Source organism: Streptomyces sp. NPDC048419, from assembly GCF_043200415.1.
Lineage (GTDB): Bacteria > Actinomycetota > Actinomycetes > Streptomycetales > Streptomycetaceae > Streptomyces.
Genome location: NZ_JBICXT010000012.1, coordinates 204,542 through 260,112 on the forward strand (window position 1 = coordinate 204,542; position 55,571 = coordinate 260,112).

Below are 55,571 nucleotides of genomic sequence, written 5' to 3' on the forward strand. Positions count from 1 at the left end.
GCCCCCCGCCCCCCCCCGGGGGGGGGGGGGTGGGGGGGGGGGCCCCCCCGCGGCGGGGGCCGCGGGGGGGGGGGGGGGGCGCCCCCCCGCCCCCCCCCCCCGCCCCCCCCCGCCCTGTGCCGAGGTGGTCAGGCCTTGCGTGCCCGCGTCGTCTTCTTCGCGAGAGCCGCCTTCTTCGTGGTCCCGGCCGCCTTCTTGGTGGCTGCGCCGCCGGCGGTCCTGGCCGTCGCGGTCTTCTTCGCCGCCGACTTGGCCGCGACCGTCTTCTTGGCCGCCGCCCGGCGCGGAGCCTTCACCGAGGTCCCGTCGCTGATGCGGTCGGCGCTGAGGATCTCCCGCAGGAACTTGCCGGTGTGGCTCGTCGGGACCCCGGCGACCTCCTCGGGCGTGCCCTCGGCGACGACGAGTCCGCCGCCCGCGCCGCCCTCGGGACCCATGTCGACGACCCAGTCGGCGGTCTTGATCACGTCGAGGTTGTGCTCGATGACGATGACCGTGTTGCCCTTGTCGACCAGGCCGGACAGCACCTTCAGCAGCTTGCTGATGTCCTCGAAGTGCAGACCGGTGGTCGGCTCGTCCAGGACGTAGACCGTGCGTCCGGTGGAGCGCTTCTGCAGCTCGCTGGCGAGCTTCACGCGCTGGGCCTCACCGCCGGACAGGGTGGTCGCGGCCTGGCCGAGCCTGACGTAGCCGAGGCCGACGTCGTTGAGCGTCTTGAGGTGGCGGTTGATCGCCGGGACGGCCTCGAAGAAGTCCATGGCCTCCTCGATCGGCATGTTCAGGACCTCGGAGATGGACTTGCCCTTGTAGTGGACCTCCAGGGTCTCCCGGTTGTACCGGGCGCCGTGGCAGACCTCGCACGGGACGTAGACGTCCGGGAGGAAGTTCATCTCGATCTTGATCGTGCCGTCGCCCGCGCAGTTCTCGCAGCGGCCGCCCTTGACGTTGAAGGAGAAGCGGCCGGGCAGGTAACCGCGGACCTTCGCCTCCGTCGTCTCCGCGAACAGCTTGCGGATGTGGTCGAAGACGCCGGTGTACGTCGCCGGGTTGGAGCGCGGGGTGCGGCCGATCGGCGACTGGTCGACGTGCACGACCTTGTCGACGAGGTCGTCGCCGTCCACGCGCGTGTGCCGCCCGGGGACACTGCGGGCGCCGTTGAGCTCGCGCGCCAGGTGCGTGTAGAGGATGTCGTTGACCAGCGTCGACTTGCCCGAACCGGACACGCCCGTGACCGCCGTGAACACGCCCAGCGGGAACGAGACGTCGATGTCCTGGAGGTTGTTCTCGCGGGCGCCGTGCACCGTGAGCAGCCGGGACGGGTCGTGCGGGCGCCGGATGTCGGGCAGCGGGATGGCCTTCTTGCCGGCCAGGTACTGGCCCGTCTGCGACTCGGTGTTGGCCAGCAGCTCCTTCAAGGAGCCGCTGTGCACGACCTTGCCGCCGTGCTCACCGGCGCCGGGGCCGATGTCGACGACCCAGTCCGCGACCTTGATGGTGTCCTCGTCGTGCTCGACGACGATGAGCGTGTTGCCCATGTCGCGCAGCCGGACCAGGGTCTCGATCAGCCGGTGGTTGTCGCGCTGGTGCAGGCCGATCGACGGCTCGTCGAGGACGTAGAGAACGCCGACGAGGCCGGAGCCGATCTGGGTGGCCAGGCGGATGCGCTGCGCCTCGCCGCCGGAGAGGGTGCCCGCCGCGCGGTTCAGCGAGAGGTAGTCCAGGCCGACGTCGACCAGGAACCGCAGCCGCTCGTTGACCTCCTTCAGCACGCGCTCGGCGATCTTCTTGTCGCGGGCGCTCAGCTTCAGCTCGCCCAGGAAGTCCGCGCAGTCGCTGATGGACATCGCGGAGACCTCGGCGATCGACCTGCCCATGATCGTGACCGCGAGGACGATCGGCTTCAGGCGCGTGCCCTCACAGGTGGGACAGGGCACCTCGCGCATGTAGCCCTCGAAGCGCTCGCGGCTGGCGTCGCTCTCGGCCTCGCTGTGCCGGCGCTTCACGAACGGAACGGCACCCTCGAAGGGCGTCGTGTACACGCGCTCGCGCCCGTACCGGTTGCGGTAGCGGACCTCGATCTGCGTCTTGTGGCCGTGCAGGAGCGCCTTCTTCGCCCGCTGGGGCAGGCCCGCGAAGGGGATGTCCGTACGGAATCCCAGCGCGTCCGCGAGGGCGCCGATCAGACGGCCGAAGTAGTCCTTGGTGTGCCCGTGCGACCAGGGGTGGATGGCGCCCTCGTCGAGGGACTTGTCCTCGTCCGGGACGATCAGCTCCGGGTCGACCTCCATGCGCGTGCCGATGCCGGTGCAGTCGGGGCAGGCGCCAAAGGGCGAGTTGAAGGAGAAGGAGCGGGGCTCCAGCTCCTCGAAGGACAGGTCGTCGTACGGGCAGTACAGGTGCTCCGAGAACATGCGCTCACGCTCGGGGTCGTCCTCGGGGAGGTCGACGAAGTCGAGCACGACCATGCCGCCGGACAGGCCGAGCGCGGTCTCCACGGAGTCGGTGAGGCGGCGCTTGGCGGAGTCCTTCACCGTGAGGCGGTCGACGACCACCTCGATGGTGTGCTTCTCCTGCTTCTTCAGCGTGGGCGGGCTGGAGAGCTGGATCGTCTCGCCGTCCACCCGCGCGCGGGAGTAGCCCTTGGTCTGCAGATCGGAGAAGAGGTCGACGAACTCGCCCTTGCGCTCGCGCACCAGCGGCGACAGCACCAGGAAGCGGCTTCCCTCCGGGAGCTCCAGGACCCGGTCGACGATGGCCTGCGGCGACTGGCGCGAGATCGGGCGGCCGCACTGGGGACAGTGCGGCTTGCCGATGCGCGCGAAGAGCAGACGCAGGTAGTCGTAGACCTCGGTGATGGTGCCGACCGTCGAGCGCGGGTTGCGCGAGGTCGACTTCTGGTCGATGGAGACGGCCGGGGACAGACCTTCGATGAAGTCGACGTCCGGCTTGTCCATCTGGCCGAGGAACTGGCGGGCGTACGAGGAGAGCGACTCCACATAGCGCCGCTGGCCCTCGGCGAAGATCGTGTCGAAGGCCAGGGAGGACTTGCCCGACCCGGACAGGCCCGTGAAGACGATGAGCGAGTCACGAGGCAGGTCGAGCGACACGTTCTTCAGGTTGTGCTCACGCGCGCCACGGACGATGAGACGGTCGGCCACAGCCGGTCCGCACCTTTCTTGAGAGAAGTGACAGGGGCAGGGCCCCGTGCTTCTTCAGACTAGGGGGAGCCACTGACAACGCCGGTCGGATTCCAGGATGCATAACAATCCGCGGCTCTCCAGCATGCCCGACGCCACTTCCGACCATATAGCACGCGTATTCGATTTACGGCACTGCTTCACCACCTTCACCCAAAGGTGTGGCGGGACTAGGGTCATGACCATGATTGATCACGGTCATGACCTGGCCTCTGTACGTGAAGCGACCGACCGGCTGCTCACCGCAGCCGCCGAGCTGGACAACGCGGCGGTGGCCGAGCCGTCACGGCTCCCGGGGTGGACCCGCGGGCATGTCCTGGCCCACCTCGCGCGCAACGCGGACGCTCTGGTGAACGTCCTCGAGGGCCGTCCCATGTACGCCTCCGGTCAGGCGCGCGACGCCGAGATCGAGCGGGACGCCCGGCGCCCGCTCGACGTCCAGCTCACGGACGTGCGCGACAGCGGGGCGCGCTTCCAGGAGACCGGAGCCGCGCCCGCGGACTGGTCGCGCACGGTGGAGCTGCGCAACGGCGTCACCGACTCGGCGTCCAGCGTGCCGTTCCGGCGCTGGGTCGAGGTGGAGCTGCACCACGTGGACCTCGGGATCGGGTACGAGCTGGAGGACGTGCCGGCGGAGTTCGCCGAGCGGGAGATCGACTTCTTGGCGCGGCGCTTCTCGGGTCATCCCGATGTGCCTCCCACGCGCCTGACGGGCGGCACGCACGCGTGGCGGACGGGCCGCGAGGCGACGGAGCCGGAGGTCACCGTGACGGGTTCGGCGCCGGAGCTGCTCGGCTGGCTCGCCGGGCGCCGCGACGGCTCCGGACTCACCGTGCGGGACGGCTCGCTCCCGGCGCTTCCCCCGTTGTGACCGCGCGGCCCGCTGCCGGGGACGCGGGCGCGCTCCCCGGCGATAGGCTGGCCGCCATGACGTACAGCGGACAGGTGACGGTCGGCGGCCCGGCGGACGTGCACGAGCTCAAGGACCTGATGATCACCAAGATCGCGGTCGGCCCGATGGACAACAACGCCTATCTGCTGCGCTGCCGGGCCACCGACGAGCAGTTGCTGATCGACGCGGCGAACGACGCGGACACACTGCTCGGCATGATCGGCGACGACGGCATCGCCTCCGTCGTCACCACGCACCAGCACGGCGACCACTGGCAGGCGCTCGCCCAGGTCGTCTCGGCCACCGGCGCCCGCACCTTCGCCGGCCGTGAGGACGCCACCGGCATCCCGGTACCGACCGACGTCCTCGTCGACGACGGCGACACCGTCCGGGTGGGGCGCGTGGAGCTCACCGCGCGCCATCTGGTCGGGCACACGCCGGGCTCGATCGCCCTCGTCTACGACGACCCGCACGGCCATCCCCATGTGTTCACGGGAGACTGCCTCTTCCCGGGCGGCGTCGGCAACACCCGTAAGGATCCGAAGGCGTTCGCCAGTCTCATCCACGACGTGGAGACGAAGATCTTCGGCGCGCTGCCCGACGAGACCTGGGTCTACCCGGGCCACGGGAACGACACGAGCCTGGGCACGGAGCGGCCGCATCTGCCGGAGTGGCACGCGCGCGGGTGGTGATGGGCCGGGGGAGCTCCTCCTGTCGCGGACGGTGAACTCCGGTGGTGGGGGCGTGCGTACACAGCGCACGCGCCCCGTGTGAAGCGTTCGCACACGCCGGAGCCATGTGCACGCTCCCGGCGCGCCGTGTGGTGCAGTCCACTGGAAGCAGCCCCGCACAGGATGACGGCTCCTGCGCGGTATGGGCCGCCGGTCTTTCAATCCCCGCCCTCGACCGGCGGCCCCGGCGTTTCACCAGCAGGAGGGCCGTAAGGGGCACCCGCCAGGACGACAGGACTTACGCGTCCGCCTGTGCCGCCCCCACCACGGCGGCGACGCGCTCCACGCCGAACACGTACCCCTGCACCCCGCACCCGGCGATCACGCCGTCCGCGCGCAGCGAGACGTACGAATGGTGCCGGAAGGACTCGCGCTGGTGGATGTTGGAGATGTGCACCTCCAACACCGGCATCCCGTCACAGGTGTTGAGCGCGTCCAGGATCGCGACCGACGTGTGGGAGTAGGCACCGGGGTTGATCACGATCCCGCAGTGGCTCAGCCGCGCCTCATGGATCCAGTCGACCAGCTGCCCCTCGTGGTTGGACTGCCGGAAGTCCACCGTGCCGCCGTGCGTGGCCGCCGCCTTGGCGCACAGGGCCTCGACGTCGGCGAGGGTGTCCTTGCCGTAGATCTCCGGCTGGCGCTGGCCGAGCAGGTTCAGGTTGGGCCCGTTGAGAATCATGATCGGGGCGTTGGCCAGGGTGCGGGGCACGGTTCCTCCGGTCCGGTGGATTGCGGCGATCCGTCGGGGACCGCTGTTCGGACCCGGTTTATCACGGTGCATGCGCGGCGCCACGGCACGTACCCTCCCGGCATGACGACGATCTCGTACCCTCTCAAACCCTCGCCCGGAGACCGGGTGGCGGTGATCTCGCCCTCCGCGGGCCTGCCGGGGCTCTTCCCGCGCCCGTACGAACTCGGGCTGGAGCGGCTGCGCAAGGAGTACGGGCTCGAACCGGTGGAGTATCCGGCGACCCGCAGGATGGGCTCGACACCGCGGGAACGGGCCGACGACATCCACGCCGCGTTCGCCGACCCGGACGTCAAGGCCGTCTTCGCGTCGATCGGCGGCGAGGACCAGATCACCGTCCTGCCACTGCTGGATGGGGAGTTGATCCGGGCGAACCCGAAGCCGTTCTTCGGGATGAGCGACAACACCAACCTGCTGCTGTATCTGCGCAACGCCGGGATCGTCGGCTACCACGGTGCGACGGTGATGTGCGAGCTCGGCCGCCCCGGTGCCATGCACCCGCAGACCGCCGACTCCCTGCGGGCCGCGCTGTTCACCCCGGGTCCGTACGAACTGCGGCCCGCCGAGCGCTGGAACGACGTCAACGGCGACTGGGCGGACCCAGCGACCTTCGACGCGGAACCGGCCTCACGGCCGGGCGACGGCTGGACCTGGGTGAACCCCGACCGGGCGGTCGAGGGCCGCAGTTGGGGCGGCAACCAGGAGATCCTGGGCTGGCTGCTGATGGCCGACCGGGGGATCTCGCACGACCAGGCCGAGTACGACGGCGGCGTGCTGTTCCTCGAGACCTCGGAGGAGCTGCCGAGCGCCGACGAGGTCTTCCGCACGCTGCGCAACATGGGCGAGCGCGGCCTGCTCCAGCGCTTCTCCGCACTGCTGATGGGACGCGCCCGGACCTGGTCCCTCCTGCGCCCCAACAGCCCTGACGAAGCGGCCCGTTACGCGGCCGGCCAGCGCGAGGCCGTCCTGCGCGCCATGCGGGCGTACGCCCCCGAGACGCTGATCGTCTTCGACGTCGACCTCGGCCACACTGATCCGCAACTCGTCATCCCCTACGGCGGCTTCGTCCGCGTCGACGGCCCCGCCCGGCGCATCACCGTCACGTACTGACCCGCCGTGCTGTGGATGTTCCCGACGGTCGCCCTCCTCGCGACCGGTGAGCCGCTGCCGATGTTCACCGGCTTCCTGGGCGCGCTGCTCGCGTTCATCACGATGTTCGGGGTGATCGCCGCCTACCTGCCCGAGCTCTACGAACCGCGCGTGCGCTGCACGGGAGCCGCCGTCGGCTACAACCTCGGCGGAGTGCTCGGGGGCGCGCTCACGCCGATCGCGGCCACGGCGCTCGCCGGGCACGGCGGCCGGGTGCCGTGGGGCGTCGGCGCGTATCTGACGGGGATCGCGCTGCTGAGCCTCGGCTGCTTCGCCCTACTGCCCGAGACACGGCCGGTGCCGGCGGCCGTCCCCGAGCCGGTCATGGAGTGACCAGGGTGGTCACGGATTGATCGCCAGCTCCAGATAGGCCGCGAACAGCACCAGATGGACCCCGCCCTGGAGCGGCGTCGCCCGGCCCGGCACCACGGTCAGGGAGGCCACCACCACGGTCAGCGCGAGCAGCACCATGTGCACGGAGCCGAGGCCGAGGACGAGCGGGCCGGAGAGCCAGATCGAGGCCAGGGCGACCGCCGGGATGGTCAGGCCGATGCTCGCCATGGCCGAGCCGAGGGCGAGGTTCAGGCTGGTCTGCACCCGGTCGCGGCGGGCGGAGCGCAGGGCGGCGATGGTCTCCGGGAGCAGCACCAGGAGGGCGATGACCACGCCGACGACGGCGTGGTGCAGCCCGGCCGCCTCCACCCCGGACTCGATCGTGGGCGACACGCCCTTCGCCAGTCCGACCACGCCGATCAGCGCGATGAGGAGCAGGCCGAGGCTGATCAAGGCGGTACGGGCGGTCGGTACGTCGGCGTGGTCGTCCGCCGTGATCACCTCACCCTGCCGGGTGATCGGCAGGAAGTAGTCGCGGTGCCGCACGGTCTGGGTCGCGACGAACAGGCCGTAGAGGATCAGCGAGGAGAGTGCGGCGAAGGTGAGCTGCACTCCCGAGAACTCCGGGCCCGGCTTGCTGGTGGTGAACGTCGGCAGCACCAGGCTGAGCGTGGCCAGGGTGGCGACGGTCGCGAGGGCGGCGCCGGTGCCCTCGGGGTTGAAGACCGCCGTGCCGTGGCGCAGGGAAGCGACGAGCAGGCAGATGCCGACGATGCCGTTGCAGGTGATCATCACCGCCGCGAAGACCGTATCCCGGGCCAGCGTCGAGCTCTTGTCACCGCCGTCGGCCATGAGCGTGACGATCAGGGCGACCTCGATCACCGTGACGGCGACGGCCAGCACGAGGGAGCCGAAGGGCTCCCCGACCCGGTGGGCGACGACCTCGGCGTGGTGCACGGCGGCCAGCACGGCGCCCGCGAGGACGACCGTCACCACGGCGACGACGGCGCCGGGCAGATCGCGGCCCCAGGTGAAGGCGAGCAGGACGATCGCCAGCACCGGAACGCTGAACGTCCACTGTGTCGTGAGCGACCTCAGCCGAGCGATCATGAAGTGATCGTCGCAGGGGCGCCCGGGCCCCGCACTGCGGCCGTCCGGGCCTGGACCCCGACCGTGCACGGCTGGATGTTCGGCTGTTGTGCGGAGCCCATGAGCCTCACTTGATCTCGGTCATCTCGAGCACGTCGCAGTCCGTGAAGGACGGCGGCCGGGTGCACAGCGCGGCCATGCGCTCGGCCATCTTCGTCGTCTCGGGGTCGTTGCTGTTGCGCATGGCCTCCTCGTAGGAGTCGAACTCGATCACGACAAGAAAGCGGCCCGGCGTGTTGCGGTCCCGCAGGACCAGGCGGTGCGCCGGGCCGCCGCTGCGGCCGGCGAACTTCTTGTCCATCTCCTCGGACAGGGCGCGCATCTCGTCGATGCGGTCGGTCTCGAAGTCCACGATCTGCACGAACTTCATGGGTGCGTCCACGGTGCCTCCCCGGCCGGGGCACTCCCGGAGCGGAAGCGCCATCCACCCAACGAAGCACCGGGAGCGGTCTGCGGCAATTCGGAGCGCACCGCTCCCGGTGGTGGTTGTTTCTACGCCTGTCGCGGTCAGGCCTTCATGCTGTCCTTCGCAGCGCCTTCGCTCTCCGCCCGCGCCGCCTCGTCCGCCGCCTGCTTCCTGGACGCCCGCAGGCTGGTGATCGTGGTGACGATCAGGACGGAGCAGATGACGCCGAGGGAAACCGGTATGGAGATCTCCGGTACGTGCACCCCGGACTCGTGCAGCGCGTGCAGCACCAGCTTCACGCCGATGAAGCCCAGGATGACCGACAGGCCGTAGCTGAGGTGGACCAGCTTCTTCAGCAGGCCGCCGATGAGGAAGTACAACTGCCGCAGACCCATCAGCGCGAAGGCGTTGGCGGTGAACACGATGTACGGGTCCTGGGTCAGGCCGAAGATCGCCGGGATCGAGTCCAGCGCGAAGAGCACGTCGGTGGTGCCGATCGCGAGCATCACGACCAGCATCGGGGTCATGACCGGCTTGCCGTTCTCCTGGATCCACAGCTTGGTGCCGTGATACCGGTCGGCCACGCCGAACCTGCGCTCCGCGGCCTTGAGTAGCTTGTTCTCCTCGAACTCCTCGTCCTCCTCGTCGGTCCGGGCCTCCTGGATGAGCTTCCAGGCGGTCCAGATCAGGAAGGCGCCGAAGAGGTAGAACACCCACGAGAAGCTGGCGAGGATCGCGGCGCCCGCGGCGATGAAGATCGCCCGCAGGACCAGGGCTATGAGGACGCCCACGAGCAGGACCCGCTGCTGGTACTGCGAGGGAACCGCGAACTTCGCCATGATCAGGACGAAGACGAAGAGGTTGTCGACGCTCAGCGACTTCTCGGTGATGAAGCCGGCGAAGAACTCGCCGCCCGCCCCGCCGCCGCCGAAGACGAGCAGGCCGAGGCCGAAGAGCCCGGCGAGGGCGATCCAGACGACGGTCCAGATTCCGGCTTCCTTGATGGACACGTCGTGCGGTTTGCGGCCGATGAAGAAGTCGACCGCGATCAGGGCCGCCAGGCCCACGATGGTAAGGACCCACAGGGTCACGGAAACATCCACTGCGCCTCCGGCAGTACGTAACGGCAAATGTCAGCGTCGTCGCTACCGGAGGTCTCTTCCACCCAGGCACGGGCCCTGGGCCGACGCCCCGGGATCTGGTTGATCCGTACTGACGGGTGCGCCGCAGCAGACAGGGAGTACTCCCCTCCGTGAGGAAAACAGTACCCCAATCGCCAAGAAAAGGTAAAGCGATTGGCAAAAGAAAACCCAAATAGCCTGGTCAGAGCTCTTTACGTGTACTTGGTTCGGGCGGCCGCAACCTGGGTGAGCACCTGCTGGAGCACCTGGCTGCCGGGCGGCACGAGCGGCGGCTCGTACGTCCAGGCGTGGCCGACCCACGGGTCGGCCAGGTGATCGTCGGGCACCGGGGTGAGTCGCAGCAGCGAACGCCACAGCGGATCGAGCAAAGGCCCGTAACCGGCGGCCTCCTCGCGGTCCGCGACCATCATCAGATGGACGCCCACGGCCGGGCCCTCGTCCGCGAGGTAGCGCAGCTGGGTCACGGCACGGTCGTCGAAGCCGTGCGGGAAGTCGTTGACGATCAGGAGCTGCTCGGCGGTGTCGAGGCCGGGCGGCAGCGAGTCGGCCGCGCCGCCGCGCACCGCCATCTGCACCAGGTCGACCCGCTGGGTGAGCCGGGTCAGGACGTCCGTCACCCCTGCCGCGCCGAGGGCGGGCGGCGCCGCGAGCACGCCGGTCTGCACCAGCGGCACGAGCGCCTGGGCCCCGGAGCCGGCCGGGTCGACGACGTGCACGGCGAACTCGCCCGCCGGATAGACCGCGAGCAGCCGGGCCGCCAGCGCCACGGCGGTCTCCATCGCGAGGTGCCGCAGCGCGTGGGTGTCCGCGACGTCGTCGTCGAGATAGGCGGTGCGGCCGCTGTCGATCCACAGACCGCGCTCCAGCGGCAGGCGGACCAGCATCGGGATGCGCAGCAACTCGCTCTCGGGCAGCCGGAGATCGCCCAGTCGCAGGGCCATGGGGATCTCCATCGGCACCCGGTAGCCGTGCCAGACGGGGTTGTCCCAGCGTGCGTAGGCGGGCGGCAGTGCGGGCTCGACGACGTCCGACTCGGCGCCGAGCTGGGTGAGGTCCCGGTCGAGCGCCGCCCTGGCCTGGTCGACCAGCTGCGTGTGCTTGGCGCGGGCCGCCTCGCGCGCGGCGTCGCCCTGCCCGCCGATCCTGCTGCGCGGGTCGGAGAGGACCCGGTCCAGCTCCTTCTCCATGCGCGACTCGGCGAAGTCGACGGCGCTGCGGTACGCGGACGTGGCGCGGGCCAGGTCCTCGAACATGCCCCAGACCTGGTTGTAGAGCCGCTCGTCCATGGACCAGCCGGTCGCGTCGCCCGCGACGGGCTGCGCGGGCTGCCCCGGTTGGGCCGGGGGCGCGGTCGGCGGGGGCGGAGGCGGAGCGGAGGTCTGCCGGCCCGGGTGGCTGTAGTCGACCGGGCCGCCCGCGGTGGGCGTGGCCGGCTGGGTGACCGCGGAGGGGTCGACCGGTTCGGTGGGATGTCCCGGCTGGGTGCCCTGCGGCCCGTAAGGGGACGAGGACTGCGGGCCCGCCGGTCCGGGGGTGCCCTGGCGCGTGGGGCCGCCCTGGTCGGGGCCGAGCGCCGGTGCGGCGGTCTGGCGTGCGCGGTCGCCGTCCGCCGTCCGCTGCGGAGGCGCGTGCACCGACCGCGCCAGGCCCTGGGCCACGGCTTCGTTGATGGTGCCCGCGAGCTGGGGGGCCTCGGACAGGCCCTGGTCAGTGAGGAGTTCGGCAAGGCCGCCGGCGTATCCCTGGCCCACGGCGCGGACCTTCCAGGCGCCCTGGCGGCGGTAGAGCTCCAGGGCGACGACGGCCGACTCGGCGTCCAGACCGGTGATCGTGTAGCTGGCGACCTCGGCGCCGTCGAGGCCGGTGACCGCGATGAAGGGGGCGGCGACCGCGCCGAAGCGGACCGGGCCGCCGGCGCCTGTGGGCAGGGCGAGCAGCACGTTGACGCTGTGCACGGCCTCCGGCATGGCGTCCAGGTCCACCGCGAGCCGGTGGTCGGCGGCCGCCTGCTTGGAGACCTCGAGCCCCGGCAGGGTGGGCGCGCCCGGGTGGGCCACCCATTCGACGCCGCGGGCCCTGCCGTCCGCGTCGCTGAGCGTGGCCGAGGCCACGATCGGTGTGCCGGCCGAGACCCGGATCTCGAGACGGGCCTGGGAGAGCGGGTGATTCTGTCCTCGCACCAGCTCGGCCGTCATCGCCCTCGTCCCCCTGTGTCGCTGATGTGTGGTGTGGTGTGCGCCGGGGCCCGCCCCACGGAGGGGCCCCGGCCCGTTCGGACTACAGGTGCGGCAGGATCGACGGCATCAGGTCCTGGAAGGTGCGGCCGTTGGCCGGCGTACCGAGGGCCGTCATCGTCCAACCGGGGCCCGAGCGGTGCACCTTGGCCATGATCTGGGCGGTGTAGGCGCCGCCGCCCGCCAGCGTGTAGCGGGCCAGCTCCTGGCCGTTGGTCTCGTCCACCAGGCGGCAGAACGCGTTCTGCACCTCCTGGAACGTCTGGCCCGTGAAGGAGTTCACGGTGAAGACGATCTGGTCGATGTGGACCGGGATGCGCGCGAGATCGACGAGGATCGCCTCGTCGTCGCCGCCCTGGCCGGCACCGCCGACGAGGTTGTCACCGGTGTGGCGCACGGAGCCGTCGTCGCTCACCAGGTGGCGGAAGAAGACGACGTCGACCGGCTGCTTGTCCGCGAACAGCACGGCGGAGGCGTCCAGGTCGATCTCCCGGGTGCGCGAGCCGAACAGGCCGCGCCGGGGAGCCGCCTGCCAGCCGAGACCCATGCGCACCGCGGTCAGGCTGCCCCCGTCGTTCTTCTGCAGACTGATGGCCTGACCCTTTGTCATGTTGACGGTCACGCGCTGATTCCCCTCTCGAGCTGTCCCCTGTTGCCGCGATATCGCGGTTGTCGAGAACCCTACGCAGGGCCACCGACAGCGACGAACCCCGACCCGTGCTTTGTGTCGGTCTTGCAACACAGCGCGCACGGGCCGGGGTACGGCAGCTGGTGGCGCCCGGTCAGGCCAGGCCCGCCTCCCGCATCTGGCGCAGTTCCTTCTTCATCTCGGAGATCTCGTCACGCAGCCGGGCCGCGATCTCGAACTGGAGGTCGCCGGCGGCGGCACGCATCCGCGCCGTCATCTCCTCGATCTGACCGGCGAGTTCGGCCGCGGGCCGGTCGGTCGGCACCGTCTCCTTGGCCTTGCCCTTGGCGGTCCTGGCACCGCCGGCCGCCTTGTTGCCGAGGGCGGGCACGGGCGCCTTGGCGGCCTTGCCGTCCTTCGACTGGCGGTAGCCGGAGCCGAGCAGCTGCTCGGTGTCGACGTCCTCGCGGGCGATCTGCGCGACGATGTCGTTGATCTTCTTGCGGAGCGGCTGGGGATCGATGCCCCGCTCCGTGTTGTAGGCGACCTGCTTCTCCCGGCGGCGGTTGGTCTCGTCGATGGCCTTCTCCATCGCCGGGGTCATCTTGTCGGCGTACATGTGGACCTGGCCGGAGACGTTGCGCGCCGCGCGGCCGATGGTCTGGATCAGGGACGTGCCGGAGCGCAGGAAGCCCTCCTTGTCGGCGTCCAGGATCGCCACGAGCGACACCTCGGGCAGGTCGAGGCCCTCACGCAGCAGGTTGATGCCGACCAGTACGTCGAACTCGCCCGAGCGCAGCTCCCGCAGCAGCTCGACGCGGCGCAGGGTGTCGACGTCGCTGTGCAGATAGCGCACCTGGATGCCGAGCTCCAGGAAGTAGTCGGTGAGGTCCTCGGCCATCTTCTTGGTGAGGGTGGTGACCAGGACGCGCTCGTCCTTCTCGGTGCGCGTGCGGATCTCGTGCACCAGGTCGTCGATCTGGCCCTCGGTGGGCTTGACGACGACCTCCGGGTCGACGAGGCCGGTGGGGCGGATGATCTGCTCGACGACGCCGTCCCCGCGCGAGAGCTCGTACTTGCCCGGGGTCGCCGACAGATAGACCGTCTGCCCGATGCGCCCCTGGAACTCCTCCCACTTCAGCGGGCGGTTGTCGAGGGCGGAGGGCAGCCGGAAGCCGTGGTCGACGAGGGTGCGCTTGCGGGAGGCGTCGCCCTCGTACATGGCGCCGATCTGCGGCACGGTGACGTGCGACTCGTCGATGACGAGCAGGAAGTCGTCCGGGAAGTAGTCGAGCAGGGTGTTCGGCGGGGAGCCGGGCAGGCGGCCGTCGAAGTGCATCGAGTAGTTCTCCACGCCGGAGCAGGAGCCGATCTGGCGGAGCATCTCGAGGTCGTACGTGGTGCGCATGCGCAGCCGCTGGGCCTCCAGCAGCTTGCCCTGCTTCTCCAGCTCGGCCAGGCGCTCGCCGAGCTCCTTCTCGATGTCGTTGACGGCCCGCTCCATGCGCTCCGGGCCCGCGACGTAGTGGGAGGCCGGGAACACGTACAGGTGCTCGTCGTCGCTGATGATCTCGCCGGTGAGCGGGTGCAGCGTGGACAGGGCCTCGATCTCGTCGCCGAACATCTCGATGCGGACGGCCAGCTCCTCGTAGACCGGGAAGATCTCGATGGTGTCGCCGCGGACGCGGAAGGTGCCCCGGGTGAAAGCCAGGTCGTTGCGCGTGTACTGGATGTCGACGAAGCGGCGCAGCAGCTGGTCCCGGTCGACCTCGTCGCCGACCTTGAGGGGGACCATGCGGTCCACGTACTCCTGGGGTGTACCGAGGCCGTAGATGCAGGACACCGAGGCGACCACGACGACGTCACGGCGGGTGAGCAGCGAGTTGGTCGCGGAGTGGCGCAGCCGCTCGACCTCCTCGTTGATCGAGGAGTCCTTCTCGATGTAGGTGTCCGACTGCGGGACGTAGGCCTCGGGCTGGTAGTAGTCGTAGTACGAGACGAAGTACTCGACCGCGTTGTTGGGCAGGAGCTCGCGGAACTCGTTCGCCAGCTGGGCGGCCAGGGTCTTGTTCGGCGCCATCACGAGTGTGGGGCGCTGGAGCTTCTCGATCATCCACGCGGTGGTGGCGGACTTGCCGGTGCCGGTCGCGCCGAGCAGGACCACGTCCTTCTCGCCTGCCTGGATGCGCCGGGCGAGGTCGGCGATGGCCTGTGGCTGGTCGCCGCTGGGCTGGTAGGGGCTGACGACCTCGAAGGGCGCCACCGTGCGTTCGATGTTGGAAACGGGCCGCATGGAGTCAACCGTACGACCCGGCACTGACAACGCGGTCCGGTCAGCGGTTCTGCGGGGTGCGGGAGCCGCGCCGGCCCGAGAGCCGGACCGGGCGCAGCGGCGGGCGGTGGGCCTGGTGGTGGACCGCCGGATGGGCCGGGACGCCCGGCTTGTTCTCGACCGGGGTCACGGCCGGTTTGCCCATGACCATCATCGGGTCGAACATCACGACCACACCGGCGAGGACGAGGAAGGCGAGCGGGCCGACGAGCATGGGCCACAGCAGCTCGGCGGGCGATTCGCCCTGGGTGGGGACGCCCGTGTCGTGGAGATGGACGCTGAGGGCCGCCATGCCCGTGTAGTGCATGCCGCTGACGGCGAGTCCCATGACGAGGCTCGCGCCGACGCTCCACGCGAACCCTCTGACCTGCCCGGCCGCCCACAGGGCGGCCGTCGCGGCGACCATGGCGATGACGACGGAGGCGGCGACGGTCAGAGTGTTGTACTCCAGCTTTCCGTTCAGGCGCACTCCGGCCATGCCCAGATAGTGCATCGAGGCGACGCCCAGGCCGGTGATCGTGCCCCCGGTGAACAGGGCCGCTCCCCTGGCCCCCCGGTAGCCGACGATGAAGATCCCTACGCCCACCATCACGATGGCGACGCCGAGGCTGGCGAACGTCAGCGCCATGTCGTAGTGGATCGGCGCCTGTTTGACCGTGAAGCCCATCATGGCCACGAAGTGCATGGTCCATATGCCGGAACCTATGGCCGCCGAGCCGAGGGCGAGCCAGCCGGGGCGCCACGACTGCGCCACGAGCATCGATCTGGTGGTGCAGCGCAGGCCGAGGGCACCACCGAGGCAGGCCATGAGATAGGCCACCACCGGTGTGACGAGTCCGTACGTGAATCCGTCGACCGTGCCTCGCATGCGCGGCTGCCCTTCCGCCCTCTTCGACCTGTGATTCGCTGAAATGCGCCCCCTCCCAGGACCGCCCGAGCGGTCAGGGTTGAGGCAGAGAGTATGGCCCCCACCGGAATGGTCGAACGATATTCCGGCAAAGAAACACGTCGTTGCCCCAGTTGTGCGGCACCGGTGTGCGGACTTGGGCGACACCATTCGATGTGTGGCCATTCTGCACTCCGGCGTTGTTCACGCACTGCTGTCACAGTTGACCTGTCCGTGATAGACCGACGTGAGGGGTACGCATGTACGCGCGCGCTGTCGCCGCCATCACCGCCGCTCTCCTGGGGACGGCAGCCCTTCTGGTGCCCGGTTCCGATGCCAAGGCAGGTTCCCATGCCGCGGTCCCTCACGCCCGCGCGGGCGCCGTCGCCACCCGGCCGCTGGTCATCGGCCACCGGGGGGCCTCGGCCCAGGCACCCGAGAACACGCTGGCCGCCATCGACAGGGCGGCCGAACTGGGCATCTCCTGGGTCGAGAACGACGTCCAGCGGACCAAGGACGGCGAGCTCGTCGTCATCCACGACGACAGCCTTCAGCGGACGACGAATGTGAAGGACGTCTTCCCCCACCGGGCGCCGTGGAAGGTGAAGGACTTCACCGCCGCCGAGATCGCGCGCCTGGACGCGGGCAGCTGGTTCGGCTCCCGGTTCGCGGGCACGCGCGTGCCGACGCTGACGCAGTACCTGCGCCGTGTCGAGCACAACCACCAGAAGCTGCTGCTGGAGATCAAGAACCCCGAGCTGTACCCGGGCATGGAGCGGCAGATCCTGAAGGTCCTCGGCAACGAGGGCTGGCTCGACCGGCAGCACCTGGCGGGCCGGCTGATCGTGCAGAGCTTCGGCGCGGACAGCCTGCGGATCGTGCACGACCTCGCGCCCGCCGTCAGGACGGCCCTCCTCGGCACGCCGCGCGTCGCGGACCTGCCCGCGTACGCGGGCTTCACCGACGGGATCAACCCGTCCCACGGCACGATCTCCAGGGGTTACGTCGCCGCCGTGCACTCCGTCGCGGGAGCGCACGGCAGGCCGCTCGCCGTCTTCGCCTGGACCGTCGACGACGCGGACACCGCCCGCCAGGTCGCCCGTTACGGCGTCGACGGCGTCATCAGCGACAAGCCGGACGTGGTCCGGACCGCGCTGCAGGCCCCCTGAGTCCCGCTGCGCCGGGCGTTGTCAGTGGCGGGTCGTACCGTGGGCGCATGGACAGCGATGGGCAGTACGAGCAGCAGGTCGTGTGGGCCGTGGTCGGTACCGAGATCGGTCCGCTGCTGCTGGCCGCGACCCGGGAGGGCCTGGTCAACGTCGTCTTCCACGCCACCGACGCGGTGCGCGACAAGGCACTCGCCCGGCTCGCGTCCCGGCTGGGCGGCGAGCCCGTCGAGGCTCCCGACTCACCGCTGCTGGCCGAGGCGATACGGCAGGTCGGGGCCTACTTCACCGGTCGCCGGCGGGACTTCGAGCTGCCGCTGGACTGGTCGCTGACCTCCGGCTTCAATCGGCAGGTGCTGCGTGAACTGGCCGCCGGCGTCCCGTACGGCGCGGTCGTGGGCTACGGCGATCTGGCCGGGCGGGTGGGCCAGCCGGGCGCGGCCCAGGCGGTCGGGACGGCGATGGGGTCCAATCCGCTGCCGGTCGTCGTGCCCTGCCACCGGGTGGTGGAAAGCGACGGGGGCATCGGCGGGTTCGGGGGCGGACTGGAGACGAAGCGCAGGCTGCTCGCGCTGGAGGGCGTGCTGCCCGAGCCCCTTTTCTGAGGGGTGCGAGAAGGGTGGTCGGGTCGGGAAGGCAGTAGCAGACTCCGCCATGCGCACAGCCACTGGCATCCGAGGACTCGGAGCCGAAGGGACGGCGATCACGCATGACCGGAAACAGGGCAGTCGCTTATCTCAAGCCGGGCACGGTGGAAGTCAGGACCATCGATCACCCGACGCTTGAACTCCAGGACGGGCCTGGGGTGGCACCGGGCAATGTCGGCCGGAAGTGCCGGCACGGTGTGATCCTCAAGGTGCTCGCCAGCAACATCTGCGGAAGTGACCAGCACATGGTGCGCGGGCGGACGACCGCACCGGAGGGGCTGGTTCTCGGACACGAGATCACCGGAGAGGTGGTCGAAAGGGGACCGGACGTCGAGTTCGTCGAAGTCGGCGACATCGTCTCCGTACCGTTCAACATCGCCTGCGGGCGCTGTCGCAACTGCAAGGAACGCGCGACCGGCATCTGCCTGAACGTCAACCCGGCCCGCCCCGGCGCGGCCTACGGGTATGTCGACATGGGCGGCTGGGTCGGCGGCCAGGCCGAGTACGCCATGATCCCGTACGCGGACTTCAACGTGCTGAGGTTCCCGGACCGCGACGAGGCGCGCGAGAAGCTGCTCGACCTGACCATGCTGTCGGACATCTTCCCGACCGGCTTCCACGGCGTGGTGAGCTCGGGCGCCGGTGTCGGTTCCACGGTGTACGTCGCCGGGGCGGGCCCGGTCGGTCTCGCCGCCGCCGCTTCGGCACAGCTGCTGGGCGCCGCCGTTGTCGTCGTCGGCGATCTCAACCCCGAACGCCTCGCCCAGGCGCGGAGCTTCGGCTGCGAGACCGTCGACGTCTCGCAGGGCAGTGTCGAGGACCAGCTCGCGCAGATCCTCGGGGAGCCCGAGGTGGACGCGGCGGTCGACGCGGTCGGCTTCGAGGCGCGTGCCCATGGCAAGGACGCACAGGAGGCACCCGCGACGGTGCTCAACTCCCTGATGGGCGTCACGCGCGCGGGCGGCGCCCTGGGCATCCCGGGGCTGTACGTCACGGACGACCCCGGTGGGATCGACCAGGACGCCAAGTCCGGGACGCTGAAGGTCCGGCTCGGCCTGGGCTGGGCCAAGAGCCACCACTTCACGACGGGACAGTGCCCGGTGATGAAGTACCACCGCGGCCTGATGATGGCGATCCTGCACGAGCGCGTGCACATCGCGAAGGCGGTCAACGCGACCGTCATCGGCCTGGAGGACGCACCGCGCGGCTATGCCGATTTCGACCAGGGCGCCAGCCGCAAGTACGTGCTCGATCCGCACGGCACGCTGAGCGGCGTGAGCCCCGTCTGACCTGCTGAACAGGAGGAATGAGGCACAGAGGGAAGGGGGACAGTGGTGCCCGCGCGTACGCGCGCGTGGGCACCCCCTCCTCACGGCCGGACGGCTAGTCGTAGTGCCGGGCCTCGAAGACGTTCCCGTCCGGGTCGCGGAAGTAGAAGCTGCGCCGGGCCTTGCCGCGGGCGCCGTAGGAGTCGTAGGAGAACTCCGAGACGGGGACGGCGCGTTCCTCGAGGCGGCCGTGCAGGGCGTCGAACTCCTCGCCGGGCAGGGCCAGGCAGACGTGGTTGACCGGGTGGCCGGCGCTGTCGGCGGCTCCGGGGACCATCTTCATGCCCGGTGCCATGGAGTGCGGCATGAGATCGATGATCGTCTCGTCGTTGACCCGGACCGAGGGGAAGGAGACCTCCCCGGCGGAGAACTCGGTGAGCCTGAGGGGCCGCAGTCCGACCGCCTTCTCGTAGAAGTCGGCCGAGGCGACCGGGTCGCCCACCCACAGGACCACATGGTCGAGACGCGTCGTGTTGTCCGTCATGTTCTTCAGGCTGATGTGATCTCCCACGGGCCGCAAGGGTCCGGCCGGAAGCAAGGCCGCCGCTCCCCCGGTGCTACGGCTTGCGGCCCCACGCCGAGATCATCGGGGCCGTCGCCAGGTCCATCCCGCCGGCCGCGACGTTCGCCAGGTGGCGGTCGATGTCCTCGTCCGTGGCGATGTCCGCGGCGACGAGGCGGTCGCGGATCTGGCGGACGGTGGCCGACTCCAGGGCGGCGCAGGCCGGGGAGGTGAGCGGGAAGTACGCGTCGGCCCGCACGTCGTGCAGCCCCGCCTCGCGCAGCAGGCGCGGGAGGCGGCGGCCGTAGGAGAGGTCGGCGCCCCGTTCGGCGAGCAGCCGGCGGAAGCCGCGGCGCAGCCGGTTGGCGAGTTCCTGCGCGGGGCCGTGCTCGTCGGGGCAGGTCAGGGGCTGCAGGGCCGGATCGGCGTCCTCGATCAGGAGCACGCCGCCGGGGCGCAGGGCGTCGACCATCGACCGCAACGCGCGTTCGCGGTCCGGGACATGGACCAGGACGAGGCGGGCGTGCACCAGGTCGAAGCCCTCGCCCGGGGGCTCCTCGGCACCCACGTCGTGGACACGCACGCTCACCGGCGGGCGGGCGACGGAGGCGAGCAGCGAGGTGTCGATGTCGGTGGCGACGACCTCCCCGTCCGGGCCCACCTTCTCGGCCAGCCAGGACACCACGGAGGTGCCGCCCGCACCGACCTCCCAGCAGCGCTTGCCGGGGCCGATGCCGAGCCCGTCGAGATGCCGGAACGTCGTGGGGTCGAACAGGGCGGTGAAGGCGTCGAAGCGCTCCTCCGCCTCGGTCTGCCGGTTCTCGAGGAGGTATCCGTCGGATTCGCTCATGCCGCGATCATCCCAGTCGCGGGCGTGCCGAGAGCCGCCGGGAATCCTTCGTCCACAGGCGGGAACAAGCGGAATGCCCTGCTCCCACAGCCTCACCCGCCCCTTACGCAGACCTGGCACACTGGCCCGTCAAGGCACATAGAGGCGGGTCGTCCGGGCAGGGCGAACCGCCGACCGCGTTTCGAGCCCGGAGATCCACGCAAGGAGATCCATATGTCCATGGCAGGGAATCTGCGGAAGGTCACGCACCTGGGCAAGGTGGGCAACCTCCGCAAGGTGGCACGGTTGACCCGGCGGCGCCCCCGCGTCGACCTGAGCCACCCGGCCCGCTCCCCGCTGGGCTCCTCGGTGGTGAACTGCGTGACGTACCGCGACGGCGTGCGCGAGCCGGCCGGCAGCGACCTGGTCGACGCGGTGAAGCGCGTGCGGAAGAACGGCGACGGGTTCGTGTGGCTGGGCCTGCACGAACCGACGGACCAGGAGTTCGCGGGCATCGCCGAGCTCTTCGACCTGCATCCGCTGGCGGTGGAGGACGCGGTCGAGGCCCATCAGCGCCCCAAGCTCGAGCGGTACGGCGAGACGCTGTTCGCGGTGTTCAAGACCGTCTGCTACGTCGAGCACGAGAAGTTGACCGCGACGAGCGAGGTGGTGAACACCGGCGAGATCATGGTGTTCACCGGCGAGGACTTCGTGATCACGGTCCGGCACGGCATGCACGGCTCGCTGGGCCCGCTGCGCGAGGAGCTGGAGTCCGACCGGGAACAGCTCTCGAAGGGCCCGGCGGCGGTGCTGCACGCGATCGCCGACCATGTGGTGGACGACTATCTGCACGTCACCGACGCGGTCCAGGCGGACATCGACCAGGTCGAGATGGACGTGTTCGCGGAGAACGGCGCGCGGGCCGACCCGGGCCGGATCTACCAGCTGAAGCGTGAACTGCTGGAGCTGAAGCGGGCGGTCGTCCCCCTCGGCCGCCCGGTCGAGGAGCTCGCCACCCGGCCGATCCGGGTGGTGGGCCCGGAGATACAGACGTACTTCAGGGACGTCTTCGACCATCTGATGCGGGCCAAGGACCAGATCGCCGCCTTCGACGAACTGCTCAACTCGATCCTGCAGGCGCACCTCGCGCAGGTCACGGTCGCGCAGAACGAGGACATGCGGAAGATCACGGCCTGGGCCGCGGTGATCGCCGTGCCGACGATGGTGTGCGGTGTCTACGGCATGAACTTCACGTACATGCCCGAGCTGCACTGGACGTTCGGCTATCCCCTTGTCCTCGGCGTCATATCCATCGCGTGCCTGGCGCTCTACCGCGGCTTCCGGCGCAACGGCTGGTTGTGAAACGACCCTGCGGGCCGGTCAGTTCGTCGTCTTCCTGGCGTAGACGCTGTGGGCGAAGTCGGCGATCTGGTCCTCCGTCAGATGCTGGGCCAGGTCGGCCTCGCTGATCATGCCGACCAGCCGCTTGTTCTCGATGACGGGGAGCCGGCGGATCTGGTGGCCCTGCATCTCCCGGAGCACGTCGCCGACGTCGGCGCCCGAGTCGATCCACCGCGGCGTGCCGTGGGCCATCTCACCGGCGGTGATCCTGGCGGGGTCGTGGCCCATGGCCACGCAGCCGACGACGATGTCGCGGTCGGTGAGGATGCCGCACAGCCGCTCGTTCTCGTCGCTGATGGGCAGGGCTCCGACGTTCAGCTCGCGCATCAGCTGGGCCGCGCGGTCCAGCGTCTCGTGGGCGGGGATCCACTGGGCACCACGGTGCATGATGTCTCCGGCAGTGGTCATGGAGTACCTCCCGATGCCGGACGGCCGGCGCGGCGCAGGACGCACCGCTAGTCCCGGCGCCCTTCATTCTCCCGGCGCGGCCCGCCCGGTGCACCCGGAACTCCGCGGTAACAGGCGCCCTGCGGACCGCTTCAGGCCGAGAAGGCGACGACCTTCCGCGGTACGACGCGGATGATCACGCGGACCTCGTCGTCCTGCTCCGCGGGCGGGTCGATGCCGAGGTACTTGTGCGAGAGCTCGTGCGGGAGCCGCTTGCCCTCGTCCGGGAGGATCTCGGCGGTGCCGCGGATCTCGACCGAGGTGTAGGGGTCGGCGAGGTCGAAGACCGAGAGGCTGATGCGGGGGTCGCGGCGGAGGTTGCGCACCTTCTGGCGTCCGTCGGTGGAGGAGAACACGACGGTGTCGCCCTCGCGCTTGATCCAGACCACGGAGTTCTGCGGGGCGCCGTCCGGGCCGAGGGTGGCGACGCCGGCGAAGTTCTTGCCGTCGAGCAGCGCGCGGACGGGGGCGGAGAAGGTGACCGGATCGTTCGAGGAGGTCGTCATGGAGCCACAGTAACTACATGCACGCGCATACAGAAGCGGATTCGCCGATCAGCTTCTCCACGCCGGATGCCGTGGGTCGTCCGCGCGGACCAGGACGTCGGCCGTGCCCGCGGGGTCGGTCTCGTCGGCGTAGCGCTCGTAGGCCGGGAGCGTCCAGTGGTCGGCCTCGGGGGTGCGGCGGCGCAGGGCGCCGGGCGAGAGCAGGACGTGGATGGTCAGGTCGAAGGGGAACCAGTGGCGCAGCAGGAGGGGACCGTGCAGCAACAGCAGCCCGCCGGGCGGGAGTTGGACGTACGGGCTGCGGGTGGCGCGGTCGGTGACCGGGTCCCACAGGTCGGGCAGGACGCGTCCGTCGCCGCCGGGTTCGAGGGGGCCGAAGACCTCGCGCCACAGGGCGCCGGTGTCCAGCCGGCCGTCGTAATAGGCGTCGATGTCCTGGCGGCCGTACTGCAGACGGACGGAGGCGGGCCGCAGGAAGCCCTCCGCGCCGACGGTCAGCGAGGGTCGGCCGCGCACGCGCAGGGCCTCGGCGACCCGCTCGGCGAGGTCTCCGGGGCGGGCCGCCGGGGCGCCGTCGAAGGCGATGCGCGGCCAGGAGCCGCCGTCGGACGTCCCGAGGTCGAACAGGCGCTCCGCCAGCAGGTCGCCGAGCCGGTCCCAGGTGATCGCTTCGAGTCGCACACGGCCATCATGCGTCAGCCTCGGCGCGAGCCGCGCACAGGCCCGAATTCGCGGTGGTCCCGAGCACCGTCAGGGGGAATGAGACACGTATGGCACGTCTTGCAACTCCTTCGTCCCGCACCGGGCTTGTCGTCTTCCAGCCCCTGAAGAGACGGCACTGCAAGGAGTGTCACGGCGGGCCGCTGACGCTGCTCGTGCTGGAGGACGGGGCGCCCCGGTGTGTCGACTGCGCCGACCTGGGGCATCTGGTGTTCCTGCCGCGCGGCGACACCGCGCTGACGCGGCGGTCGCGGGAGGAGAGCACGCTGTCGGCGGTCGTGGTGCGGTTCAACCGGCGCAAGGCGAGGTACGAGCGGCAGGGTGCCCTGGTCGAGGAGGCGGGGCTCGCGCGGGCCGAGGAGCGCTGCCTCGCGGACGCGGAGGCACGGCGGCGGCGCAGGGCGCGGGACGCACGGCGGCGGGCCGCGCAGGACGTGCGGTTCGCGGAGGAGTTCGCGGCGGAGATCCGCCGGCTGTTTCCGGGGTGCCCGGCGGACCGGGCGGAGGCGATCGCGGCGCACGCGTCCGTGCGGGGCAGCGGGCGGGTGGGCCGGAGCGCGGCCGGGCGCGCCCTGTCCGAGGGCGCCGTGGTCTCGGCGATCGTGGCGTCCGTGCGGCATCTGGACACGCCTTACGACCAGTTGCTGATGAGCGGGGTGGCGCGGCACGAGGCCCGGCGGCGGATCGGACCGGGGGTGGAGACGGTGCTGAGGGGATGGCGTGCGGGAAGGGCGCAGGTCGGTTGAGGAGCGGGCGCCGGACGACGGGCACCGAGCGGATCCCGCACGGGTGGAGGCACCGGCGAGGGCACCCCTGGACGCTCGCGCATGGGTCCGCGGTCCTCGGCCATGGTCACTGTGCCCGTACGCGATTTCACTTGAGGTGACTGGAGCAGCCGGGCAGGATCTCGGCTCTACGGGGGAGTTGAGGACATGATCGATGGACCGTACCTCTGGCTGACGGTGCTGGGTGTGCTCGGAACAGGCCTGGTGGCGGGTGTGTTCTGCGGATTCTCGACGTTCGTGATGAGGGGTCTCGCCTCGCTCCCGCCGGCCCAGGGCGTCGCCGCGATGAACGCGATCAACGTGACCGCGGTGATGCCGGCGTTCATGCTCGTGTTCATGGGGTCGGCGGTGCTGTGCGCGGTGCTCGCCGTGGTGACCTTCGTGCTCTGGCCGGTCGACGGCAGGGTGGAGCTGCTGCTGGGCAGCGCCCTTTATCTGTTCGGCTCGTTCGGGGTGACCATGGTCGCGAACGTGCCGCGCAACGACACGCTGGCCAAGCTGGACCCGGGCACCCCGGAGGCGGCCGCGTACTGGCCGACGTACGTGCGCGAGTGGATGTTCTGGAACCACGTGCGCACGGTCGCCTCGGCCTGCTCGGCGGTGGCGTACGTCATGGCCCTCACCTGACGTCCGGAAAGCGCTGGTCGTCCCCCTCTGCGCTGGTGGCCGGGGAGTCGTATCGTGGCCGGAAGAGCGCCGCCGACGACGCCGGTTCGCAGTATGCGCGTGCAAGGAAGACGGCCATGGGCGATCCCAAGGGATTCATGTCCACGCCCCGCCGGGAATGGCCCCGCCGGGCGGTCGAGGAGCGGGTCCGGGACTGGAACGAGGTCTATGTCCCGGGGGCGCTGCTGCCCATCATCGGCAAGCAGGCCGACCGCTGCATGGACTGCGGCATCCCGTTCTGCCACGACGCCTGTCCGCTCGGCAATCTGATCCCCGAGTGGAACGACCTGGTCAGCCGGGACGACTGGCGGGCGGCGTCCGACCGACTGCACGCCACCAACAACTTCCCCGAGTTCACCGGGCGGTTGTGTCCCGCGCCGTGCGAGGCGGGGTGCGTGCTCGCGATCAACCAGCCCGCGGTCACCATCAAGAACGTCGAGGTCGCCGTCGCCGACCGGTCCTTCGAGCTGGGGTTCGTGCCGCCGCGGCCGCCGGACCGGCTGTCCGGGCGGACGGTGGCGGTGGTCGGCTCGGGCCCCACGGGACTCGCGGCGGCACAGCAGCTGACCCGGGCGGGGCACACGGTCGCCGTGTACGAGAGGGACGACCGGCTCGGCGGCCTGATGCGTTACGGCATCCCCGAGTTCAAGATGGAGAAGCACCACCTGGACCGGCGGCTGGAGCAGATGCGGGCCGAGGGGACGAAGTTCCGTACGTCGACGGCGGTCGGCCGGGACGTCGGGGCGGCGGAGCTGAGATCGCGGTACGACGCCGTGGTGATCGCCACGGGGGCGACCGCCTGGCGTGAACTGTCAGTGCCGGGGCGGGAGTTGGCCGGCGTCCAGCAGGCGATGGAGTATCTGCCGCTGGCCAACCGGGTACGTGAGGGGGACCTGGAGAGTTCCCCGATGTCCGCCGCCGGCAAGCACGTCGTCATCGTCGGCGGCGGCGACACCGGGGCGGACTGCCTGGGCACCGCGGTGCGCGAACAGGCCGTGTCCGTCACGCAGTTGGACATCTACGCCCAGCCCGGCGCCGACCGCGACGACGACGCCGAGCCCTGGCCGACGTACCCGAAGATCTACCGGCTCTCCGCCGCCCACGAGGAGGCCCGCGAACTGCGGACGGCTCCGGCGGCGGACGCGGACGCGCGGCTGTTCGCGGCGTCCACGCTCCGCTTCGAGGGCGACGCGGACGGGCACGTGCGGTCGCTGCACCTGGTCGAGGTGGACGCGGCGCGTAATCCCCGGCAGGGCACCGAACGGACGCTCCCCGCCGACCTCGTGCTGCTCGCGCTCGGCTTCTTCGGACCAGACCGCGCGGACGGGCTCGTCGACCAGCTGGGGCTGGCGATGGAGCCGCGCGGCACGATCAAGCGGGACGCCTCCTTCGCGACCAACGTGCCCGGCGTGTTCGCGGCCGGGGACGCGGCGCGCGGCCAGTCGCTGATCGTGTGGGCGATCGCGGAGGGCCGGGCGGTCGCGGCGGCCGTCGACCGCCGTCTGACGGGCAGTTCGCAACTGCCGTCACCGATCGGGCCGTACGACCGCCCGATGTCGGTGTGAGCACGGACTGTTCGACTATTGATCGAATACTGACTCTCTGCCACAAATAATGATCAACTTAGTGCCGGCACAAGGGGTTCGACGGGGCAGCAGCAACGGGCAACAAGGCTCAGGACAGCAGGAAGTCGGCCTCCCCCGCCTTGGCGCCCTCGATGAAGGCCGTCATCTCGTCGGTGGTGTAGATCAGCGCCGGCCCGTCCGGGTCGGTGGACTGGCGCACTGCGATCCGCCCGTCTGCGAGCTTCATCGCCTCCAGGCAGTTGCCGCCGTTGCCGCCGCTCCACGGCTTGTGCCACCCCTCGCTGCCCAGCTCCCGCGAGGGCATGCCGTTGTAGACGTGTTTGCGCGGCTTGTTGCGATCCATTCACAGCTCCTTGCGGAGATCCCGGAGGATCTCCTTCGTGCGATGTGCCGTAGCGGCCTGCGCCGCCATGCGGTCCATGACCTCGAGGTGGGTCGCCACCTCCGAGCGCGCGTCGAGATAGACGGCGCCGGTCAGGTACTCGCTGTAGACCATGTCCGGCAGTTCTGACATGGCAAATCGGAACAGCACGAAGGGCCCGTACGTGCCGGGGTGCGGCCCGTTGGTGAAGGGCGCGACCTGCAGGGTCACGTTGGGCAGCTCCGTGGCCTCGAGCAGTCTGTCGATCTGGGCACGCATCACCTCCGGGCCGCCGGCCGGGCGACGCATCGCGGTCTCGTCCATGACCGCCCAGAATCGGGGCGCGTCAGGACGGGTGAGCAGTTCCTGGCGTCGTATGCGCAGGTCGACGTGGCGCTCGATGTCTTCGGGTCTGGTCTGGCCGATCGCGCCCGACCTGAGCACTCCGCGCGCGTAGTCCTCGGTCTGGAGCAGCCCGGGGACGAAGTGCGGGTCGTAGGAGCGGATGAGGGCGGCCGCCCCCTCCAGGCTGACGTACATCGAGAACCAGCCCGGCAGGATGTCGTGGAACCGCTGCCACCAGCCGGGTTTGTTGGCCTCCTCGGCCAGCTGCACGAAGGCCTCGGCCTCCTCGTCCGAGACGCCGTACGACTTCAGGAGCAGTTGGAGGTACGGGATCTTGAGGCCGACCTCCGCCATCTCCATGCGGCGGACCGTGGCCGGGGCGACGCGCAGGACGCGGGCGGCCTCCTCACGCTTGAGGCCGGCGCGCTCACGCAGGTCCAGCAGGCGGCGGCCGAGGACGACCTGTCCGACGGTGGGCGCGGACCGCGGTTCGCTCACGCTCCACCTCCACCAAGTCGCGTTCGTCCTGTCGTCCCCGGCAGGCGGCCGCCAGGGTCCCGGCCTGCCTCACATGCATGCTTACAGCCATACGGCGCCATTCGAAGACCTATTCGAAGATCTGTACGGATCTCCGTCGATCCCAATTGGCGCCGCTCAAGGTGCTGTTGCGAGCAGTGTGCCACGGCATTTCATTCAGTCACACAGCACTCTGCATTTTTCAGAGTGACACTTGCCAAGTGTTCACGGCGGGGCGATAGTGGCAAGCGTGATTCCGTCCGCGCCCTTAGGAACAGACGCTGCCGCAGGCCTCCCCGGTCTCGGCGCCGCCGCGGCGGTGGCCCCCGAAAAGGCCCCTGCCGAGCGCCGGTTCCGGTTCGAGCTGGCCGCACACCCGGGCTCTCCCGCGCAGGCCAGACGCCTGGCAAGGGCCCGGCTCGACGTGTGGTCGGTGTGCGAGGACATCTGCGACACCGCCGCTCTGGTGCTCTCGGAGCTGGTCACCAACGCCCTCGTGCACACGGCGAGCAGCCGCATAGTCTGCGAGCTGCACGACGGCGACGACCTGGTGCGCATAGCCGTGCGTGACGAGGGCTGCGCACCTGGTGAACCCCATCCGTTGCGGGCACGGCCCGAGGAGGAGCACGGGAGGGGATTGCTCCTCATCGACGCGCTCTGTGAGGCGTGGGGTGCTCATGAGCACGGACCGGGGCTGCTGGTCTGGGCCGAACTGCCGCGCAAGGCCGTACCCCAGGACCCCGGGCACGACTGCGGACCCTGCAACGACCTGGGCTGGGGAGCCCGCCCCAAGCCGGGCCCGGCCGGTGGCGCGGGCGGCGACGACGAGACGGACGCACACGGACGGCACGGGACGGGAGGCGTATGGCGGTGAGGGCTGCGTCCGGCGTCCGGGCACTGAGCCTGGACACGCTGGTCCGCCTCGGGCGGGGACTGCACACACCGACCACACCCCGGCGACTGGCCGTGCCCGATGGCATGACGGCGCCGCTGGGCTGCGACGCGGTGGAGATACCCGCCCGCCTCGGCCCGCTGGTGCTGCCGCGACTGCCCCGCGTGGGGTGCGTGTACGCCGATGACACGCACTGGTGGTGGCTCGTCCCGTCCGACTCCGATTACGCACTCGAGTGGCCGGCGCCCACGCAGTACGCCGCCGGGGCGGTAGTTCCGGACGCCCCGGCGGTCCCCGACCTCATCCGCCGGCCCACGGGCACGGTGCCGTACACCCCGCCGATCCCGTTGTATCTGGCCCTGTGCCGGGTGACGGGGACGACTCCGACGTGGTCGCGGCCCGCAGTCGCGTAGCCCGTGATTGCGTAAACATCGCGTGACCGCAGGGCGTACGCCCGCGCGTCCGTCCGCGTTCGGCCTGCGCCCTGCCCCGAGGCGCGCGGCCCGGCGATAGTGGCCGTTCGTCGACGTGGACGGGGGGAGGCCGGCGGTGCGGTCATTGCGGGGCGGGTGGCTGAGGCGGGGCGGGCGGGAGAAGCGGGGCGCGAGGACCACGCCCGAGGTCTCCGATTCGGAGCAGCTGCTCTTCGGGGGCCCGCTGCGGTACGACATGGGCTGGAACCAGCACCGTGACGCGTTCCTCGAACTGAATTTCCGGGCCATGGTGAGGCGGCTGCCGTCCCTGCTCGGGTCGAGTTTCCGACTCGCCTGGCAGGCCGACCCGCGGGCGGCGCGCATCGTGCTGGCCGCCGAGGTCGGCCGGGGCGCGACCCAGGCGGTGAGCCTGCTCGCGGTCAACAGCGTGCTGGGCCGGCTGATGGGCGGCGGGGCGATCGAGGACCGGCTGCGCGGCGCCGCTCCCGCGCTGATCGCCATGGCCGTCGTCATGCTGGTCGGGGCGACGCTGCGGGCGGCGTCGACGTATGCCACCGGGCGGCTGGAGCCCAAGGTGGAGCGGGTGGCCACGGAGCTCTACCTGGAGCGGGCGGCTGCCGTGGAGCTGGCCGCCATCGAGGACCACACCTTCCACAAGCTGCTGGACACCGCGCAGTACGGTGCCTCCTCGGCCCGGCGGATGATCTCGAACGCCACACGCGTGGTGAACGCGATGATCTCGCTGATCGCGGCGGCGAGCGTGCTGACCGTGCTGCACCCGGCGCTGCTTCCGCTGCTCACGACCATGACGCTGCCCAGCGCGTGGAGCGCGCTGACGAACGCGCGGCGCCGCTACGAGTCCTTCCACATCTGGGTGCAGCACGCGCGTGCCGGGCATCTGATCAGCGGGCTGCTGACCGAGCCGGCCGCAGCGCCGGAGATCCGCGTGCACGGCGTGGGCCCCTTCCTGCTGCGGCACTTCCGCGCCATGTCGGAGGCCGCGGAGGCGGAGCAGGCCAGGCTCGCCCGGCTGGCCGCGCGGACCGGGCTGATCGCGGCGACCTGGACGGGCATCGCGACCGTGGCGACGTACGCGACCCTCGGCGGGCTGCTGCTCACCGGGGCGATGGCGCTGTCGGTGGCGGGAACGGCCGTGATCGCGATCCGGACGGGATCGTCGAGTCTGGACAGCCTGGTCCTGGAGATCAACGCGCTCCACGAGGAGGCCCTGTTCGTCGGCGATCTGCAGAAGCTCTACGTCGAGGCGGCCGAACGGGCGATCCCGGTCGGCGGCGCACCGCTGCCGGAGGACCCCCGGGAGATCAGGTTCGAGAACGTCACGTTCCGCTATCCGGGCGAGTCCTCCCGCCCCGCCCTCGACGACGTCACGCTCACGCTTCCGCTCGGCGGCATCGTGGCGCTGGTCGGCGAGAACGGCTCCGGCAAGACGACCCTGATCAAACTGCTCGCGGGCCTGTACACGCCGGACGCGGGCCGGGTCCTGTGGGACGGCGTCGACGCGGCGACGGCGGACCGCCACGCGCTGGCCGAACGGGTCGCGATGCTGGCCCAGGACTTCAAGCGCTGGCCGTTCACGGCCCGGGTCAACGTGGCCGTCGGCCGCTCCTCGGCGCCGCTGACCGAGGAGCGCCTGGCCACCTCGGTCGCCGAGGCCGGGGCCGAGGACGTGGTGGAGAACCTGCCGCGCGGCATGGACACCCTGCTCGCCCGCAACTTCAGCGGCGGTCATGAGCTGTCCGGCGGTCAGTGGCAGCGGCTCGGCATCGCGCGGGCGGCCTACCGGCGCGGCCGCATCCTGGTCGTGGACGAGCCGACCGCGGCCCTGGACGCCCGGGCCGAGCTGGAGGTCTTCGAGAAGATCCGGGCTCTGGCCTCGGCGGGCCAGACCGTCATCCTGATCACCCACCGGCTGGCATCCGTGCGGCACGCGGATCTGGTGCATGTGCTCGACGGGGGCCGTCTCGCGGAGTCCGGCACCCCGGACGAGCTGCTCGCCAGCGGCGGGATCTACGCGGAGCTGTACACGCTCCAGGCCGAGCAGTTCGGGGCGCCCGTGCCCGCCCCGAAGGCGGGCTGAGCTCCCCTCAGGCGATCGCGTCCGCGGTCGTGTCTCCGCGCACGATCACCAGGAAGGTGTCCGTCGCGAGGTCCATGACGACCTCGGCGGCCAGTCCTTCCTGCCGTCGCGCGTGCGCGAACTCCTCCGCCGGCCACGACCCGCGCGGCCCACCTGCGGGAAAGCGTTCGAGCACCGTTCGCCCGTTCACCATCTCGCACCTCCAGAAGCGTTGTCCTGTAGGAGTTAACGCCTTCCAGGGGCCGAACGCCTCGCTCAGTTGCCGTACTGAGACGTAGTTGACACTCGTTCAGCGCGGAGTGTAAGGATTCGGTCACACAGTGAAGATCCCCGACACATCCTGACTACTTTCCGCTTCATTCCTCGTACTCGTCGTGATAGCGGATGCGATCGCTTCCCGCAGGCGCCCCAAGAGACGACGCACGCCCCTTGGGTTCCTCCCATTCCTCCTGCCGGCCCAGGGCGGTCAGGTCCAGGAAGCCGGTGGTGGAGCCGAGTCCGTCGAGGCCGCGCTCGTAGGTCGAGTAGGTGTGGAAGACCCGCTCGCCGTCCCGCAGGAAGCAGCTGAGGCCGGGCCGCTCCACGGGCTCCCCCTCGTGCTCCCGGGTCACGTCGAAGTCGTGGTTGAAGTCGCTGCCGTACGACGAGTACCAGGGCAGCGTCCATCCCATCCGCGCCTTGAACGGCAGGATCTTCGTGTACGGCGCCCGGGAGACCGCCGCGAACGTGGTGCCCCGTGCCCTGAGATGCGCCAGATGCCCGATCTGGTCCAGGAAGGCCGAGCAGCTGCGGCAGCCGGCGTCCCAGTCGGGCGCGAACATGAAGTGGTAGATGACGAGCTGGAGCCGGCCCTCGAACAGGTCCGGCAGGGTGGCCTTCCCGTCGCCGCTCTCGAAGACGTACTCCCCCTCCACCTCGACCATGGGCAGCCGGCGCCGCTCGGCGTTCAGCGCGTCACGCGCGCGCGTGATCGCCTTCTCCTTGGCGAGCAACTCCACGCGTGCCGCGCGCCACTGCTCGCGCGAGACGATCTCCGGAAGCGACATGGCCCCTCCTGTGCAACGGTCCGTCGCGGGTGGTGACCGACGGGAGGGACGGAACTCATCGCCGCCTCAGAAACTTTTTTGGGCGTACGTCACCGGGAGCGCGACCAGGCCGCGGGCGCGCAGGGAGCGGCGCCACCGGATGCCGTCGTCCGCGAGGGCGAGTTCGGGAAACCGCTCCAGCAGGGTGGCCAGCGCGATCTCCGTCTCGGCGCGGGCGAGCGGGGCGCCGAGGCAGTAGTGGATGCCGTGACCGAGGGCGAGATGGCCGGAGGCGTCGCGGGTGAGGTCGAGACGGTCGGGGTCGGGGAAGCGGTCCGGGTCGCGGTTGGCGGCGGACGGGGAGACCCAGACCGTCTCGCCGGCCGGGATGGTGACGCCGGCGATCGTCACGTCCTCGACCGGGAAGCGGCGGATGGCGAACAGGGCGGGAGCCTCGTAGCGGATGAACTCCTCGACCGTGCCCGCGAGTCGGGCGGGGTCCTCGCGGACGGCGGCGAGCTGTTCGGGGTGCTGGAGCAGGGCGAGCACCGAGTTGCCGATGAGCTGGACCGTGTTCTCGTAGCCGGCGAAGAGGATGAGGAAGGCGAGGGACATCAGCTCGTCCTCGCTGAGCCGGTCGCCCTCGTCGCGCACGGCGATCAGGTCGGAGAGCAGGTCGTCGGCGGGTTCGGCGCGCTTGTCCGCGAGCAGCCTGGTGAAGAAGCCGAGCATGGCGACCACCGCCTCCTTGCCGGCCTCGGGCCGTGCCGGGTCCGGCGCGACGAGCGTGTCGGTCCACTCCCGGAAGTCCCTGCGGTGGTGGCCGGGGATGCCGAGCAGGTCGCAGATGACGGTGATGGGCAGGGGCGCGGCGTAGGTCGCGACCAGGTCGGTGGTGCCGCGCGTCCCGAGGGCGTCGAGCAGACGGTCGGCCGTCTCCCTGATGGGCGTGCGCAGTTGCTGCACCCGTCGCGGGGTGAAGGCACGGCCGACCAGGCGGCGGACGCGGGTGTGGTCCGGCGGATCCATGTTCAGGAGGTTGGCGTCCAGCGCGGGCGGCAGCGAGAAGCCCTTGTACGTGCCCGCCGTCGCGTGCCGCTTGTCCAGCGAGAGCCGTGGGTCGGCGAGGGCGGCCCGGACGTCGTCGTACCGGGTGACGACCCAGGCGGGCGTGCCGTCCGGTCCGGTGATGCGGTGCACGGGCGCGGTCTCACGCAGGCGCCGGTACACGTCGTACGGATGGTCGAGGAGGCCGTCGGCGGGATCCATGGCGCCAGCCTAGGCTCGGCGTCAGGGGTTCGCCGACTGCGCTATCCCCTGGGCGAGTTGGCCCACGAAGTTGAATACTCCCTGGCCGAAGGTGGTCGGTGCGATCAGCACGCCGAAGGCCAGGGCGAGGAAGACGGTCAGCCACGCGTCGGAGCGGCTGCGGGCCAGCGGCTTGCGGCGCGCTCGCACGAAGATGACGACAGCGAGCAGCACCGCTGCATCGATCGTGAGTTCCACCGGCCGGCCTCCCGTCGGACGAGTACGTCCCGGCCTTCCTGTGTAGCGTGAAACCACTTGGTGCGACGGCCCGGTCACCGATGGTTGGCGGCAAAGCGCTTCTGCGGGGCCGGTTTCTAGGTCTTGTAATCCTGGATACGACGGCCATGGCCACGGTCGATCAGTGCGGGCAGCCGCTCCCCCAACTCCCGTACGACCGCCGGGACATCAAGGGTGAGCAGCTCCCGGTCGCGCATGAGTACCCGGCCGTCGACGATCGTCGTGCGGATGTCGGAGGAGCGGGCGCTGTGGACGAGGGTGGCGGCGAGGTCGTGGACGGGCTGGGTGTGCGGGCCGGTGAGGTCCACGAGGACGATGTCCGCGCGCCGGCCGGGGGCGAGGCGGCCGAGGGTGTCGCCGAGGCCCACCGCCCGGGCGCTCTGCAGCGTTGCGTGGTGCAGGGCCTGACGTGCTGTCAGCCAGCGCGGGTCGCCCGTCGCCGACTTCTGGATGAGTGCGGTCAGCGCCATCGACTCCCATACGTCGAGGGAGTTGTTGGAGGCCGCGCCGTCCGTGGCCAGGCCGACGGGGATGCCGATGTCGCGCAGCGCGCGGACGGGTGTGGTGGTGGGCCAGGCGAACTTGAGGTAGCCGCGGGGCGCGGAGGCGACGGACACGCGGCCCGTGGCGCCTTCGAGGACGGGCAGGTCGCGCTCGGCGATGCCGGTGCCGTGCGCGATGAGCACGTCGGTGTCGAGGATGCCGGTGCGCCGCAGGACCTCGATCGGGGTGACGCCGTGGCGGTCGAGGCTGGCCTCGGTCTGGTCGCGGTTCTCGGCCGCGTGGAGGTGGACGGACAGACCGTGTGCGCGGGCGAGTTCGGCGGTCGCGGTGAGGTCGGCGTCGTCGACGGTGTAGGGCGCGTGCGGGGCGAGGGCGGTGGTGATGCGGCCGCGGGCGCCGCCCCGGTGCCGTAGCGCGAACTCCAGTGACTTCTCCCGGCCTTGGGGCCCCTGGGAGGAGAAGTAGGCCTCCCCGAGGTGGGCCCGGATGCCGCATTCCTCGACGACGGCGGCGACCGTGTCCATGGCGAAGTAGTGGTCCGCGAAGCAGGTGACACCGGCGCGGATCATCTCGGCGCAGGCCAGCCGCGCCCCCAACTCCACGTCCCTCTCGCCGAGGTTGGACTCGACGGGCCAGACGACGTCGTTGAACCACTCCTCGATGGGCAGGTCCTCTGCGATGCCGCGCAGCGCGACCATCGGCGCGTGCGTATGGCAGTTGATCAGTCCGGGCATCGCGACCTGGCCGCGCCCGTCGATGCGCTCGGCCGCGGCGAGGTGCTCCACCGCGGACGCGGTCGTCACCGCCTCGACGAGACCGCCGCGCACGACGACGGCGGCGTTCTCCTCGAACCCGAGCCGCTCGGCGTCGTCGTGCACGAGGACGGTGCAGCCGGTGATGACGAGATCGGCGGGAGAGTCGGTCATCCCGTCAACGTACGACGTGCTCCTCGGGTCGTGTGAGCCGAACCGCGCATCCTGCCGCCGCTCTGTCGGGGAATCGGCCGGGCAGGCACTCTGGCCTCACCGCAGCGCTCCCGTCGGCTTCCGGAAAGGGGCCCGGCATGCTCCTCGGCACCTGGAACCTGGAGAACCTGTACCGGCCGGGCGGCCCCTTCGGTCCCAAGGACAAGGCCACCTACGAGTCGAAGCTCGCCGCCCTCGCGGCCGTGATCACGGAACTCGACCCGGCGCTGCTCGGCGTGCAGGAGGTCGGCGAGCCCGAGGCGCTCCGGGACCTGGTCGGGATGCTGGAAGGCGACTGGCACACGGTGCTCAGCGCGCACCCGGACGGCCGCGGCATCAGGGTCGGCTTCCTCGGCCGCCCGGAGCTGCGGGTCCTGGCCGACACCAACGCCTTCCCGGCCGGGCTGCGGCCCGTGCAGGAGGACGACTCCGGCGCGCAGGTCCCGTCCGCCGGACGCGGCTTCCTGGCGGTGGAGGCCGCGACGGACTCCGGCCCGCTGCGGCTGGCCGTGGCCCACCTGAAGTCGAAACTGCTGTCCTATCCGGACAACCGTTTCTTCCCCCACGACGAGGGCGAACGCGCCCGCTACGGCGCCTACGCCCTCTACCGCAGGGCCGCCGAGGCGGCGACGCTGCGCGCGCTCGCCGACGATCTGCTGGACGGGGACGGCCGTGAGCGGGACGTCGCCGTGCTCGGCGACATGAACGACGAGGTGCAGGCCGCCACCACCCAGATCCTGCTGGGCCCGCCGGGCTCCGAGATCGGCACCCCGGGCTACGACCGCCCGGACCAGGGCGACGCGGCCCGGCTGTGGGACGTGGCGCCGCTGATCCCGCCCGAGGAGCGCTACTCCCGCATCAACTCCGGTCGGCGCGAGCTGATCGACCACATCCTGCTGAGCCACCGCCTGGTCCACCGGGTGACCGCGGCCGGCACGGGCCTGCCCGGCGACGGCACGCTGAGGCTGCCGTCGGTCGGCCCGGACCCGGCGGACCGCCACGGGGAGGCGGCGTCGGACCACGCGCCGGTGTGGGTGCGGGTCGGGCAGTAGGCCCGGCGCACCGGCTACGCCGTCACCCGGATCTTGGACTGCCCGTGCGGCAGCTCCTCCCAGTCGTCCATGAACCGGGCCTTCAGCCCGTGCTTCGCGGCGAGCGCGACCAGCGTGCCGGTGCGGTAGTAGAAGTCCTCCCGCAGCACCTGGTGCTCCTCCCCCTCCGTACGGTCGAAGGTGAAGTCGAACCAGCCGCCCGGCGCCAGCACCCGGCCGACGTTGGCCAGGCACTCCTCGATGACCGGGAGCGGGGAGTGCGAGAAGACGCTGTGCGCGTGGACGACGTCGAAGTGGGCGTCGGGCAGGAACCGCAGCGTCAGGTCGCGCACGGGGGTGAGCGTGGGCAGCCGCTGCGCCAGCCCCATCTCCAGGATCGTGTCCTGCGCGGCGAGCAGGATGTCCGGGGAGATGTCGACGCCGTAGTAGTGCCCGGGCTCCAGGTGACGGATGAACCGCCAGCCGCCGCGCAGATTGCCGCAGCCGATCTCCAGCATGCGGTGTCCGGGCCGCAGCCCGTGGCCAACGAGGTAGTCGAACTGCATCGCCCCGAGCGCCAGCCAGCGCTCCCGGTTGCGACTGCCGACCGCCGCGTCCGGATCGGCCCGGGTGTCGGAGCGCATCACGGCGCGGTAGTAGGAGACGTGGTCCGGGTGACGGCGGCTCAGCCACGCGTCCCGTGCGGCGCGCGCCACATGGCGGGGGACGCGGTCGGGGTGGCGCAGGGCGTAGGCGATGCGGTGGCCGAGTGCGGCACGGTTGGCGGTGAGGTTCCTGGCGGGCATGCGGGGCCTTTCCGAGGCGGTGTCTTCTGAGCTGGTTCAGGGGCACTGCTCAAAGCCTCGGTGCGGGAACGCGACGTCCGGCTCGGCCGACCGGCGCAGGTCCGCGCACGGTTCGGGCGATCACGATGTCAGCCGATCGGTTGATGCGATCCGGTGCCGGCCGCGTTAGACACGGAGCATGGAGAACACCACCGATGCGGACGAGCGGCGGCTGGCCGCGGTCGTGCACGCCGCCTTCTTCGTGCTGCTGTGCTCGTCCTTCGCGCGCTTCCTCACCCGCGACCAGGGCGGACCGCACGCCGGCTGGGCCGTGGCGCTGTTCGTGGCGTTCCTCCTGCTCCACGTCCTCGGGCACGTCCTGGCGCCGCCACCGCGCGCCGGCACCCCGCCCAGCACCCGTCACCTGGCCTGGCTCGGTGCGATGTCCGCGGTGTGGGTCGCCCTGCTGGCCCTCGCCCCGAGCGCCACCTGGTGCGCGATGCCGCTGCTCTTCGCCGGCCTCTACGCCCTGCCGCCGCGGATCGCGGTGCCGCTGACCGCCGTACTCACCGTGCTGGTCGTGGTCTCCGAGATACGGGTCGCGGACGGCCCGCTGAACCCCAACATGGTCGTGGCCCCGCCGGCCGTGGCCGCGGTCGCCACCGCCGTCTTCGTCCATCTCCAGCGCCAGGCGGCCCGGCAGCGCGCCGTCGTCGACGACCTGGTCCGCACCCGGCGCGACCTCGCGGCCACCGAACGGCGGGCCGGCGTCCTGGCCGAACGGCAGCGTCTGTCCGCCGAGATCCACGACACCCTCGCGCAGAGCCTGTCCAGCCAGCAGATGCTGCTCCAGGCGGCCGAGCGCGTGGGCGACACGGACCCCGAAACGGCCCGCGCACACACCCGCGAGGCGGCCGCCATCACCGCCCGCAGCCTCGCCGAAGCCCGCCGTTTCGTCCACGACCTGGCACCGGCCGACCTCGCCGGGCACTCCCTGACGGCGGCGCTCGCCGCCCTCGCCGAGCGGGAGACCGGCCCCGGCCTGACGGTCGGCTTCCGCCTCGACGGCGAGCCCGGCCCACTCCCCGACCGCATCCAGGCCGCCCTGCTGCGCATCGCCCAGGGCGCCCTGGCCAACGTACGCGAACACGCCGCCGCGACCCGGGCCGCACTGACCCTGACCTGCCTGGACGACCAGATCTCGCTGGACGTGGCGGACAACGGCCGGGGCTTCGACGCGGACGCCGCGCCCGCTCTCGATCGGGACCGTGGCCACGGGCTCCCGGCCATGCGCATCCGGGCCCGCCAGTCGGGCGGGACGCTGACGGTGGAGTCCACGCCGGGCGAGGGGACGGTCGTCTCGGCCGCCATACCCCTGGCCCTGAAGGAGGTGGTCGCGTGAGTGCGCCCGTACGTCTGCTGCTGTGCGACGACCACGCGGTGGTGCGGGCCGGTCTGCGCGCCCTGCTGTCGAGCGCCGACGGCATCGAGGTGGTCGGTGAGGCGGGCAGCGGCGAGGAGGTGCTGGCGATGGCCGCGCGGCTGCGCCCGGACGTCGTCCTGATGGATCTCCAGCTCGGGGAGGGCATGGACGGGGTGACGGCGACCAGGCGGCTGACCGCCGAGGGGGCCGCGCACGTCCTGGTGCTGACCATGTTCGACACCGACGCCGACATCACCCGGGCCATCGAGGCGGGCGCCACCGGATATCTGCTGAAGGCGGAACGCCCCGACGAGCTCTTCGCCGCGATCCGCAGCGCCGCGTCCGGCCGTACGGCCCTGTCGACGCCGGTCGCCGACCGCCTGCTGGCCCGCATGCGCAGCCCGCGCCCCACCCTCTCCGGTCGCGAACACGAGATCCTCGCCCAGCTAGCCCGCGGCCTCGGCAACCGCGAGATCGCCCGGGAGCTGTTCATCAGCGAGGCGACCGTGAAGACCCATCTCGGGCGGATCTACGGCAAGTTGGGGGTCGAGACGCGATCGGGCGCGGTGGCGGTGGCGAAGGAACGGCGACTGCTGCCGTGACGCTGCGCCAGCCGTCCTGGGGCAACCGGGGCAGCTCGGCCGGCCGCAGTCCCGTACTGCCGCGTCGCGTCGCCAACTCGGTGATGAGCGCGGCGAGTTGCTCCCGGTCTGCGGGTGGGAGGCGCCCCGAGTCGTCGAGATGGACGGCGCATGCGGTGGTGGCGTCCACGAGCCGTTCGAGTGTGGCGACGACCTCGCCCGCACCCTCCGATTGCCGGGCGAGCGGGGGGAGTTCGGCGGCGGCTAGGGCGATGGCGGCGCGGGCCTCGGAGAGCGTGCGGTACGCCTCGCGGCGGAGGGTCCAGCGGGTGGGGCGATCACCGGGGTCGGGGAGGGCGTGAGCGTCGGCACGCTCGGCGAGGGTGTGCGACTCGACGGAAGGGTGCGGTTCGACAAGGGCGTGGACCTCGGCGGAGCCAAGCGGCTCAGCGCAGCCACACGGCGCAGCGCAGCCACACGGCGCAGCGCAGGCACGCGGCTCGGCGCAGGCACGCGGCTCGGCGCAGCCACGCGGCTCGGCGCAGCCACACGGCTCAGCGCAGCCACACGGCTCAGCAGAGCCACGCGGCACGGCGGAGCCAAGCGGCTCAGCGCAGGCACGCGGCTCAGCAGAGCCACACGGCTCAGCGCAGGCACGCGGCTCAGCAGAGCCACACGGCTCAGCGCAGCCACACGGCTCAGCGCAGCCACACGGCTCAGCGCAGGCACGCGGCTCAGCGCAGGCACGCGGCTCGGCGGAGCCAAGCGGATCGGCGCAGGCACGCGGCTCGGCGAGGACGTGGGTGAGGTAGGCGCAGGCGGCCGCGGCCGCCGCCGAGACCCGTGCCCGTACTCCCCCGCCCCGCTGCCCCGGCATCGGCAGATGTCCGGCGACCAGCACGATCGCGCAGGCCAGCAGGGTCTCGCCGATCCGTCCGGCGGAGGCCTGCTGCTCACCCCCGACCATCACCAGAGCCAGCACGAGCACCGTCGCGACGGCGGTCTGGGCGGCGAAGTGCCGTGTGGCGACGGGGATCAGGGCCCCGCTGACGGCCACGAGCGCGACGAGTCCCTCCGGCCGGGGCAGCACGGCGGCGAACCCGGCGAAGAGCAGCGCACCGAGCACGGTGCCTGCCGCACGGCACAGCACCCGCGACACGAGCGGCCCCAGGTCGGGCTTGACGAGGAAGACGACGGTGGCGGGCAGCCAGTACCAGTGCTCGTGCTGCCCGTACCAGCGGGCGTGGTGCAGGGCCTGCGCCACGGCGACGCCGGCGCCGAAGCAGAGGGCGACCCGCAGCCCGTACTCCCGTCCGCCGGCGCCGAAGACGATGCGCAGGAGCGTCCTCGCCGTACGACGCCGGGTGTGCAGGTCGCCGCCGTCGCCCTGGTCGAAGGCGTGGGCGGCGCGCAGGAGCGCGTCGTCGAGGGCGCGCAGGGCGGGAGCCGATCGGTCGGGCGCGGGCAGCGGCCCGGTGTGGCTGCTGTCGCGCACGGCGGCCGCCAGCCGCCGGGGCCCATCGGAGGTCCGCCGGCCGACGGCTTCCCCGCCCCAGGCGAGCGCGGTCGCGGCCTCGGCGAGAGGGAGGGCGGCGGCGTACTGCGCGTGCAGCCGCCGCTCGGCGGCGGACGAGGCACACCGCCGCAACCGGGGCCCGGCGAGGGCGTCCTGCGCATGATCGAGCGCGGCGGTGAGCGCGATGCGACGCGCGACGGCGTACTCGGTCCCGACGGCGTCGAGCAGAGCGGCGACGGCGTCGTACACGGCGGCAACGGCATCCCGCTCCCCGTCGAACCGGAAGTCACCGGCGAGGGCACCGGGCGTAGGCAGAACCACTCGCAGCCCGATCAGCCACCCGGCCCCGACGAGGAAGGCGACCGCCCGCTGCCACCCCTCCTCGGGCAACGGCATCCCGGCCCCGACCGCGGACATGACGAGCAGCTGCGTACCGCCGCTGGAAGCGACGGGCCCGATCGCACTCACCCCACCGGCGGCCAGCCCGACACCCGTGAGCAGCAGGGTGAGCCCCACGGCCCCGATGTGCTCCCCGGCATACGACCCGACGAGCAGCCCCCCGGCCCCCGCGACCGCAGGCACCCCGAGCCGCCTGACCGACGCCCGCCGGCTCCCGGGCCGGTCGTTGATCCCTGCGAGCATGGCGGCGATGGCGGCCACGACTCCGAGGGAGGTGCGGCCGAGGAGTACGGAGACGAGAAGAAGGGGCCCGGCGGACAGCACGCCGCGCAGGACCGCGTTCCAGGGGATGGGTCCGCGCTGGGCGCGGAGGGGGTGGGCGAGCCAGGGGGGCAGCGCGATCTTCCGGGTGCCGGAACGTGACACGGCGAGTGGCTCCTGTCGTCAGGACGAGGGCGGGATGAGCCTTCGGGCGACGGCGGCCGGGCTTCGGGGTGTGGGGCCCACGGTAGATCGGGATCCTGGAGGGAATGGGACGGTTGTATTTCGAGGATGTGACGGATGGGCGGTGGGGCGCGTTCTTTATGAACGCAATCAAGGTGGAACGTAAGCGGACCCGGGGGCGTAGCCTGCCCCCGGGCCCTGTGATGCCGTCCACACTCGCACGCCGGCACGCTTGAGGATTCAGGTCAGTCGTGATGTCGTCGCGTCCTGCCTTTGGACCACCGCACATCGAGCTGTGCGGACTGGACTTGAACCAGCATTTCGACGCCCTGGGGCCTGAACCCGGTCGATCCGGCGATCGACGGCGAATACTGAGTCTGGAGCGAGAGTCTGAGATTGATCGCGGTCTGCCTCTGCCAATTGGGCTACCGCGGCAAGGGAGTTGCTCTTGATGCCGCGGGGAGGGCTCGAACCTCCACTGGAACCGCTCAGTCACGACAAGCTTCAGCTTCAGCTTGCGCTCTTCGCGCACCCCGGCCGAAGGACCGGGGAGTCTCAAAGGCTACCCGAACAGGTAGCCGAACACGGGGTCACCGACCCGCTGGTCGACCACCTCCGTACCGTTCGCCTCCTCGCGTGCGAACTTCACGGCCTGCTGCAACTTCTCGACGCGGTCGAGGAGTTCGTTGATGCGACGGGCAGGAAGAGCACCGGAGAACTTCACGGTGGTCCAGTACCCGACAGGGATGTCCTCGTAGTAGACCTCGACCTGCGCGGGATGCTTCTCGGTCGCCTCGGCCTTCACATGGTTGCGAGGCACCTTCTTGGTCCTGAGGGTCCGCACCGGCTCGGTCTTCCATGCGTCGGTGGACGGGTCCTGCACCCACGACTCGGAGGCGTCGAGGACGGGCAGCTTCCGCACGAAGGTGTTGAGATCGACAAGCTGCTTCTCCAGAAACAGCAGATAGGACACGGGTACGTCAGAAACCAGCACCCGCCCGTCCACCTTCACATCCGCACGGGCGGCGCAGTTGGCCCAGTCCTTGGTGGCGGTCACGTCGAACAGCCGGGTCAGGGTCGCCGCGGTCTCCCGCAGCACGTCCTCGGCCTTCACCTGCACCCGCGTCGACTCGGGCGGCAGTTGCTCGCCCTCCTCGTCCTTCGGCTGGTACGTACGCGAGATGCCGGCCAGCAAAGCGGGCTTCTGCAGCCCGTGGTGAGCGGCCGTCAGGTCCTGGTGAGCCTTGGACTTGATGCCCTTCTCCACTGCGATGATCTGATTGAGTTTCGCCACGACAGGGACGTTAGCAGCGACAACTGCCGCTGATCGAAGGGTTATTCGCTGGGGAAGGGCCACGGCCAGGGAAGGGCCGGATCGTCGGGGCGGCCTGCGAACAGCTTCTCCGCGTCGGCGACGGCCCGCAGCAGGGCCTCGGGGTCCGGGCGGAGCCTTGCCAGGATGGTGTCGACCTCTCGGAGGGCGGCCCGCTCCAGCAGCCTCTTCTCGTTCGTCACCCATTCCCCGCGTCCCGCCAGCACGGCATGTCCCGTCTGCACGGCAGCCGTGGCAAGGGCTCCGGCGACTTCCGTGAGACGCCCGGCGGGAGCGTGGTTGGCCTTCGCGTAGGCGAGCGTGGCGTGGGCGGTGCCGCGCCAGCGATCGGCGGCGGAGACACGCAGCTTCTCCGGATACGCGTCCGGACGGGGCGCCTCCCCGCGAAGCACCCGATTGATCGCCAGCTCGGCGACCACCAGGTAGCTCGGGATCCCGGCTAGATGGAACAGCAACGGCTCGACCCGGAACCGCCCCTCCTCCGCCTCCGCCGACTCCCGCTCCACCACGTCGAGATCGCGGTAGTGCACGTCGACCCGCCGCCCGTCGACAGTCAGCCAAGCACCCCCGTTGAAGACACCGCCGCCCCAGCCGCCGACGTCCGAGACCTCGCCCTCCCAGCCGACGGCCCGCAGGTCGGCGGGGTCGAAGGGCCCGCGGTAGTACACGGCCATGTCCCAGTCGCTGTCCGGCCTGTGCGTGCCCTGGGCGCGGGAACCACCGAGGGCGACGGCTTCCACCGTGGGCAGTGCGGCGAGGCGGTCGGCGACTGCCTCGAGGAACTCCTGGTCGTCCCGGTACATCACAGCCATGACGGCCAGCCTGCCGCTCGCGCGATGGTCGGTGCCACGCATTTTCGAACGAGAAAATCGGATGCGCCCCCGGTGACCGCCGCCGACCATCGTTGAGTCGTCCGCCGCCCGTCCAAGGAGCCGACTCATGATCCGGCGCGTCACCGTCCCCTCCCTCTTCCCGCCGCCCCGCTACTCGCACGCCTCCGTGGTCGAGGCCGGCGCCAGGCTCGCCTTCCTCGCCGGCTCCGTTCCGCTCGACGCCGAGGGGAAGCTGGTCGGTGACGGGGACGCCGTGCGGCAGGCCGAGCAGGTGCTGGTGAATCTCGGGGAGCAGCTGCGGGCCGTCGGCAGCGACCTGGCGCATGTCGTGGCGACGGACGTGTACGTCGTCGGCAGTGACACCGCGGTGCTGTCCGCCGTCTGGGACGTCGTGGAGGCGTCCGGGCTCGGCGTCGGACCGCACTCCTCGACGCTGATCGGGGTCGCGTGTCTCGGGTACACGGGTCAGTTGGTGGAGATTACCGCCACCGCCGTGATTCCCGAGATCTCCCACGACCCCCAAGGAGCCCCATGCTGATGGAGCACAGAGGCCGGCGTCCCGTCGTCCCCGAGTCCGCGTACGTCGCTCCCACGGCGGTGCTCTGCGGTGCCGTCACCCTCGGCGAGCGGGCCCGGGTGCTGCACGGGGCCGTGCTCAGTGCCGAGGACGGGCAGGTGCACGTCGGCTCGGACGTCGTCGTCATGGAGAACGCCGTGATCCGCGGGCGGGCCGGGCACCCCGCCGTCATCGGTGACGCCGTGCTGGTCGGACCGCACGCCCACATCAACGGGGCGACCCTCGAGGACGAGGTCTTCGCCGCGACCGGGGCCTCGGTCTTCCCCGGGGCCGTCGCCGGCGCCGGCTGCGAGCTGCGGATCAACAGCGTGCTGCACGCCAACTCCGTACTGCCGCCCGGCACCGTCCTGCCCATCGGATGGATCGCGGCCGGGGCGCCGACGGCCCGCCTGTTCGCGCCCGGCGACCACGACCGGCTATGGGCTGTGCAGAAGGAGTTGGACTTCCCCGGCACGGTCTACGGCGTCGCCCGCGACACCTCCATGCGGGACATCATGGCGCGCCAGGCCGACTACTACGGCGCCCACCTGAACGACCGTACGCTCGACGACTGACCCCTCGACGACCGGCCTTTCGACGACCCATCCCTCGACGACCGACGGGAACCGCCCTTGTCCACCGAAGTCCCTGCGCAGCCCTCCGTCCCCTCCCCCGTGAACCTCCGCCGGGCCACCGCCCCGGACGCCCCCGCCGCGGCCGACGTCTGGCTGCGTTCCTTCGCCGCCGCGCTGCCCACGATCGTGCGGCCGCGGACCGACGACGACGTACGGCACCACTTCCGGGAGGTCGTGGTGCCACTGCGGGAGACGTGGGTCGCGGACGCCGGGGCCGGGGGCGGCATCGTCGGGGTGATGGTCCTCAACGCCGGCGAGCTCTCCCAGCTCTATCTTCGTCCCGACTGGCGCGGACGCGGCCTCGGCGACCGGTTCGTCGCGCTCGCCAAGGATCGCAACCCAGGCGGGCTCGGTCTCTGGACCTTCCAGATCAACAAGCCCGCCCACCGGTTCTACGAGCGGCACGGCTTCGTCGCCGTCAGGTACACGGACGGCAGCGGGAACGAGGAGCACGAACCGGACGTGCGCTACGAGTGGCGCCCCTGAGCCGAGCCGTACCCGGTATGCGTACCTCCGCTACTCCTCCTCCCCGCCACCCCCGGCCGTGGGCAGCCGGTCCCGGATCTCGTCCATCACGGACGAGTCGGTCAGCGTCGTCACGTCGCCCAGGGCCCGGTTCTCGGCCACGTCGCGCAGCAGGCGGCGCATGATCTTGCCGGAGCGGGTCTTGGGGAGTTCGGCGACGACCAGGATCTGCCGGGGCCTGGCGATCGGGCCGATCTCCTTGGCGACATGGGCGCGCAGCTGCGCCGCCCTCTCCTCCGGGCCGGCGGCCGTCTCCCCCGCGTCACCGCGCAGGATGACGAAGGCCACGACGCCCTGCCCGGTCGTGGCGTCGGTCGCGCCGACCACGGCGGCCTCCGCGACCGACGGGTGGGAGACCAGGGCCGATTCGACCTCCGTGGTGGAGATGCGGTGGCCGGCGACGTTCATGACGTCGTCGACCCGGCCGAGCAGCCAGATGTCTCCGTCCTCGTCCTTCTTCGCGCCGTCCCCGGCGAAGTACGTCCCCGGGAAGCGCGACCAGTAGGTGTCGACGTACCGCTGCTCGTCGCCCCAGATGGTGCGCAGCATCCCGGGCCACGGTTCGGTCAGGACCAGATAGCCGCCGGCGCCGTCGGGGACCGGCTTGCCCGTGTCGTCGACGACGTCCGCCGCGATGCCGGGCAGCGGGCGCAGGGCCGAGCCGGGCTTGCAGATGCTCACCCCGGGCAGCGGGCTGATCATCTGGGCCCCGGTCTCCGTCTGCCACCAGGTGTCCACCACCGGGCAGCGGTCGGAGCCGATGTGCTTGCGGTACCAGACCCACGCCTCCGGGTTGATCGGCTCACCGACCGAGCCGAGGACGCGCAGCGAGGACAGGTCGAAGTCGGCCGGGAAGCCGCCGCCCCACTTCATGAAGGTGCGGATCGCGGTCGGGGCGCAGTAGAGGATCGTCACCCGGTACTTCTCGACGATCTCCCACCAGCGGCCCTTGTGCGGGGTGTCCGGCGTCCCCTCGTAGAGGACGGAGGTGACGCCGTTGGCCAGTGGCCCGTAGACGATGTACGAGTGGCCGGTGACCCAGCCGATGTCCGCCGCCGTCCAGAACACGTCCCGCTCGGGCTTGACGTCGAACACCGCCCAGTGCGACCAGGCGACCTGGGTGAGATAGCCGCCGGTGGTGTGCAGGATGCCCTTCGGGCGGGCGGTCGTGCCGGAGGTGTACATGATGTACAGCGGGTGTTCGCTGTCGAACGCCTGCGCCTCGTGCTCGGCCGACTGCCCGTCCACGGCGTCGTGCCACCACACGTCGCGGCCGTCGGTCCACTCGACCTCCTGCCCTGTGCGGCGGACCACCAGCACGCTGCGCACGTCGGGGCACTCCCGCACTGCCTCGTCGACGGCCGGTTTCAGCGCCGAGGGGTTGCCCCTGCGGTAGCCGCCGTCCGCGGTGATCACGACATGCGCGTCGCAGTCGAGGATCCGGCCGCGCAGCGCCTCGGCGGAGAAGCCGCCGAAGACCACGGTGTGCGGGGCGCCGATGCGGGCGCAGGCCAGCATCGCCACCACCGTCTCCGGGATCATCGGCATGTAGATCGCCACCCGGTCGCCGGTGCCGACGCCGAGCGACTCAAGGGCGTTCGCGGCCCGGCAGACGTCCGCCGTCAGCTCGGCGTAGGTGAGGGTGCGGGTGTCACCCGGCTCGCCCTCCCAGTGGAAGGCGACCCGGTCGCCGTGACCGGCGGCGACATGCCGGTCCAGGCAGTTGTACGCCGCGTTGAGGCGGCCGCCCGTGAACCACCGGGCGAACGGGGCGCGGCTCCAGTCCAGGACCTCGTCCCAGGGCCGCGCCCAGTCCAGCCGGCCGGCCGCCTCGGCCCAGAAGGCGAGGCGGTCGGTGCCGGCCCGTTCGTAGTCCGCCGCGGTGGCGTTGGCCGTCTCGGCCAGTTCGGGGGGCGGCGGGAACCGCCGCTCCTCGTGCAGCAGATTGGAGAGTGTTCCGCCACCGGTGTCGGTCATGCGTGGACTCCGGCGACAGGGCCGCCGTGGTGGCCGCGGTGCGACCGGAGGTGCTCACCGATGTTCGGGAAGACCGGCACCACGGGGCGCTGGTAGGTGGAGTTCGTGACACCGGCGAAGGACGCGTACCAGGCGCACGCGGCGGTGACCAGGCCGATCCAGCCGCCGGCCTTGGTGGTGCCGGGCGACTGCGCGAACTCGGCGATGCACAGGACGATGAACGTGGCCGACAGGGTGGCGAACACGGCCAGGATGGCGCCCGTGGTCCGGGTCGCGGCGACGGTCATGTAGACCGTGAAGACCGCCCACGCCAGCAGGAACAGGCCGGTCGCCTGGTGCGCCGTGGAGACGGGCAGGCCGGGCACGACGAACTTCGCGTAGGCGGCGTACGCCAGCCAGAAGGCGCCGAAGGAACAGAAGGCGGTGGCTCCGAACGTGTTGCCCTTGCGGAACTCCCACATTCCCGCGAGGAGTTGGGCGAGCCCGCCGTAGAAGAGGGCGAGCGGCAGGACGACGGCGGCCAGCTTCTGGTCGGTGATGAGGTTGGCGTTGAAGACGCTGAGGACGAAGGTCGTCATGGCGAAGCCGGCGAGGCCGAGCGGGCCAGGGTCGGCGATGGTTCCGGTTTCGGTGGTTGGGGTGCTCATTTACGCCTCCTCCTGTGACTCAGATCACAAGGATGTAGACCCATTGTAGGCACCACCCACTCCACGGGCGCCGCGGTCACTGCCGGCATCGGCGAACGGTGCCGACAGTGCGACGAACGGTCCGTGACCCGCGCTGCGGGCCGGCGGGCCCACTGGATCCGCGCCACCGGGTTCCCCGTCCGGAAGTCTCTATTCCACCGCGGCGCACCGGCCTCAGGGCGAGCCGGTGCCCCCGCGCCCCCACACCCGCCGCTTGGGCACCGGCTTGGCGTAGCCGCCCGCCCGGCTGGTCGTCAGACCCAGCGTGACCAGCGACTCCGTCAGCTTCACGGCCGCTCCGACCCCGTCGACCACCGGCAGCCCGAGCTTCTGGCCCACCACCTGCTGGAGCCCCGTCATCCCGGCGCACCCCAGCACCAGGACCTCGGCCCCGGCCTCCCGCGCCCGCTCGGCGGCGGTCAGGAACGCGGCCTCCGTGCGGTCGGTGTCGCCGAGGTCGAGCACACCGAGGCCGGTCCCGACGACGGCGGCGCAGTTGCGTGCCACCCCCGCCAGCTCCAGGCTGTCCTCGATCTGGCCGCACGAGCGCTCCAGCGTCGTCACGACCCCGTAGCGGCGCCCGAGCAGACAGGCCAGATGCGCGGCGGCCTCGGTGATGTCGACCACCGGCACGTCCGTCAACTCCCTCACGCCCTCGCGCCCGTGCTCCCCGAACCCCGCCATCACGACGGCGTCGTACGAGGGCCCCTCGTAGGTCCGCAGCAGGTCGATGACCGCGGCTGCCGAGAGATAGCTGTCGAGCCAGCCCTCCGCCGACTCCGGACCCCACGCGGGGGTCAGTCCGAGGACGGTGGTGCCCGGGCCTGCGGCGGCCCGGGCACCCTGCACGATCTCCTCGGTCATCTCCTGCGTGGTGTTGCAGTTGGTGACGACGATCCGCACGTCCGTCAGACCTCCTGTGCGGTGCGTTCGCCGCGGCGGCCCAGGAACAGGTACAGGCCCGCCCCCAGTGCCGTACCGACGAACCATGAGTACGGCGCCACGTCGCTGAACGTCTTCACCAGGGCGAGCACCGCGGCGACCGCGGCGGCCGGCAGGAAGGCGCACAGGGCAAGCGGGTTGACGCCCTTGCGGTAGTGGTAGCGGCCGCCGGGAGCGCCGGAGAACAGCTGCTCCACGTCGACCTTGCCGCGCTTGATCAGGTAGTAGTCGACCATGATCACGCCGAACAGCGGGCCCAGGAAGGCGCCGAGGCCGCCGAGGAAGTAGTTGACGACCGTGGGGTTGGAGAACAGGTTCCACGGGGTCACGACCAGGGCCGCCACCGTGCTGATCATGCCGCCGACCTTGAAGCTGATCTTCTGCGGCCACACGTTGGCCAGGTCGTACGCCGGCGAGACGAAGTTGGCGACGATGTTGACGCCCATGGTGGCGACGGCGAACGTGAACGCGGACACGACGAGCACCCAGGTGTTGCCGATCTTCGCCACCAACTCCGCGGGATCCGTGATCGCTTCGCCGAACACCTCCAGCGAGCCGGCCGTGACGATCACCGAAACGACCACGAACGCCGTGGAGTTGACGGGCAGGCCCCAGAAGTTGCCGCGGCGCACGGTGCGGTAGTCCGGGGCGAAGCGGGAGAAGTCGCAGAAGTTCAGCATCAGCGTGCCGTACGTGGCGAGGATCAGCCCGATCGCGCCGAACCACTGCCGCCACTGCTCGCCGGTCGAGACCGGGTGCGGGGTGGAGGTGAGCGAGATGCTCCAGTCGGCCTTGGACAGCACCCACAGGGCCAGCGCGATCATCACCAGCCAGATCGCGGGGCCGCAGAAGTCCTGGAACTTGCGCACGGACTCCATGCCGCGGCTGATGATCGCCGCCTGGATCAGCCACAGCGACAGGAACGACACCCAGCCGAGGGCGTCGAGCCCCAGGAAGGAGTGCTCGGTCCAGGTCTTCAGGCCGGGCCAGGCCGCCAGCAGCATCACGTTGACGGCGACGGAGGCCAGATAGGTCTGGATGCCGTACCACATGATGGCGATCACGGCCCGGATCAGGGCCGGGATGTTGGCGCCCCAGATGCCGAAGCTGATCCGGCTGACGACCGGGAAGGGCACGCCGTGGCGCTGGCCGATCCGGCCCATCCAGTTCATGCCGACGTAGATCAGCACGAAGCCGGCGAGCAGCGAGGTGAAGACCTGCCAGACGTTCATGCCGAGGACGAGCAGGCCGGCGGCGAACGTGTAGTTGCCGAGGTTGTGGACGTCGGACATCCACATGGCGAAGAGGTCGAAGACCTTCCAGTTCCGCTGTTTCGCGGGTGCCAGGTCTTCGTTGATGAGGCGTGGGTGGGGTGTGAAGGCTGGGGCGCCGGTGGCTGCGGCGCGATCGGCGAGGGACACGGGGCCTCCAGGGGCGGGCGGACGGAGGACGGCAGCCGTTTGGTATACCAAACAGCGGCATGGTCCCCTCGTCAAGCACTCGGACCGAAGTCGTTCTCGTTACCGCCCCGTAAAACCTGCACCGCGTCGGGGAAAATGGGTTCATGAGCTCCATGACGAAGATCGAACCCCTGGGCGCGATCCGCGAGCGTGTGCTGGCCGGCCTGCGGCAGGAGATCATCTCCGGCACCCTCCGCCCCGGCGACAGACTGGTCGAGCGGGAACTGGCCGACCGCTTCGGCGTCTCCCGGGTGCCGGTCCGCGAGGCGGTCCGCGCCCTGGTCGCGGAGGGCTTCGTCCACTTCGAGACACCACGCCGCGCGGTCGTGCGCCGTCTCACCCGGCAGGACGTCCAGGAGCTCTTCGAACTGCGCGAGGCCCTGGAGGTCTACGCCGCCGGGCTCGCCGCCTCGCGTGCGAGGCCGGAGGATCTGGCCGAGGCCGAGAAGCTGCTCGGCCTCGCGGCCGCCGCGACCGAGGCGGGGGACGCCGAGGCGATCACGGACGTCAACAGCCGGCTGCACGACCGCATCATGGCGATGGCGGGCAACGGCCTGCTGACGGAGGCCCTGGAGCCGGTGGCCGGCCGGCTGCGATGGATGACCCGGCGCAACGAGGAGTGGCCCCACCTCCTCGTGGAGCACCGCGAGTTGTACGAGGCGATCGCGTCCGGCGACCCGGAACGCGCCCGTGCGCAGGCGCTGGCCCATGTGCGGACCAACTACCGGTCCACCGTGCGCCACCTGTTCGGCGAGCCCGGGGAGCCCGGGAAGCCCGGGAAGCCCGGGGAGCCCGGGGAGCCCGCGCAGGCCTAAGCCGCGTCCGCTGCGGGGGTTCGCAACTGCACGTCTTCACACCGGAGTTCGCGGGTACGCTGCCTGCATGGGGGATGAGCCGGACGGTTCCGGGATTCGCGGTGAGAACGGGTACGAGGCCGAGTCCCTGATGCTGGAGACGCTGCTCGCCGAGGCGCTCGCCGACGGTGTCGGCGAGCCCGTCGAGCAGAGTCTGCGGCTCAGCACCACCGCCGTCCGTGACGAGGCGGCACGTCTCCCGCCGGACGAGGCACGGGAGTTGCTGCGCCGGGAGGCGGAGCGGGGCGTGCGCTGGCTGCGCGCGGCCGAGTTCGGGATCGCGGGCGGCGACACCGGTGACGGGCGCGCCGTGGAGGAGGCCCTGCGCGAGCATGTGACGCACCTGGCCGCCACGGCCGCCCTGTACGGCATGGTGACGGACGTGCCGCCCGGCCAACTCGCCGCGGAGGCCGCCCAGGTGGTGGCGCTCCGCCCCGAGGACCCCCTGATCGGGTTCGCCGCCGAGGTGCTCGCCCACTGCTACGACCGCCTCGAACGTCCCGAGCTGGCGTTCTCCGTCGTCGTACGCTCGCCCGCGCCGGCCGGGGCGGGCGAGCATCTGCTGCGGGTGCTCGCCCTGGCCCGGCGGGCCGTCTTCCTGGGCCGCCGCGACCAGGTGGCCGCGCTGCTGGCCGTGCCGGACTGGCCGGGCGACCCCACGGGCCTGTGCAAGGAGCTGCTGCGCCGCCTGGTGGACGAGGAGATGCCGACCGAGGCGGAACTGACGGCACGGCGCCCCGCACGCCAGGCGGCCCTCGCGGCAGGGGACTTCGCCGCGCTCCGCGACCTCGCGCTGTTCGACGTGATGTGGCTGGAGACCGACCCGGACCTGTGGCAGGCGCTCGCCGCCTTCCTGAGACTGACCGACGCCGCGGAGCAGGCCGAGCTGGCGCAGGCGGCCGCCGGGTACCTGGAGCGACGCGGGGGTGCCCGATGAGCGGCGAAGCACGGGAGAGGCGGACGGTCTTCGACGAGTTCTTCGCGAGCGCGGACGTCGGCGAGGACGAGTTCGTGACGCTGCACCTGGGAGAGGACTCGCTGACCCTGCCGTTCATGGTGGAGCCGGTGTTCCTGATCCCGATGAGCTTCCTGCACGACCTGGGCGTGGGGGCGACCATGAGCTTCGACCTGGTCTTCGCCGCGGCCTGGGAAGCCGTGGACCCCCTCGGCCGGTACGGGCCGAGCCCGGCGTTCGGGGCGCAGGTGCTGGCCGCGCTCGGCGGCAACCCCCAGCGCGCCGACGCCGACTCCAGGCGCCATCTGCGACTCGCCCTGACCGCCCTCGGCACCTTCCGCGGCAAGGGGCTGCGCCGCCACGAGGGGCGCGCCTACCTGGAGTTGGGCCGGGCACTGGAGCGCTGCCGCAGGAACCCGGACGCCCTGACGGCGTACGAACGGGGCCGCGCGCTGCTCGAGGAGGAGGGCGACCGGCACGGACTGCGCGCCGCCCACGCCCGGCTCGCCCTCGTCATGGGCTCGATCGGGCTGTACGAGCAGTCGCTGCTGCACGCCGAGGCCGGGCAGCGGATCGGCCGCGGCCTCACCCACGCCGAATCGGCCGGGCAGCCGGCCCTGGGGCACACCCACATCACCGCGACGCTGCACTTCCGGCGCGTACGGGCCCTGATGCGGATCGGGTTCCTCGACGAGGCTCAGTCCGCGCTCGACGACTGGCGTGGGGATCCTGGCGGCGGCACGGACCGGTACGAACTCCTCGCCACCACCGGCGAGTTACGGCTTCTTCAGGAAAGAAACGCGGAAGCGGTCGAGGCGCTGGTCGACGCGGTCGACGCCCGCTTCGCCAACGTCGGCACGGCCTCCCTGCCCGTGCGTACCCACTATCTGGAGAACAGCGTCGAGCTCTTCGGCAAGGCGACCGGCGCCGCGCTGCACATCGGCCGCCCGGACCTCGCCGCCGGCCTGCTCGCCGCGATGACCGGCCGCCGGCCGCGGCGTCCCGAGGGGCCCGCGCCGGCGGCGCTGCACCCCCTGGACCAGGAGATCCGTGCGCTCGCGCTCCGGGCCACGCGGGCCGCGGTGGCGGGCGACGCCGGGATGCTGAGCGTGCACGACGACCGCGCGCGCATCCTCCTGGAAGCCCGGGACTCGCTCCTGCACGGCATGCACGACGACGGGGCACGGACCCCGCTGACCGTCGCGGACCTGACCCGGGCGATCCCCCGGGCCGTCGGTCCCGGCGAACTCGCCCTGGCCTACGCCCGGTCGTCGGAGAACGAGCTCGTCGTCCTCGCGGTCACGGAGGGAACCGTCGTGTCGCGGAAGGCCGAACTGCCCGCCGATCAGCTGGAGAAGCTGGTGACGCTCGCACTCCAGGAGTGCCTGCGCCGTACCGAGCCGGCGACCGTGCACCGGCTCGGCCATGCCCTCCTGGCACCCGTGGCCGACCTCCTGGCCGGCGCGTCGCGCGTGTTCGTCACGGCTCAGGGACCGCTCGCCGACTTCCCGTTCCACGCGGCCCCGTTCAACGGCAGACCCCTGGTGCGCCACGCCGAGGTACGGTCGCTTCCGTCGCTCGGGCTGCTCGCGTCGGCGGGAGCAGGGGCGGGTGCGGGAGCGGGAGCGGGATCACGGTCCGCACGGCCTCACCGACCTGGGCCGCCACGCGCCCTCGTCGCCGCGGTCGGGCGCCCCGCGTACGAGCTGCTGCCCCCGCTCACGATGCTGCGCACCGAGGCCGAGGCCGTACGCACGGCCTTTCCCGCGGCCGGCGCGCTGCACGACGAACGGGCCACCGCCACGGCGGTCCTGGCGGCCGTCGAGTCATGCGACGTGCTGCATCTCGCCGGGCACGCGGCCTTCGCCGCCGAGCACCCGAACATGGCCCGCATCCTGCTCGCCGACCGGCCGCTGTTCGCCTTCGAGGTCGCCACCGCCGGCGCCGCGCCCCGGCTGGTCAACCTCAGCGGCTGCCGGGCCGGTGCGGAACGCCGCCACCTCGGTGGCGAGGGCGAGGGACTCGCCGCCTCGTTCCTGGCGGCCGGGACGGACATCGTCGTGGCACCGCCGTGGCCCGTCCGCGACGACGCCGCGCTCGCCTTCAACTCCGTCCTCTACGCCGAACTCGCCCGGCCCGGCCGGGAGGTGGGCGCGGCGGTGCGCAGCGCCCAGCTGGCCCTCCTGGCGGACCCGCGGTTCGCCCATCCGGGGCTGTGGGGCGCGTTCGCCGTGCTGGGCGGGCTGTGACGTCCGTGGAAGAGCAGGCACCACCGAATCACCACCGAACGAGGAGCGCCCGGCGATGAGCGAGGCCGAAGACCACCAGGAGTCCCCCGATACGGCACCGGACACATCGCAGGAGCGGCCTCCGGGGGACGTCGCGGCGCAGGACCTCACGCCGGACCGGGACGCCTGGGCGTCGTCGAACCTGCCCGGTCAGCCCCTCACCACGCTGCTCTTCCGCTGCGACGAACACGGCGAGGAGCAGGTCGTCGACTACTACGACCCGCTGTCCCCGCCCCGCTGCAGCCACGGCGACCGGATGGTCCGGTCGGCCGGGTGAACACTCTCCTCGAAGTCGGACTCGGCACCGCCGAACGCGTCCTCGGCTCCCGCTTCCTGCTCGCCGTTCTGCTGCCCGTGCTCGTCGCCGCGGGCGCCTCGGGCGGTGTCGCCCTCGCCGCCTCCGGCAGCACACCGGGCGACGCCCTCAGGGCCTGGCAGCGCTACAGCGCGTCCGGACAGCTGCTCGCGGCCCTGTGCGTCCTGCTCGGCCTGGTCGCAGCGGCCTATCTGCTGGCCCTGTTCCATCTGCCGTTCCTGAAGCTCCTGGAGGGCTACTGGCCGCGGACGGCGCTGCTGCGCGGCCTGCGCGAGCGCCGCACCGCACGGCACCTGCGCCGGGCCGAGGCGCTGTGGCGGCAGGTGGCCGAACTGCACACGGCGGGGGCTCATCTCAGGGCCTCCGCCCTGGCCACTCATCTGCTGACGGCCTACCCGCCCCGGCCGCGCCTGGCCGACGGCTGTCTGCCCACGGCCCTCGGAAACCGGCTGCGCGCCGCCGAGTTCTACCCGCTGGAACGGTACGGGATCGACGCGGTGGTCATCTGGCCCCGGCTCGTGCCGCTGGTTCCTGCGGAGGCCACCGCCCGGGTCGCCGCCGCGCGCACCGCCCTCGACTCCACGGTCACCCTGCTCGGCCTGGCCATCGCCTTCGGTACGGTCTGGCCCCTCGCCCTGCTGGCCACCGGCGGCCCGGAACCGCTGACCGCGCTCACGCTCCTGGCCTGGCTGCCGGCGTGGGGCGCCTACCGCGCGTCTCTGCAGGCGGCGACCGCCTACGGCCAGGAGGTCGCCGTCACCTTCGACCTCCACCGCCATGAACTGCCGCGCCACCTGGGGCTCGACGTCGGGGCCGGCCCCGCTGCGGAGCGCCGGACCTGGGACGATCTCGCCCAGTTCTATCTGCGCAACCTGCCGCTGCCGACGGGCTCCGGGGTCAACGGCGGGCGCTGAGCGCGTACTTGTCGGTCGCC

The 55,571-nt window shown here is 71.3% G+C and carries 54 protein-coding genes and 1 pseudogene (1 of these 55 cut by a window edge); 25 read left to right on the forward strand and 30 right to left on the reverse strand.

The window, feature by feature from the left end:
• Positions 1-128: 128 nt before the first annotated feature.
• The gene (uvrA, locus tag ACGFYN_RS25265) at positions 129-3,158 is read right to left on the reverse strand and encodes an excinuclease ABC subunit UvrA (protein ID WP_393868121.1); all 3,030 of its coding nucleotides are present in this window, start codon (positions 3,156-3,158) and stop codon (positions 129-131) included.
• A 223-nt stretch (positions 3,159-3,381) separates the two neighbouring features.
• On the opposite strand from uvrA, the gene ACGFYN_RS25270 reads away from it, so the two are divergent.
• Together ACGFYN_RS25270 and ACGFYN_RS25275 are read left to right on the forward strand one after the other, a co-directional pair.
• Positions 3,382-4,068 (forward strand): maleylpyruvate isomerase family mycothiol-dependent enzyme, encoded by a 687-nt coding sequence (locus tag ACGFYN_RS25270; protein WP_393868122.1) that lies wholly within the window; start codon positions 3,382-3,384, stop codon positions 4,066-4,068.
• 56 nt (positions 4,069-4,124) lie between these two features.
• Positions 4,125-4,781: an MBL fold metallo-hydrolase gene (locus ACGFYN_RS25275; protein ID WP_393868123.1), complete on the forward strand. Its 657-nt coding sequence runs from the start codon at positions 4,125-4,127 to the stop codon at positions 4,779-4,781.
• 277 nt (positions 4,782-5,058) lie between these two features.
• On the opposite strand, the gene aroQ is transcribed toward ACGFYN_RS25275, so the two are convergent.
• A complete protein-coding gene (gene aroQ, locus ACGFYN_RS25280; protein ID WP_393868124.1) occupies positions 5,059-5,532 on the reverse strand; it encodes a type II 3-dehydroquinate dehydratase in 474 nt (157 codons plus the stop codon).
• A gap of 102 nt (positions 5,533-5,634) precedes the next feature.
• Between aroQ and ACGFYN_RS25285 the strand changes: the two genes are divergently transcribed.
• Both ACGFYN_RS25285 and ACGFYN_RS25290 read left to right on the forward strand, forming a co-directional pair.
• Positions 5,635-6,681 (forward strand): S66 peptidase family protein, encoded by a 1,047-nt coding sequence (locus ACGFYN_RS25285; RefSeq protein ID WP_393868125.1) that lies wholly within the window; start codon positions 5,635-5,637, stop codon positions 6,679-6,681.
• A gap of 3 nt (positions 6,682-6,684) precedes the next feature.
• A pseudogene (locus tag ACGFYN_RS25290) lies at positions 6,685-7,053 on the forward strand (MFS transporter); the annotation flags it as partial.
• Between the two features lie 9 nt (positions 7,054-7,062).
• On the opposite strand, the gene ACGFYN_RS25295 reads toward ACGFYN_RS25290, so the two are convergent.
• The 7 genes from ACGFYN_RS25295 to ACGFYN_RS25325 all read right to left on the reverse strand — a co-directional run bounded on the left by ACGFYN_RS25295 (position 7,063) and on the right by ACGFYN_RS25325 (position 15,812).
• Positions 7,063-8,163, reverse strand: a complete 1,101-nt coding sequence (locus tag ACGFYN_RS25295; RefSeq protein WP_393868126.1) for a calcium:proton antiporter — start codon at positions 8,161-8,163, stop codon at positions 7,063-7,065.
• Between the two features lie 106 nt (positions 8,164-8,269).
• Complete coding sequence (locus ACGFYN_RS25300; protein WP_393868127.1) at positions 8,270-8,584, reverse strand: hypothetical protein; 315 nt, start codon at positions 8,582-8,584, stop codon at positions 8,270-8,272.
• Positions 8,585-8,709: 125 nt separating this feature from the next.
• Positions 8,710-9,711, reverse strand: coding sequence for a TerC/Alx family metal homeostasis membrane protein (locus ACGFYN_RS25305; protein WP_393868128.1), 1,002 nt, complete (start codon positions 9,709-9,711; stop codon positions 8,710-8,712).
• Between the two features lie 230 nt (positions 9,712-9,941).
• Complete coding sequence (locus ACGFYN_RS25310; protein WP_393868129.1) at positions 9,942-11,945, reverse strand: TerD family protein; 2,004 nt, start codon at positions 11,943-11,945, stop codon at positions 9,942-9,944.
• Positions 11,946-12,027: 82 nt separating this feature from the next.
• Positions 12,028-12,606, reverse strand: coding sequence for a TerD family protein (locus ACGFYN_RS25315; protein ID WP_393868130.1), 579 nt, complete (start codon positions 12,604-12,606; stop codon positions 12,028-12,030).
• Positions 12,607-12,766: 160 nt separating this feature from the next.
• A complete protein-coding gene (uvrB, locus tag ACGFYN_RS25320) occupies positions 12,767-14,905 on the reverse strand; it encodes an excinuclease ABC subunit UvrB (protein WP_393868131.1) in 2,139 nt (712 codons plus the stop codon).
• 40 nt (positions 14,906-14,945) lie between these two features.
• Complete coding sequence (locus tag ACGFYN_RS25325) at positions 14,946-15,812, reverse strand: MHYT domain-containing protein (RefSeq protein WP_393868132.1); 867 nt, start codon at positions 15,810-15,812, stop codon at positions 14,946-14,948.
• Between the two features lie 278 nt (positions 15,813-16,090).
• Between ACGFYN_RS25325 and ACGFYN_RS25330 the strand changes: the two genes are divergently transcribed.
• The 3 genes from ACGFYN_RS25330 to fdhA all read left to right on the forward strand — a co-directional run bounded on the left by ACGFYN_RS25330 (position 16,091) and on the right by fdhA (position 18,932).
• On the forward strand, positions 16,091-16,999 hold the full coding sequence (locus ACGFYN_RS25330) for a glycerophosphodiester phosphodiesterase (RefSeq protein ID WP_393868133.1): 909 nt from the start codon (positions 16,091-16,093) through the stop codon (positions 16,997-16,999).
• Between the two features lie 47 nt (positions 17,000-17,046).
• On the forward strand, positions 17,047-17,601 hold the full coding sequence (locus ACGFYN_RS25335; protein ID WP_393868134.1) for a methylated-DNA--[protein]-cysteine S-methyltransferase: 555 nt from the start codon (positions 17,047-17,049) through the stop codon (positions 17,599-17,601).
• Between the two features lie 104 nt (positions 17,602-17,705).
• Positions 17,706-18,932, forward strand: coding sequence for a formaldehyde dehydrogenase, glutathione-independent (gene fdhA, locus ACGFYN_RS25340; RefSeq protein WP_393868135.1), 1,227 nt, complete (start codon positions 17,706-17,708; stop codon positions 18,930-18,932).
• 94 nt (positions 18,933-19,026) lie between these two features.
• Here the strand turns inward: fdhA and ACGFYN_RS25345 are convergent, their stop codons facing one another.
• Together ACGFYN_RS25345 and ACGFYN_RS25350 are read right to left on the reverse strand one after the other, a co-directional pair.
• Complete coding sequence (locus ACGFYN_RS25345) at positions 19,027-19,455, reverse strand: VOC family protein (RefSeq protein WP_393868136.1); 429 nt, start codon at positions 19,453-19,455, stop codon at positions 19,027-19,029.
• Positions 19,456-19,528: 73 nt separating this feature from the next.
• A complete protein-coding gene (locus ACGFYN_RS25350; RefSeq protein ID WP_393868137.1) occupies positions 19,529-20,323 on the reverse strand; it encodes a methyltransferase in 795 nt (264 codons plus the stop codon).
• Between the two features lie 213 nt (positions 20,324-20,536).
• Between ACGFYN_RS25350 and ACGFYN_RS25355 the strand changes: the two genes are divergently transcribed.
• Positions 20,537-21,664 (forward strand): magnesium and cobalt transport protein CorA, encoded by a 1,128-nt coding sequence (locus ACGFYN_RS25355; protein WP_393868138.1) that lies wholly within the window; start codon positions 20,537-20,539, stop codon positions 21,662-21,664.
• A gap of 18 nt (positions 21,665-21,682) precedes the next feature.
• Here the strand turns inward: ACGFYN_RS25355 and ACGFYN_RS25360 are convergent, their stop codons facing one another.
• From ACGFYN_RS25360 to ACGFYN_RS25370, 3 genes are all read right to left on the reverse strand, one after another.
• On the reverse strand, positions 21,683-22,111 hold the full coding sequence (locus ACGFYN_RS25360; RefSeq protein WP_393868139.1) for a CBS domain-containing protein: 429 nt from the start codon (positions 22,109-22,111) through the stop codon (positions 21,683-21,685).
• A 131-nt stretch (positions 22,112-22,242) separates the two neighbouring features.
• On the reverse strand, positions 22,243-22,656 hold the full coding sequence (locus ACGFYN_RS25365; RefSeq protein ID WP_393868140.1) for a PPOX class F420-dependent oxidoreductase: 414 nt from the start codon (positions 22,654-22,656) through the stop codon (positions 22,243-22,245).
• 48 nt (positions 22,657-22,704) lie between these two features.
• A complete protein-coding gene (locus tag ACGFYN_RS25370; protein WP_393868141.1) occupies positions 22,705-23,337 on the reverse strand; it encodes a uridine kinase in 633 nt (210 codons plus the stop codon).
• 89 nt (positions 23,338-23,426) lie between these two features.
• On the opposite strand from ACGFYN_RS25370, the gene ACGFYN_RS25375 reads away from it, so the two are divergent.
• The 3 genes from ACGFYN_RS25375 (at position 23,427) to ACGFYN_RS25385 (ending at position 26,392) form a co-directional block, all read left to right on the forward strand.
• Entirely contained in the window at positions 23,427-24,122 is a 696-nt protein-coding gene (locus ACGFYN_RS25375) for a DUF2293 domain-containing protein (RefSeq protein ID WP_393868142.1), read from the forward strand.
• 186 nt (positions 24,123-24,308) lie between these two features.
• The gene (locus ACGFYN_RS25380) at positions 24,309-24,788 is read left to right on the forward strand and encodes a DUF1772 domain-containing protein (protein ID WP_393868143.1); all 480 of its coding nucleotides are present in this window, start codon (positions 24,309-24,311) and stop codon (positions 24,786-24,788) included.
• A gap of 116 nt (positions 24,789-24,904) precedes the next feature.
• On the forward strand, positions 24,905-26,392 hold the full coding sequence (locus ACGFYN_RS25385; RefSeq protein ID WP_393868144.1) for a glutamate synthase subunit beta: 1,488 nt from the start codon (positions 24,905-24,907) through the stop codon (positions 26,390-26,392).
• A 109-nt stretch (positions 26,393-26,501) separates the two neighbouring features.
• Here ACGFYN_RS25385 and ACGFYN_RS25390 read toward each other — a convergent pair whose 3' ends face one another.
• A complete protein-coding gene (locus ACGFYN_RS25390; protein WP_384257956.1) occupies positions 26,502-26,756 on the reverse strand; it encodes a DUF397 domain-containing protein in 255 nt (84 codons plus the stop codon).
• On the reverse strand, positions 26,757-27,617 hold the full coding sequence (locus tag ACGFYN_RS25395; RefSeq protein WP_393868145.1) for a helix-turn-helix domain-containing protein: 861 nt from the start codon (positions 27,615-27,617) through the stop codon (positions 26,757-26,759).
• A 259-nt stretch (positions 27,618-27,876) separates the two neighbouring features.
• Between ACGFYN_RS25395 and ACGFYN_RS25400 the strand changes: the two genes are divergently transcribed.
• The 3 genes from ACGFYN_RS25400 (at position 27,877) to ACGFYN_RS25410 (ending at position 31,059) form a co-directional block, all read left to right on the forward strand.
• Entirely contained in the window at positions 27,877-28,509 is a 633-nt protein-coding gene (locus ACGFYN_RS25400) for an ATP-binding protein (RefSeq protein WP_393868146.1), read from the forward strand.
• Positions 28,500-28,940, forward strand: coding sequence for a hypothetical protein (locus ACGFYN_RS25405; protein WP_393868147.1), 441 nt, complete (start codon positions 28,500-28,502; stop codon positions 28,938-28,940). The genes ACGFYN_RS25400 and ACGFYN_RS25405 overlap by 10 nt, the downstream gene beginning before the upstream one ends.
• Before the next feature lie 256 nt (positions 28,941-29,196).
• A complete protein-coding gene (locus ACGFYN_RS25410) occupies positions 29,197-31,059 on the forward strand; it encodes an ABC transporter ATP-binding protein (RefSeq protein WP_393868190.1) in 1,863 nt (620 codons plus the stop codon).
• Between the two features lie 7 nt (positions 31,060-31,066).
• On the opposite strand, the gene ACGFYN_RS25415 is transcribed toward ACGFYN_RS25410, so the two are convergent.
• The 5 genes from ACGFYN_RS25415 to ACGFYN_RS25435 all read right to left on the reverse strand — a co-directional run bounded on the left by ACGFYN_RS25415 (position 31,067) and on the right by ACGFYN_RS25435 (position 35,059).
• On the reverse strand, positions 31,067-31,252 hold the full coding sequence (locus tag ACGFYN_RS25415; protein WP_393868148.1) for a hypothetical protein: 186 nt from the start codon (positions 31,250-31,252) through the stop codon (positions 31,067-31,069).
• Between the two features lie 163 nt (positions 31,253-31,415).
• Positions 31,416-32,105, reverse strand: a complete 690-nt coding sequence (locus ACGFYN_RS25420; RefSeq protein WP_393868149.1) for a DUF899 domain-containing protein — start codon at positions 32,103-32,105, stop codon at positions 31,416-31,418.
• A 66-nt stretch (positions 32,106-32,171) separates the two neighbouring features.
• Positions 32,172-33,353 (reverse strand): cytochrome P450, encoded by a 1,182-nt coding sequence (locus ACGFYN_RS25425; protein ID WP_393868150.1) that lies wholly within the window; start codon positions 33,351-33,353, stop codon positions 32,172-32,174.
• Positions 33,354-33,374: 21 nt separating this feature from the next.
• On the reverse strand, positions 33,375-33,590 hold the full coding sequence (locus ACGFYN_RS25430; RefSeq protein ID WP_393868151.1) for a hypothetical protein: 216 nt from the start codon (positions 33,588-33,590) through the stop codon (positions 33,375-33,377).
• A 116-nt stretch (positions 33,591-33,706) separates the two neighbouring features.
• Positions 33,707-35,059 (reverse strand): amidohydrolase, encoded by a 1,353-nt coding sequence (locus tag ACGFYN_RS25435; RefSeq protein WP_393868152.1) that lies wholly within the window; start codon positions 35,057-35,059, stop codon positions 33,707-33,709.
• Between the two features lie 137 nt (positions 35,060-35,196).
• Between ACGFYN_RS25435 and ACGFYN_RS25440 the strand changes: the two genes are divergently transcribed.
• Positions 35,197-36,150: an endonuclease/exonuclease/phosphatase family protein gene (locus tag ACGFYN_RS25440; RefSeq protein ID WP_393868153.1), complete on the forward strand. Its 954-nt coding sequence runs from the start codon at positions 35,197-35,199 to the stop codon at positions 36,148-36,150.
• 14 nt (positions 36,151-36,164) lie between these two features.
• Here ACGFYN_RS25440 and ACGFYN_RS25445 read toward each other — a convergent pair whose 3' ends face one another.
• Positions 36,165-36,935 carry a class I SAM-dependent methyltransferase gene (locus ACGFYN_RS25445; protein ID WP_393868154.1) on the reverse strand — a complete coding sequence of 257 codons (771 nt, stop codon included), beginning with the start codon at positions 36,933-36,935 and terminating at the stop codon, positions 36,165-36,167.
• A gap of 178 nt (positions 36,936-37,113) precedes the next feature.
• On the opposite strand from ACGFYN_RS25445, the gene ACGFYN_RS25450 reads away from it, so the two are divergent.
• Both ACGFYN_RS25450 and ACGFYN_RS25455 read left to right on the forward strand, forming a co-directional pair.
• Positions 37,114-38,316 carry a sensor histidine kinase gene (locus ACGFYN_RS25450; protein WP_393868155.1) on the forward strand — a complete coding sequence of 401 codons (1,203 nt, stop codon included), beginning with the start codon at positions 37,114-37,116 and terminating at the stop codon, positions 38,314-38,316.
• On the forward strand, positions 38,313-38,939 hold the full coding sequence (locus tag ACGFYN_RS25455) for a response regulator (RefSeq protein ID WP_393868156.1): 627 nt from the start codon (positions 38,313-38,315) through the stop codon (positions 38,937-38,939). Before ACGFYN_RS25450 ends, ACGFYN_RS25455 begins: the two co-directional genes overlap by 4 nt.
• Here the strand turns inward: ACGFYN_RS25455 and ACGFYN_RS25460 are convergent.
• The 3 genes from ACGFYN_RS25460 to ACGFYN_RS25470 form a co-directional block, all read right to left on the reverse strand.
• The gene (locus ACGFYN_RS25460) at positions 38,830-41,259 is read right to left on the reverse strand and encodes an FUSC family protein (protein WP_393868157.1); all 2,430 of its coding nucleotides are present in this window, start codon (positions 41,257-41,259) and stop codon (positions 38,830-38,832) included. The genes ACGFYN_RS25455 and ACGFYN_RS25460 overlap by 110 nt on opposite strands.
• Positions 41,260-41,839: 580 nt before the next feature.
• Positions 41,840-42,571 (reverse strand): hypothetical protein, encoded by a 732-nt coding sequence (locus tag ACGFYN_RS25465; protein ID WP_393868158.1) that lies wholly within the window; start codon positions 42,569-42,571, stop codon positions 41,840-41,842.
• A 41-nt stretch (positions 42,572-42,612) separates the two neighbouring features.
• Positions 42,613-43,422 carry a nucleotidyltransferase domain-containing protein gene (locus tag ACGFYN_RS25470; RefSeq protein ID WP_393868159.1) on the reverse strand — a complete coding sequence of 270 codons (810 nt, stop codon included), beginning with the start codon at positions 43,420-43,422 and terminating at the stop codon, positions 42,613-42,615.
• A gap of 127 nt (positions 43,423-43,549) precedes the next feature.
• On the opposite strand from ACGFYN_RS25470, the gene ACGFYN_RS25475 reads away from it, so the two are divergent.
• From ACGFYN_RS25475 to ACGFYN_RS25485, 3 genes are read left to right on the forward strand one after another with little or no spacing between them, the layout of a single operon-like run.
• Complete coding sequence (locus tag ACGFYN_RS25475; RefSeq protein ID WP_393868160.1) at positions 43,550-43,981, forward strand: RidA family protein; 432 nt, start codon at positions 43,550-43,552, stop codon at positions 43,979-43,981.
• Entirely contained in the window at positions 43,981-44,574 is a 594-nt protein-coding gene (locus ACGFYN_RS25480; RefSeq protein ID WP_393868161.1) for a gamma carbonic anhydrase family protein, read from the forward strand. The genes ACGFYN_RS25475 and ACGFYN_RS25480 overlap by 1 nt, the downstream gene beginning before the upstream one ends.
• 57 nt (positions 44,575-44,631) lie before the next feature.
• Positions 44,632-45,120 (forward strand): GNAT family N-acetyltransferase, encoded by a 489-nt coding sequence (locus tag ACGFYN_RS25485; RefSeq protein WP_393868162.1) that lies wholly within the window; start codon positions 44,632-44,634, stop codon positions 45,118-45,120.
• A gap of 30 nt (positions 45,121-45,150) precedes the next feature.
• Here the strand turns inward: ACGFYN_RS25485 and acs are convergent, their stop codons facing one another.
• From acs to ACGFYN_RS25505, 4 genes are all read right to left on the reverse strand, one after another.
• On the reverse strand, positions 45,151-47,136 hold the full coding sequence (acs, locus tag ACGFYN_RS25490) for an acetate--CoA ligase (protein WP_393868163.1): 1,986 nt from the start codon (positions 47,134-47,136) through the stop codon (positions 45,151-45,153).
• Positions 47,133-47,783, reverse strand: coding sequence for an acetate uptake transporter (locus ACGFYN_RS25495; protein ID WP_393868164.1), 651 nt, complete (start codon positions 47,781-47,783; stop codon positions 47,133-47,135). Before ACGFYN_RS25495 ends, acs begins: the two co-directional genes overlap by 4 nt.
• A 213-nt stretch (positions 47,784-47,996) precedes the next feature.
• Positions 47,997-48,725 (reverse strand): aspartate/glutamate racemase family protein, encoded by a 729-nt coding sequence (locus ACGFYN_RS25500; RefSeq protein ID WP_393868165.1) that lies wholly within the window; start codon positions 48,723-48,725, stop codon positions 47,997-47,999.
• A gap of 5 nt (positions 48,726-48,730) precedes the next feature.
• Positions 48,731-50,185, reverse strand: a complete 1,455-nt coding sequence (locus ACGFYN_RS25505; RefSeq protein WP_393868166.1) for an NCS1 family nucleobase:cation symporter-1 — start codon at positions 50,183-50,185, stop codon at positions 48,731-48,733.
• Between the two features lie 143 nt (positions 50,186-50,328).
• Here ACGFYN_RS25505 and ACGFYN_RS25510 point away from each other — a divergent pair, with 143 nt between their 5' ends.
• The 5 genes from ACGFYN_RS25510 to ACGFYN_RS25530 all read left to right on the forward strand — a co-directional run bounded on the left by ACGFYN_RS25510 (position 50,329) and on the right by ACGFYN_RS25530 (position 55,551).
• Complete coding sequence (locus tag ACGFYN_RS25510; protein WP_393868167.1) at positions 50,329-51,039, forward strand: FCD domain-containing protein; 711 nt, start codon at positions 50,329-50,331, stop codon at positions 51,037-51,039.
• Between the two features lie 67 nt (positions 51,040-51,106).
• Positions 51,107-52,015, forward strand: coding sequence for a hypothetical protein (locus ACGFYN_RS25515; protein WP_393868168.1), 909 nt, complete (start codon positions 51,107-51,109; stop codon positions 52,013-52,015).
• On the forward strand, positions 52,012-54,282 hold the full coding sequence (locus ACGFYN_RS25520; RefSeq protein ID WP_393868169.1) for a CHAT domain-containing protein: 2,271 nt from the start codon (positions 52,012-52,014) through the stop codon (positions 54,280-54,282). The genes ACGFYN_RS25515 and ACGFYN_RS25520 overlap by 4 nt, the downstream gene beginning before the upstream one ends.
• A gap of 55 nt (positions 54,283-54,337) precedes the next feature.
• Positions 54,338-54,598 carry a hypothetical protein gene (locus ACGFYN_RS25525; protein ID WP_393868170.1) on the forward strand — a complete coding sequence of 87 codons (261 nt, stop codon included), beginning with the start codon at positions 54,338-54,340 and terminating at the stop codon, positions 54,596-54,598.
• Positions 54,595-55,551, forward strand: a complete 957-nt coding sequence (locus ACGFYN_RS25530) for a hypothetical protein (protein ID WP_393868171.1) — start codon at positions 54,595-54,597, stop codon at positions 55,549-55,551. Before ACGFYN_RS25525 ends, ACGFYN_RS25530 begins: the two co-directional genes overlap by 4 nt.
• Here the strand turns inward: ACGFYN_RS25530 and pip are convergent.
• On the reverse strand, positions 55,535-55,571 hold the 3' end of the coding sequence (gene pip / locus ACGFYN_RS25535; protein ID WP_393868172.1) for a prolyl aminopeptidase. It continues 935 nt past the right edge of the window; only the last 37 of its 972 coding nucleotides appear in the window; its start codon lies beyond the right edge, outside the window — the gene reads right to left on this strand; the stop codon is at positions 55,535-55,537. The two genes, ACGFYN_RS25530 and pip, sit on opposite strands and share 17 nt — an antisense overlap.

Excerpts from the sequence above, each read along its gene's own strand:
- ACGFYN_RS25270 (WP_393868122.1), top strand. The coding sequence starts at position 3,382 with ATGATTGATCACGGTCATGACCTGGCCTCTGTACGTGAAGCGACCGAC.
- ACGFYN_RS25275 (WP_393868123.1), top strand. The coding sequence starts at position 4,125 with ATGACGTACAGCGGACAGGTGACGGTCGGCGGCCCGGCGGACGTGCAC.
- ACGFYN_RS25285 (WP_393868125.1), top strand. The coding sequence starts at position 5,635 with ATGACGACGATCTCGTACCCTCTCAAACCCTCGCCCGGAGACCGGGTG.
- ACGFYN_RS25295 (WP_393868126.1), bottom strand. The coding sequence starts at position 8,163 with ATGATCGCTCGGCTGAGGTCGCTCACGACACAGTGGACGTTCAGCGTT.
- ACGFYN_RS25310 (WP_393868129.1), bottom strand. The coding sequence starts at position 11,945 with ATGACGGCCGAGCTGGTGCGAGGACAGAATCACCCGCTCTCCCAGGCC.
- uvrB (WP_393868131.1), bottom strand. The coding sequence starts at position 14,905 with ATGCGGCCCGTTTCCAACATCGAACGCACGGTGGCGCCCTTCGAGGTC.
- ACGFYN_RS25325 (WP_393868132.1), bottom strand. The coding sequence starts at position 15,812 with ATGCGAGGCACGGTCGACGGATTCACGTACGGACTCGTCACACCGGTG.
- ACGFYN_RS25330 (WP_393868133.1), top strand. The coding sequence starts at position 16,091 with ATGTACGCGCGCGCTGTCGCCGCCATCACCGCCGCTCTCCTGGGGACG.
- ACGFYN_RS25335 (WP_393868134.1), top strand. The coding sequence starts at position 17,047 with ATGGACAGCGATGGGCAGTACGAGCAGCAGGTCGTGTGGGCCGTGGTC.
- fdhA (WP_393868135.1), top strand. The coding sequence starts at position 17,706 with ATGACCGGAAACAGGGCAGTCGCTTATCTCAAGCCGGGCACGGTGGAA.
- ACGFYN_RS25345 (WP_393868136.1), bottom strand. The coding sequence starts at position 19,455 with ATGACGGACAACACGACGCGTCTCGACCATGTGGTCCTGTGGGTGGGC.
- ACGFYN_RS25350 (WP_393868137.1), bottom strand. The coding sequence starts at position 20,323 with ATGAGCGAATCCGACGGATACCTCCTCGAGAACCGGCAGACCGAGGCG.
- ACGFYN_RS25355 (WP_393868138.1), top strand. The coding sequence starts at position 20,537 with ATGTCCATGGCAGGGAATCTGCGGAAGGTCACGCACCTGGGCAAGGTG.
- ACGFYN_RS25360 (WP_393868139.1), bottom strand. The coding sequence starts at position 22,111 with ATGACCACTGCCGGAGACATCATGCACCGTGGTGCCCAGTGGATCCCC.
- ACGFYN_RS25365 (WP_393868140.1), bottom strand. The coding sequence starts at position 22,656 with ATGACGACCTCCTCGAACGATCCGGTCACCTTCTCCGCCCCCGTCCGC.
- ACGFYN_RS25375 (WP_393868142.1), top strand. The coding sequence starts at position 23,427 with ATGGCACGTCTTGCAACTCCTTCGTCCCGCACCGGGCTTGTCGTCTTC.
- ACGFYN_RS25380 (WP_393868143.1), top strand. The coding sequence starts at position 24,309 with ATGATCGATGGACCGTACCTCTGGCTGACGGTGCTGGGTGTGCTCGGA.
- ACGFYN_RS25385 (WP_393868144.1), top strand. The coding sequence starts at position 24,905 with ATGGGCGATCCCAAGGGATTCATGTCCACGCCCCGCCGGGAATGGCCC.
- ACGFYN_RS25390 (WP_384257956.1), bottom strand. The coding sequence starts at position 26,756 with ATGGATCGCAACAAGCCGCGCAAACACGTCTACAACGGCATGCCCTCG.
- ACGFYN_RS25405 (WP_393868147.1), top strand. The coding sequence starts at position 28,500 with ATGGCGGTGAGGGCTGCGTCCGGCGTCCGGGCACTGAGCCTGGACACG.
- ACGFYN_RS25410 (WP_393868190.1), top strand. The coding sequence starts at position 29,197 with ATGGGCTGGAACCAGCACCGTGACGCGTTCCTCGAACTGAATTTCCGG.
- ACGFYN_RS25415 (WP_393868148.1), bottom strand. The coding sequence starts at position 31,252 with ATGGTGAACGGGCGAACGGTGCTCGAACGCTTTCCCGCAGGTGGGCCG.
- ACGFYN_RS25420 (WP_393868149.1), bottom strand. The coding sequence starts at position 32,105 with ATGTCGCTTCCGGAGATCGTCTCGCGCGAGCAGTGGCGCGCGGCACGC.
- ACGFYN_RS25425 (WP_393868150.1), bottom strand. The coding sequence starts at position 33,353 with ATGGATCCCGCCGACGGCCTCCTCGACCATCCGTACGACGTGTACCGG.
- ACGFYN_RS25435 (WP_393868152.1), bottom strand. The coding sequence starts at position 35,059 with ATGACCGACTCTCCCGCCGATCTCGTCATCACCGGCTGCACCGTCCTC.
- ACGFYN_RS25440 (WP_393868153.1), top strand. The coding sequence starts at position 35,197 with ATGCTCCTCGGCACCTGGAACCTGGAGAACCTGTACCGGCCGGGCGGC.
- ACGFYN_RS25445 (WP_393868154.1), bottom strand. The coding sequence starts at position 36,935 with ATGCCCGCCAGGAACCTCACCGCCAACCGTGCCGCACTCGGCCACCGC.
- ACGFYN_RS25450 (WP_393868155.1), top strand. The coding sequence starts at position 37,114 with ATGGAGAACACCACCGATGCGGACGAGCGGCGGCTGGCCGCGGTCGTG.
- ACGFYN_RS25470 (WP_393868159.1), bottom strand. The coding sequence starts at position 43,422 with ATGGCTGTGATGTACCGGGACGACCAGGAGTTCCTCGAGGCAGTCGCC.
- ACGFYN_RS25475 (WP_393868160.1), top strand. The coding sequence starts at position 43,550 with ATGATCCGGCGCGTCACCGTCCCCTCCCTCTTCCCGCCGCCCCGCTAC.
- ACGFYN_RS25480 (WP_393868161.1), top strand. The coding sequence starts at position 43,981 with ATGGAGCACAGAGGCCGGCGTCCCGTCGTCCCCGAGTCCGCGTACGTC.
- acs (WP_393868163.1), bottom strand. The coding sequence starts at position 47,136 with ATGACCGACACCGGTGGCGGAACACTCTCCAATCTGCTGCACGAGGAG.
- ACGFYN_RS25495 (WP_393868164.1), bottom strand. The coding sequence starts at position 47,783 with ATGAGCACCCCAACCACCGAAACCGGAACCATCGCCGACCCTGGCCCG.
- ACGFYN_RS25510 (WP_393868167.1), top strand. The coding sequence starts at position 50,329 with ATGAGCTCCATGACGAAGATCGAACCCCTGGGCGCGATCCGCGAGCGT.
- ACGFYN_RS25515 (WP_393868168.1), top strand. The coding sequence starts at position 51,107 with ATGGGGGATGAGCCGGACGGTTCCGGGATTCGCGGTGAGAACGGGTAC.
- ACGFYN_RS25520 (WP_393868169.1), top strand. The coding sequence starts at position 52,012 with ATGAGCGGCGAAGCACGGGAGAGGCGGACGGTCTTCGACGAGTTCTTC.
- ACGFYN_RS25525 (WP_393868170.1), top strand. The coding sequence starts at position 54,338 with ATGAGCGAGGCCGAAGACCACCAGGAGTCCCCCGATACGGCACCGGAC.